Source organism: Kluyvera sp. (assembly GCF_047971185.1).
Classification (GTDB): Bacteria; Pseudomonadota; Gammaproteobacteria; order Enterobacterales; family Enterobacteriaceae; genus Kluyvera.
Map to the genome: position 1 here is coordinate 55404 of NZ_JBKDZH010000015.1, position 57671 is coordinate 113074.

The 57671-nt window shown below is 57.3% G+C and carries 47 protein-coding genes (2 of these 47 cut by a window edge); 29 read left to right on the forward strand and 18 right to left on the reverse strand.

Going from position 1 to position 57671, the window contains the following annotated elements; genetic code table 11:
* The 3 genes from mqo to ACK5JN_RS03620 all read left to right on the forward strand — a co-directional run.
* Positions 1-837, forward strand: the 3' portion of a protein-coding gene (mqo, locus tag ACK5JN_RS03610) for a malate dehydrogenase (quinone) (protein ID WP_416868903.1). It extends 822 nt beyond the left edge of the window; 837 of the gene's 1659 nt are visible here — the last part of the coding sequence; its start codon lies off the left edge, out of view; it ends in the stop codon at positions 835-837.
* Positions 838-1125: 288 nt separating this feature from the next.
* Positions 1126-2496 carry a glycoside-pentoside-hexuronide (GPH):cation symporter gene (locus ACK5JN_RS03615; protein WP_416868904.1) on the forward strand — a complete coding sequence of 457 codons (1371 nt, stop codon included), beginning with the start codon at positions 1126-1128 and terminating at the stop codon, positions 2494-2496.
* Positions 2493-4016 (forward strand): alpha-N-arabinofuranosidase, encoded by a 1524-nt coding sequence (locus ACK5JN_RS03620; protein WP_416868905.1) that lies wholly within the window; start codon positions 2493-2495, stop codon positions 4014-4016. The genes ACK5JN_RS03615 and ACK5JN_RS03620 overlap by 4 nt, the downstream gene beginning before the upstream one ends.
* Before the next feature lie 37 nt (positions 4017-4053).
* On the opposite strand, the gene ACK5JN_RS03625 is transcribed toward ACK5JN_RS03620, so the two are convergent.
* Both ACK5JN_RS03625 and ACK5JN_RS03630 read right to left on the reverse strand, forming a co-directional pair.
* Positions 4054-5283: an amino acid permease gene (locus ACK5JN_RS03625; RefSeq protein WP_416868906.1), complete on the reverse strand. Its 1230-nt coding sequence runs from the start codon at positions 5281-5283 to the stop codon at positions 4054-4056.
* A 111-nt stretch (positions 5284-5394) separates the two neighbouring features.
* Positions 5395-5856, reverse strand: a complete 462-nt coding sequence (locus ACK5JN_RS03630; protein ID WP_416868907.1) for a multidrug/biocide efflux PACE transporter — start codon at positions 5854-5856, stop codon at positions 5395-5397.
* A 94-nt stretch (positions 5857-5950) separates the two neighbouring features.
* Between ACK5JN_RS03630 and ACK5JN_RS03635 the strand changes: the two genes are divergently transcribed.
* From ACK5JN_RS03635 to ACK5JN_RS03645, 3 genes are all read left to right on the forward strand, one after another.
* A complete protein-coding gene (locus tag ACK5JN_RS03635) occupies positions 5951-6820 on the forward strand; it encodes a LysR family transcriptional regulator (RefSeq protein WP_416868908.1) in 870 nt (289 codons plus the stop codon).
* Positions 6821-6931: 111 nt separating this feature from the next.
* Complete coding sequence (locus tag ACK5JN_RS03640; RefSeq protein ID WP_416868909.1) at positions 6932-8119, forward strand: acetyl-CoA C-acetyltransferase; 1188 nt, start codon at positions 6932-6934, stop codon at positions 8117-8119.
* A 488-nt stretch (positions 8120-8607) separates the two neighbouring features.
* The gene (locus ACK5JN_RS03645; protein WP_416868910.1) at positions 8608-9324 is read left to right on the forward strand and encodes an oligogalacturonate-specific porin KdgM family protein; all 717 of its coding nucleotides are present in this window, start codon (positions 8608-8610) and stop codon (positions 9322-9324) included.
* A 722-nt stretch (positions 9325-10046) separates the two neighbouring features.
* On the opposite strand, the gene ACK5JN_RS03650 is transcribed toward ACK5JN_RS03645, so the two are convergent.
* A complete protein-coding gene (locus ACK5JN_RS03650) occupies positions 10047-11222 on the reverse strand; it encodes an oligogalacturonate lyase family protein (protein WP_416868911.1) in 1176 nt (391 codons plus the stop codon).
* Positions 11223-11694: 472 nt separating this feature from the next.
* On the opposite strand from ACK5JN_RS03650, the gene kduI reads away from it, so the two are divergent.
* From kduI to ACK5JN_RS03665, 3 genes are all read left to right on the forward strand, one after another.
* Positions 11695-12531, forward strand: coding sequence for a 5-dehydro-4-deoxy-D-glucuronate isomerase (kduI, locus tag ACK5JN_RS03655; protein WP_416868912.1), 837 nt, complete (start codon positions 11695-11697; stop codon positions 12529-12531).
* Positions 12532-12594: 63 nt separating this feature from the next.
* Positions 12595-13356, forward strand: a complete 762-nt coding sequence (gene kduD, locus ACK5JN_RS03660; RefSeq protein ID WP_064542911.1) for a 2-dehydro-3-deoxy-D-gluconate 5-dehydrogenase KduD — start codon at positions 12595-12597, stop codon at positions 13354-13356.
* A 319-nt stretch (positions 13357-13675) separates the two neighbouring features.
* Complete coding sequence (locus tag ACK5JN_RS03665) at positions 13676-15094, forward strand: sugar porter family MFS transporter (RefSeq protein WP_416868913.1); 1419 nt, start codon at positions 13676-13678, stop codon at positions 15092-15094.
* An 88-nt stretch (positions 15095-15182) separates the two neighbouring features.
* On the opposite strand, the gene ACK5JN_RS03670 is transcribed toward ACK5JN_RS03665, so the two are convergent.
* The 7 genes from ACK5JN_RS03670 to ACK5JN_RS03700 all read right to left on the reverse strand — a co-directional run bounded on the left by ACK5JN_RS03670 (position 15183) and on the right by ACK5JN_RS03700 (position 22587).
* On the reverse strand, positions 15183-16310 hold the full coding sequence (locus tag ACK5JN_RS03670) for an oligogalacturonate lyase family protein (RefSeq protein ID WP_416868914.1): 1128 nt from the start codon (positions 16308-16310) through the stop codon (positions 15183-15185).
* 69 nt (positions 16311-16379) lie between these two features.
* Complete coding sequence (locus ACK5JN_RS03675; protein WP_416868915.1) at positions 16380-17666, reverse strand: ABC transporter substrate-binding protein; 1287 nt, start codon at positions 17664-17666, stop codon at positions 16380-16382.
* A gap of 14 nt (positions 17667-17680) precedes the next feature.
* Positions 17681-18808, reverse strand: a complete 1128-nt coding sequence (locus tag ACK5JN_RS03680) for an ABC transporter ATP-binding protein (RefSeq protein ID WP_416868916.1) — start codon at positions 18806-18808, stop codon at positions 17681-17683.
* 12 nt (positions 18809-18820) lie between these two features.
* Complete coding sequence (locus ACK5JN_RS03685; RefSeq protein ID WP_416868917.1) at positions 18821-19723, reverse strand: carbohydrate ABC transporter permease; 903 nt, start codon at positions 19721-19723, stop codon at positions 18821-18823.
* Positions 19716-20606, reverse strand: a complete 891-nt coding sequence (locus ACK5JN_RS03690) for a carbohydrate ABC transporter permease (RefSeq protein WP_416868918.1) — start codon at positions 20604-20606, stop codon at positions 19716-19718. The genes ACK5JN_RS03685 and ACK5JN_RS03690 overlap by 8 nt, the downstream gene beginning before the upstream one ends.
* Before the next feature lie 549 nt (positions 20607-21155).
* Complete coding sequence (locus ACK5JN_RS03695) at positions 21156-22064, reverse strand: hypothetical protein (protein ID WP_416868919.1); 909 nt, start codon at positions 22062-22064, stop codon at positions 21156-21158.
* A gap of 196 nt (positions 22065-22260) precedes the next feature.
* Positions 22261-22587, reverse strand: a complete 327-nt coding sequence (locus ACK5JN_RS03700; protein ID WP_416868920.1) for a cupin domain-containing protein — start codon at positions 22585-22587, stop codon at positions 22261-22263.
* A gap of 141 nt (positions 22588-22728) precedes the next feature.
* Between ACK5JN_RS03700 and ACK5JN_RS03705 the strand changes: the two genes are divergently transcribed.
* The gene (locus tag ACK5JN_RS03705; protein WP_416868921.1) at positions 22729-23421 is read left to right on the forward strand and encodes an aspartate/glutamate racemase; all 693 of its coding nucleotides are present in this window, start codon (positions 22729-22731) and stop codon (positions 23419-23421) included.
* Here ACK5JN_RS03705 and ACK5JN_RS03710 read toward each other — a convergent pair.
* A complete protein-coding gene (locus ACK5JN_RS03710; protein WP_416868922.1) occupies positions 23408-24343 on the reverse strand; it encodes a LysR family transcriptional regulator in 936 nt (311 codons plus the stop codon). The two genes, ACK5JN_RS03705 and ACK5JN_RS03710, sit on opposite strands and share 14 nt — an antisense overlap.
* 117 nt (positions 24344-24460) lie before the next feature.
* Here ACK5JN_RS03710 and lysA point away from each other — a divergent pair, with 117 nt between their 5' ends.
* Positions 24461-25723: a diaminopimelate decarboxylase gene (gene lysA / locus ACK5JN_RS03715; RefSeq protein WP_416868923.1), complete on the forward strand. Its 1263-nt coding sequence runs from the start codon at positions 24461-24463 to the stop codon at positions 25721-25723.
* An 80-nt stretch (positions 25724-25803) separates the two neighbouring features.
* Here lysA and ACK5JN_RS03720 read toward each other — a convergent pair whose 3' ends face one another.
* Complete coding sequence (locus tag ACK5JN_RS03720) at positions 25804-26814, reverse strand: LacI family DNA-binding transcriptional regulator (protein ID WP_416868924.1); 1011 nt, start codon at positions 26812-26814, stop codon at positions 25804-25806.
* Between the two features lie 301 nt (positions 26815-27115).
* Here ACK5JN_RS03720 and ACK5JN_RS03725 point away from each other — a divergent pair, with 301 nt between their 5' ends.
* From ACK5JN_RS03725 to ACK5JN_RS03740, 4 genes are read left to right on the forward strand one after another with little or no spacing between them, the layout of a single operon-like run.
* The gene (locus ACK5JN_RS03725; protein WP_416868925.1) at positions 27116-28453 is read left to right on the forward strand and encodes a PTS sugar transporter subunit IIC; all 1338 of its coding nucleotides are present in this window, start codon (positions 27116-27118) and stop codon (positions 28451-28453) included.
* A gap of 7 nt (positions 28454-28460) precedes the next feature.
* The gene (locus ACK5JN_RS03730; RefSeq protein ID WP_416868926.1) at positions 28461-29888 is read left to right on the forward strand and encodes a glycoside hydrolase family 1 protein; all 1428 of its coding nucleotides are present in this window, start codon (positions 28461-28463) and stop codon (positions 29886-29888) included.
* A 47-nt stretch (positions 29889-29935) separates the two neighbouring features.
* Complete coding sequence (locus tag ACK5JN_RS03735) at positions 29936-30709, forward strand: GntR family transcriptional regulator (RefSeq protein ID WP_064542956.1); 774 nt, start codon at positions 29936-29938, stop codon at positions 30707-30709.
* Positions 30706-31185 carry a GNAT family N-acetyltransferase gene (locus tag ACK5JN_RS03740; RefSeq protein WP_416868927.1) on the forward strand — a complete coding sequence of 160 codons (480 nt, stop codon included), beginning with the start codon at positions 30706-30708 and terminating at the stop codon, positions 31183-31185. The genes ACK5JN_RS03735 and ACK5JN_RS03740 overlap by 4 nt, the downstream gene beginning before the upstream one ends.
* Here ACK5JN_RS03740 and galR read toward each other — a convergent pair.
* Entirely contained in the window at positions 31146-32162 is a 1017-nt protein-coding gene (galR, locus tag ACK5JN_RS03745; protein ID WP_416868928.1) for an HTH-type transcriptional regulator GalR, read from the reverse strand. The two genes, ACK5JN_RS03740 and galR, sit on opposite strands and share 40 nt — an antisense overlap.
* 617 nt (positions 32163-32779) lie before the next feature.
* On the opposite strand from galR, the gene aas reads away from it, so the two are divergent.
* Positions 32780-34939, forward strand: a complete 2160-nt coding sequence (gene aas, locus ACK5JN_RS03750; protein WP_416868929.1) for a bifunctional acyl-ACP--phospholipid O-acyltransferase/long-chain-fatty-acid--ACP ligase — start codon at positions 32780-32782, stop codon at positions 34937-34939.
* A complete protein-coding gene (gene lplT, locus ACK5JN_RS03755) occupies positions 34932-36125 on the forward strand; it encodes a lysophospholipid transporter LplT (protein ID WP_416868930.1) in 1194 nt (397 codons plus the stop codon). Before aas ends, lplT begins: the two co-directional genes overlap by 8 nt.
* Positions 36126-36259: 134 nt before the next feature.
* Here the strand turns inward: lplT and ACK5JN_RS03760 are convergent, their stop codons facing one another.
* The 5 genes from ACK5JN_RS03760 to ACK5JN_RS03780 all read right to left on the reverse strand — a co-directional run bounded on the left by ACK5JN_RS03760 (position 36260) and on the right by ACK5JN_RS03780 (position 39542).
* Entirely contained in the window at positions 36260-37300 is a 1041-nt protein-coding gene (locus ACK5JN_RS03760) for an NADP(H)-dependent aldo-keto reductase (protein WP_416868931.1), read from the reverse strand.
* A 128-nt stretch (positions 37301-37428) separates the two neighbouring features.
* Positions 37429-37647 carry a YgdI/YgdR family lipoprotein gene (locus ACK5JN_RS03765; protein ID WP_097162008.1) on the reverse strand — a complete coding sequence of 73 codons (219 nt, stop codon included), beginning with the start codon at positions 37645-37647 and terminating at the stop codon, positions 37429-37431.
* A gap of 123 nt (positions 37648-37770) precedes the next feature.
* A complete protein-coding gene (locus ACK5JN_RS03770; protein WP_065358153.1) occupies positions 37771-38484 on the reverse strand; it encodes a TerC family protein in 714 nt (237 codons plus the stop codon).
* Positions 38485-38604: 120 nt separating this feature from the next.
* A complete protein-coding gene (gene mutH / locus ACK5JN_RS03775; protein ID WP_416868932.1) occupies positions 38605-39300 on the reverse strand; it encodes a DNA mismatch repair endonuclease MutH in 696 nt (231 codons plus the stop codon).
* A 95-nt stretch (positions 39301-39395) separates the two neighbouring features.
* Positions 39396-39542 carry a hypothetical protein gene (locus tag ACK5JN_RS03780; RefSeq protein ID WP_416868989.1) on the reverse strand — a complete coding sequence of 49 codons (147 nt, stop codon included), beginning with the start codon at positions 39540-39542 and terminating at the stop codon, positions 39396-39398.
* A 441-nt stretch (positions 39543-39983) separates the two neighbouring features.
* On the opposite strand from ACK5JN_RS03780, the gene rppH reads away from it, so the two are divergent.
* From rppH to recD, 12 genes are all read left to right on the forward strand, one after another.
* A complete protein-coding gene (rppH, locus tag ACK5JN_RS03785; RefSeq protein ID WP_035893962.1) occupies positions 39984-40514 on the forward strand; it encodes an RNA pyrophosphohydrolase in 531 nt (176 codons plus the stop codon).
* Positions 40515-40526: 12 nt separating this feature from the next.
* Positions 40527-42773 (forward strand): phosphoenolpyruvate--protein phosphotransferase, encoded by a 2247-nt coding sequence (gene ptsP / locus ACK5JN_RS03790; RefSeq protein WP_416868933.1) that lies wholly within the window; start codon positions 40527-40529, stop codon positions 42771-42773.
* Between the two features lie 247 nt (positions 42774-43020).
* Positions 43021-43893, forward strand: coding sequence for a prolipoprotein diacylglyceryl transferase (lgt, locus tag ACK5JN_RS03795; protein WP_416868934.1), 873 nt, complete (start codon positions 43021-43023; stop codon positions 43891-43893).
* 6 nt (positions 43894-43899) lie between these two features.
* Positions 43900-44694, forward strand: coding sequence for a thymidylate synthase (thyA, locus tag ACK5JN_RS03800; RefSeq protein ID WP_416868935.1), 795 nt, complete (start codon positions 43900-43902; stop codon positions 44692-44694).
* Positions 44695-44865: 171 nt separating this feature from the next.
* Complete coding sequence (locus tag ACK5JN_RS03805) at positions 44866-45324, forward strand: prepilin peptidase-dependent protein (protein WP_416868936.1); 459 nt, start codon at positions 44866-44868, stop codon at positions 45322-45324.
* On the forward strand, positions 45318-45872 hold the full coding sequence (locus ACK5JN_RS03810) for a prepilin peptidase-dependent protein (protein WP_416868937.1): 555 nt from the start codon (positions 45318-45320) through the stop codon (positions 45870-45872). Before ACK5JN_RS03805 ends, ACK5JN_RS03810 begins: the two co-directional genes overlap by 7 nt.
* Entirely contained in the window at positions 45869-46273 is a 405-nt protein-coding gene (locus ACK5JN_RS03815; RefSeq protein WP_416868938.1) for a DUF2509 family protein, read from the forward strand. Before ACK5JN_RS03810 ends, ACK5JN_RS03815 begins: the two co-directional genes overlap by 4 nt.
* The gene (locus ACK5JN_RS03820; RefSeq protein ID WP_416868939.1) at positions 46258-46578 is read left to right on the forward strand and encodes a prepilin-type N-terminal cleavage/methylation domain-containing protein; all 321 of its coding nucleotides are present in this window, start codon (positions 46258-46260) and stop codon (positions 46576-46578) included. Before ACK5JN_RS03815 ends, ACK5JN_RS03820 begins: the two co-directional genes overlap by 16 nt.
* A gap of 12 nt (positions 46579-46590) precedes the next feature.
* Entirely contained in the window at positions 46591-49953 is a 3363-nt protein-coding gene (gene recC / locus ACK5JN_RS03825) for an exodeoxyribonuclease V subunit gamma (protein WP_416868940.1), read from the forward strand.
* 162 nt (positions 49954-50115) lie between these two features.
* Entirely contained in the window at positions 50116-53001 is a 2886-nt protein-coding gene (gene ptrA / locus ACK5JN_RS03830; protein WP_416868941.1) for a pitrilysin, read from the forward strand.
* A complete protein-coding gene (gene recB / locus ACK5JN_RS03835) occupies positions 52998-56543 on the forward strand; it encodes an exodeoxyribonuclease V subunit beta (protein ID WP_416868942.1) in 3546 nt (1181 codons plus the stop codon). Before ptrA ends, recB begins: the two co-directional genes overlap by 4 nt.
* Positions 56540-57671: the 5' portion of an exodeoxyribonuclease V subunit alpha gene (recD, locus tag ACK5JN_RS03840; protein ID WP_416868943.1), read on the forward strand. Its footprint extends 707 nt past the window's final position; only the first 1132 of its 1839 coding nucleotides appear in the window; it begins with the start codon at positions 56540-56542; its stop codon lies off the right edge, out of view. Before recB ends, recD begins: the two co-directional genes overlap by 4 nt.

The following is a 57671-nucleotide window of genomic DNA, read 5'->3' on the forward strand; positions in this document are numbered from 1 at the left end:
CTGCTGCAAAAAACCGGAATTCCGGAAGCGGACAACTACGCAGGCTTCCCGGTGGGCGGCTCCTTCCTGATGACCGAAAACCCGGACGTGACGCGTCAGCATATGGAAAAAGTCTACGGCCAGGCCTCCGTGGGCGCGCCGCCGATGTCGGTGCCGCACATCGATGCGCGCTTTATCGACGGGAAACGCGTGGTGCTGTTCGGGCCGTTCGCCACCTTCTCCACCAAATTCCTCAAGCAGGGCTCGTTCTTTGATCTGTTGAGCACCACCACCACCAGCAACGTGATGCCGATGACTCACGTGGGCCTGGATAATTTCGATCTGGTGAAATACCTGATTAGCCAGGTGATGCTGAGCGACGACGACCGCTTTGCGGCGCTGAAAGAGTACTATCCGCAGGCGCGTAAAGAAGACTGGAAGCTGATTCAGGCCGGCCAGCGCGTGCAGATCATCAAGAAAGATGCCGATAAAGGCGGCGTCCTGAAGCTGGGGACGGAAGTCGTCGTTGACCAACAGCGCACCATTTCCGCGCTGCTGGGGGCATCGCCGGGGGCATCCACCGCCGCGCCGATTACCCTCAACGTGATTAAGCAGCTGTTCCCGGAACAGTTCAACTCACCGGAATGGCAGAGCAAAATCCGCGGTATCGTACCGAGCTTTGGCCAGAAGCTGAACGGCAACGCGGCGCTAACCCAGCAGGTGTGGAACGACACCGCCGCGACGCTGGAACTGACTAAACCGCCGGTGATTCAGATGCCAGCTGCCCCGATATCGCAGGCGAAACCGGCTGAAGAGCAGCCCGCCAGCGCGTCGCCGCAGCACGACATGGCGCTGTAAAATTTACTCGGCCAGGCTGAGCGACGCGCCCGGGCTACGATCGGTAGTCCGGGCGCTTAATAACAGGTATCTATACAATTATTTATATATTAATTAATTATTTTTATTTCTCTGGCATATTTCCAGTGAATGATTTCTTTTGAACGAAATACAGATATTAGAATGAGGGTCACATATTTATTCTGCCAGCCGTATTATCCATGCGTGTAGCATGAAAAGAAATCCCTCCTTATTTACACTCCATTCTTCTCTGACCTGACGCGATCGTTTTTAGAAGGATGTATAAATATGCCACCTAATAAGGCTGTTGAGAAATTAAGTATATTCGAAAAGATTGGTTTCAGTTCAGGCGATGCCGCCTGCAATTTGCTGTTTAACCCCATTACGATGTTTCTGGCTTTCTTCTACACCGATATTTACGGTATCAACGCTGGGGTGGTTGCGACCATATTTTTACTTGTGCGCGTTATCGATGCTTTCTTTGACCCGGTCTACGGCGCCATGATCGATAAAACTAAAAGCCGCTGGGGGCGCTACCGCCCATGGATGCTATGGTGCGCGGTGCCGTTCACGCTCAGCTGTATGATGATGTTCTACACGCCGGATCTCGGGCCGAATGCAAAAATCGTCTATGCATTTGTTACCTATCTTTTGCTCTCGCTGCTTTATTCTGCGGTGAATATCCCTTTTTGTTCATTGGGTTGTGTGATAACCGGCAATGCAAAAGAGCGGGTTTCCTGCCAGCAGTATCGCTGCATTGCCGGGGCCGTTGCCGGGCTTTTCTGCACCTTTACGCTGCTGCCGCTGGTGCAGTATTTTGGCAGTGGTAATCGGCAAACCGGCTTTTTCTGGGTGGTGACGCTCTATTCCGTATTGGCCCTCGTGCTGTTTGTTTTCTGCTTCCGCACCACCACGGAACGCGTGGAGCCACAAAATGAAAATAGCGATGGGGTGTTAAAAAATATCAAAAAGGCTTTAAAAAACGATCAGCTGATCGTCTGCTCGTTAGGCATGTTTCTTGACTGCTTTCCGTCATTCGTTCGCGGGGCCGTTGCGATTTATTTCGCAAAATACATCATGCACCTCAATGACTGGATGAGTACATTATTTATGAGTCTGGGGATCGTCGCCGGTATTATCGGTTGCCTGATTACGCCGCTATTTACCCGCTATTTTTGTAAGGTGGCGGTATATAAATATGTGAAGCTGTGCCTGGTTGTGCTGTCCCTGGCGTTATATCTGATTGACCCGTTGAATCAGGTATTCATCTTCTCCTTCTATTTCCTTCTTTCCGTGGTGCACCTGACCAGCGCGCCTATTTTATGGAGCTTCGTGGGCGATGCTGATGATTATGGTGAATGGAAGTTAAAGCAGCGTATGGCCGGGCTGTGTGCCTCCAGCAACCTGTTCACGCTGAAGGTCTCGCTGGCGGTAAGCGGCGCGTTGGTTGGCGGCATTCTCTCTTTCTACGGCTATGTGCCGGATGCGGTACAGCAAAGTGAAAGCGCCGTCTCAGGCATTTATCTGCTGATGGCGGGCATTCCGGCGATGGGCTATGCCGCAAGCTGGATCCTGTTTCAGTTCTTCTACAAACTCGATCGCCAGATGATGGGGCGGATCGAACATGAATTATTTACCGTCACCGAGGGGGCGAAATGAAGCAGGCCGCGATTCACTATGATAAGCACTACGTGATTGGCGATGTCGATCCCCGGCTGATGGGATCTTTTGTCGAGCATCTCGGGCGCTGCCTTTACGGTGGCCTGTACGAACCCGAACACCCGCAGGCGGATGCAGTCGGATTTCGCAATGACGTGAAGGCGCTGATGCGTGAGGCGGGCATCAGCGGGCTGCGCTATCCGGGCGGGAATTTTGTCTCAGGCTACCAGTGGCAAGACGGCGTGGGGCCAAAATCGCAGCGTCCGACGAAAAAGGATATGGCGTGGAGCATGCTGGAGACCAACGAGGTGGGGACCAATGAGTTTGCCGCTTTTACCAGAGAGGCGGGCGTCGAATTGATCATGGCCTGTAACCTCGGTACCGGTACGCCGATGGCCGCCGGGGAGCTGGTGGATTATTGCAATACGCCATCCGGTACCTATTGGGCCGAACTGCGCCGTTCACACGGCGTGGAAGCGCCGCATGACATTCGCCTGTGGTGTCTGGGTAATGAGATGGACGGTAAGTGGCAGATTAGCGCGATGACGGCGCAGGAGTACGCCCGCAAAGCGCGCGAGGCCGCCAAAATTATCAAATGGATGGACCCGGAGGCGAAAACCATCGCCTGTGGATCCTGCACTAATGAAGAAGGGCATCTGACCTTTGGCGAGTGGGACCGCATCGTCCTTGAGACCTGCTACGATGATATTGACTATATTTCGCTGCACCGTTACCTGAACTATCGGCAGAACAAGCTGCTGGTCTATGCGGCACATGAAGATGAGCGCGATATTCCGTGGCTGTTCGCCGACCTGCGACGCTATCTGGATACGGTGATTGCCGTCTGTGATTTTGTCAAAGGCCGTCGGCATTCGGATAAAAATATCAATATCAGTTTTGATGAGTGGGGTGTGGTGACGGAATCCGGCGCGGTGCCGGGAGGCCAGCAGCAAACCTACGGCTACGCCAGTTTTACGCAGCTGGATGCGGTGGTGTACGGCGGCGTACTTTGCACGTTTCTCAACTATGCGCAGCGGGTCAAAATCGCCTGCCAGTCGCTGCTGGTGAATGAAGGCGGGATGATTTCTACCCAGCCCGGCGGTAGCGCGATTCGTCAGGCGACGTTTTATCCCTTCCGCGACGTAGCTCATCATGCGAAAGGGGTTTCACTGCGTCCGCTAACGAACATTGAGGCCGTTGAAACCGGGCATCATGGTCAACATGTGGCGCTGGAAACGGCGGCGACGTTTGATGAGCCCAGCGGGCGGCTTGCCGTGTTTATCGCTAACCACGATATAAACGAGGATTATGCGCTACAGCTACGGCTGAATAGCTTCTCGACGTTAAAACCAGTGTCGCATACGCTGTTGTATAACGATGATTACCGGCAGGGAAACAGCTTCGAGCAGCCGGATAACGTTGTTCCTGTTACGCAGCCCTGTGCTGAACTGCAGGAGGGTTTGCTGAAGATGGTGATTAAACGGCACTCGTGGAACGTTCTGATATTTGAGGCGTCGTAAGCGGGGAAAACGGGCAGCATGGGCTGCCCGTTTGGGGTTATCCGAAGAACATCACCGATACGCACATCAGCCCGACAATCAGCGTAATCAGGCTACCGATCGAACGGTAAGGCTTCAGCGCCGGAATCAGGTAGGTCGACAGCGTCGGCATGATAAACAGAATCATGGCAATCAGCGGCCCGCTGATGGCGTAGATCATCGAAATGGCGTTCGGGTTAATGCAGCAGACAATAAACGTGACCGTCGAGACCAGCAGGATAGACAGGCCGCGGTTGAACGAGCGGCTTTTACGCACGCCAGCCTGGTTGAGCGACGCCTTTACCATCTCGCTCGCCCCTTCAATCACGCCAAAATAGGTGCCGAGGAACGATTTTGACATCGCCACCACCGCCACAATAATACCGGAAATAGACAGCCAGCTCGGCGAGTTGGGCATCATCGACAGCGCGGACAGAATCGTCACGCCTTCGTCTTTGGCGGCGTTAATGTACGACGGCGGAATCGACAGCAGGCAGCTAAACACAAAGAACAGCACGCTCAGGCAGATAACCAGATACGCCACCTTCATGATTTTTTTGCATTTACCCATGGCCTGCTCGCCGAATTTCTCCCGCCGGTCAATGGCGAAGGTTGAAATAATCGGCGTATGGCTAAAAGCGAAAACCATCACGGGAATGGATAACCATACCTGATGCAAAGTATGCGTGTTGACGTCCATCTGGGTGGTCAGCAGCGACGGCTGCCAGCTTCCAATCAAATAGACCGACAGGAACAGGAAGTAGGCGATCAGCGGGAAAACCAGCATGCCCATCACCCGGATGGTGGTCTGGCGGCCGGTCAGGAAGATCAGGTTCAGCAGCAGCACCACGCCCAGGCTAATCAATGCGCGCAAAGGTAAATCTACCGGCCTGTAGGGTGACACCTGCTCGGCCAGGGAGTTGGTAATGGCGACGGCATAGATCAACACCACCACGAAGAAGGCAACAAAGTAGAGCCCGGTGATTAAACTGCCGATTTTTTTCCCGTAGTAGTGGCTGACCGCGCCGGTGATGCCGACGCTCGCCGGGGTGTTAGCGGAAAGGATGAACTGACATAAGGCACGGTGCGGCCAGTAGGTTAACGGCCAGGCAACCAGGGCGGTGATAAACAGAACGACCGCGCCGGCGGCTCCGAGCTGGATGGGCAGGAAAAGGGTTCCCGCCCCGACGGCAGTGCCATATAAGGCAAAGCTCCATAGAGTCTCGTCTTTAGACCAAATTTTAGACATTATCTGAATATATCAACCATAAAACCAAAAAAATGGCGGATAATTTACCATAATTCGCTTTTCGTTTGGCCGAACATTTTCAGGCCGATTGTTATCGGCCTGAAAAGAAGACTAATTTCGTGCGTAAAGATTCTGTTGGCGGCGCTTGATGATGCGCTCGCGCAGCGTGTCGTACACCCAGTTATAGAGCATGGTGTAGGGCAGGAAGAACAGGAAGAAACCGATCTCCAGCGTCAGCGCCTGCAGCAGCGTCACGCCGAGGACAAACGACACAATGCTGACGCCGATAACGATAAACCCGCACTCAAACCCTAGCGCGTGTAGCGCGCGCACTTTCGCCGTGCGCTTCACGCGGGTGACCGGCCACAGGCGGTCGAAAACGGCGTTATAGATAATGTTCCACACCATGGCGGTGGTCGCCAGAATGATGGTTAATCCCCCCATTTCCAGCACGGAACGCTGCATCAGCCAGGCGGCGGTAGGGGCGAGGATCGCGGTGGCGATCCCTTCAAAGCACACGGCATGGAAAATGCGCTCCGGAAGTTTTCTGCGATGTAATGCGTCGTGTTGCATGTGATGACCTTCGTTGTATTAAACACTGTTCTGCGCATTTTATGGGGAAATATGATAAGTAAAAGATAGAATCCATCGATAAAGTAGATACTTCATGCGCTATTCCCCCGAAGCTTTGACCGCATTTGTCGAAACCGTCTCCTGCGGATCTTTTTCCGCTGCCGCGCGGCGGCTGCGCAAAAGCCAGTCGACGATCAGCACCGCTATTGCTCATCTGGAGGTGGATCTCGGCGTCACCCTGTTTGACCGCTCCGCGCGCCAGCCAGTGCTTACTCCGCAAGGCCAACGAGTGCTGAGCTACGTGCAGGTGATCCTCGCAGCCAGCGAACGGCTGGATGAGCTGGCGGTTTCGCTAAGCGGTGAAACCGAAGCGCGTCTGACCTTTGTGCTTTCAGATACCCTGCATCCGGACGTGCTGGAAGATTTGCTCGCCCAGTTCGATCGCCGTTTCCCGCATACCGAGTTCGAGTGTCTGGTCGGGGAAGATGATGATGTGGTCGATTTGCTGCAAAAAGGGCGAGCGCAGGTGGGGCTGATTGAGGCCCGCGACGACTATCCCACCGATATTGGCCATACCCGCCTGCCGATGCAGACGCGAATGGCTATCTATGTTGCCCCCGGACACCCGCTTGCCGCGCAGGAACGCGTGGAGTGGGAGCAGCTACGTACGTGGCGCGAACTGCGGCTGAATACCTATCTGGAAAATCGCACCACTCCCGCGCGCGGGCCGGTGTGGTCGGCACCCAACTATCTGATGCTGCTGAGCATGGCGGCGCAGGGGCTGGGGTGGTGCGCGCTGCCCTGTGCGCTGGTGGATGAATTTGCCCGTTCGGCGGAACTGACTATGCTGGATATTGCGGGCTGGCCGATGTCGGTGTCGATCGATTTACTCTGGCATAAAGAGGCCCCTCTGGGGGCGGCGGGAAGCTGGTTGCGTGACTATCTACAGCAGGTATCGGCCTAGCGCGCGCGATATGAAATTCCTTTGTGATAAGACTCACTTTTTTTAAACAATTGCGAAAAAAGTTGATAACAATCATCTACTATACGCAGGTTATTTTGCGCTGAGGTTGAGATGAAAGATGTCGTTATCGTAGGTGCTGTCCGTACGCCCATCGGCTGTTTTCAGGGGGCGCTCGCGCGTCACTCTGCTGTCGAACTGGGTAGCCTGGTGATCAAGGCGTTGGTTGAGCGTAGCGGCATTGCCGGGACGTCGATCGACGAGGTGATTATTGGTCAGGTCCTCACCGCGGGGACCGGGCAGAATCCGGCTCGGCAGTCTGCGATTAAAGGCGGTTTGCCGAATACCGTTTCGGCTATCACCATCAACGACGTTTGCGGCTCGGGCCTGAAGGCGCTGCACCTGGCGACGCAGGCGATTCAATGCGGCGAAGCGGATGTGGTGATCGCCGGCGGGCAAGAAAATATGAGCCGCGCGCCGCACGTGCTGACCGACAGCCGCACCGGCGCGCAGTTGGGCAATAGCCAGCTGATCGATAGCCTGGTGCACGACGGCCTGTGGGATGCCTTCAACGATTATCATATGGGCGTGACGGCGGAAAACCTGGCGCGTGAATACGGCATCAGCCGTGAGCAGCAGGATGCCTGGGCGTTAAGCTCACAGCACAAGGCCCGTAAGGCTATCGACTCGGGCCGTTTTCGCGATGAAATCGTGCCGGTGATCAACCCGCAGCCGGGCGGCAATCCGCAGGTCGTTGATACCGATGAGCAGCCGCAAACCGACGCCAGCGCCGAAGCGCTGGCGCGGCTAAGCCCGTCCTTCGACCACGCTGGCTCGGTAACGGCAGGTAACGCTTCGTCGATTAACGACGGCGCGGCGGCGGTGCTGATGATGAGCGAAAGCAAAGCGCTGGAGCTGGGGCTGCCAATTCTGGCGCGGATCCGCGCCTTTGCCAGCGTGGGGGTCGATCCCGCGTTGATGGGGATTGCGCCAGTTTATGCCACCCGCCGCTGCCTGGAGCGCGCCGGATGGCAGCTGAACGACGTCGATTTAATTGAGGCCAACGAAGCTTTCGCCGCGCAGGCGATTTCGGTGGGCAGAATGCTGGAATGGAATGAGCAAAAGGTTAACGTCAACGGCGGCGCGATCGCGCTGGGGCATCCTATCGGCGCATCGGGCTGCCGAATTCTCGTCTCGCTGGTGCACGAGATGATTAAACGTGATGCGCGTAAAGGACTGGCAACGCTGTGCATCGGCGGCGGTCAGGGCGTCGCTCTTGCCGTCGAGCGAGACATGCAGTAATTCCGCTTTAGTTTTCCCCTTACTTTTTTGCCTTTCAGAAAGACCTCATTCGAGGTCTTTTTTGTTTAAATACGCCTGGTTATGAGTTCAGGAAAGTATTTATGTCTAGTTTCTTCCTTTGTGTATTTATTTTTATTTGTGTCACATGTAAGCGATATGAATGAGTAAATGCTTAGCTGAATCATTGATGAAACATAAATTATTACTATTGCTAAGAATAACTAGCGTTACTTGTTTCTTGGTAAGTCTATGTAAATTAAGTAAATTAAGTAAATTATAGAAAATTAAATTAATTATAAATAAAGATTTGTGATCTGAGTTTTATTTTTTAAGGGTTATGTCTGTTTTTTGTTGAGCTTTATCACGTCCTCTTTGTGCCAATATTTCTGAAACAAATAATTACGATCTCGATCACTAAAATGGAAATTTGGAAAAAATAAAATCCAATTTCATAAAAAAGAAACATAATTTCAATTGAGGGGTGGCAAATGTTAAAGAAAACTCTGGCCCTGGCCGTATTATCTGGCATGTCTTTCGCTGCATCTGCGGTAACCGTTGACCTGCGTCATGAATATATTGATAGCGGTTCCAACGCCGACCGTGTTGCGGTATCTCATCGATTTGATAACGGTCTTGGTTTTGGCGTGGAAGCAAAATGGAAAACGGGTGGTGATACTGATAAACAGGATCGTCCGTTTAACGAAATGGTGGGTAATGGTCACGAAGAATCCATTAACTGGCGCTGGAAGGCGACGGAGAATTTTGCCCTGAACCCAGGCTTTAATATTGAAAGTAAAGATAGCTTCTCCATCTATAAACCGTATCTGCACGCGCAGTACAGCTTCGATAACGGTTTTTATGTGGCGGCGCGTTACCGCTATGAATATACCCGCGTACCGGCCACTTCAAGCAACGGCGGCGGCGTAGATGATAAAGTTAATAAAGTGGATACCTGGGTTGGCTGGGCGATGGGCGACTGGCGCGTGGAGCTGAACTACGTTTACGCGCGTAGTACCGTTGCCGACGATAACCATAAGAGTCTGTATCGTAACGATAATAAACCGTACAGCACTGAATATAACGCGAAGATGGCCTACAAGTGGGATAAAAACTGGTCCCCGTACTTTGAAGTGGGCAACGTGGGCGTGAAATCCACCGATGAACGTCAGACGCGTCTGCGTGTTGGTGTGGCTTACTCCTTCTAAATAAACAAAACCGGACCCTCATCCGTTTTCCCCCCGGAGCATTTGGCCGGGGGTTTTCGTTTCTGTGGCGAACTAAGATACTGTGCGCACTAAAAGTCCCTTCTCCCTTAAAACTATCTCTTATACACAAATCCTTGAAGACAGTTATTCAGCAGGAGGGAAATGTATTTAGATTTATCACTCCGTTGCGCTCCTTTTCAGCGCTCGCCACATAAATTGTACGGGCGCAGGGAGCGCGCAAGGGGCGGCCAATCGCCGCCGCCCCCTGCACCCCCGGACTCTGGCGGCAAAATCGCCGCTTCGCGGTGCCCTCAGCTTATCCCTTTCGGCTTCGGGGCGGGCGCGAGTTCACATCCATGTGAACCACGCCCTCAGCCCACATCCCTGTGGGCTGACCCGGCCTACAGGGAACGCTTCGGCGATTTAGACGCCACTAACATCAGTGCTGTCTTTTAGTTAACAGTAAAAACCAGAGTCACTGAAACCGATGAGTCCCCCCTGGCCCGTTCACCGGTGAAAAGACGGCATGTTCCGCCTGACGTAAAGTGAACGGAACCTTTCACCTTACTGACAGATATCGGGTCTTGTCCTTCGGATTGGTGTATAAGAGACAACCCTTAAAAAGTGAGAGGGGGTCGTCCGTGCCCCACAAATCGTAGGCAAAAAAAGGCCCTCCATAAAGGAGGGCAAGGCCAGTTACAGAAACACTAAACTCAGAATTTTTATGCCTGGGTGAACTTACGTTCGGTTGGCAGCCTGGCGATATACAGCGCAGGCTTGCCGTCTTTGTCAGAGCTGAACAGCACCGCGCTGTCGTCCGGGGTAAAGGACGGGTGCGGGTGAGTCACCTGACGGCTGTTTTGTACCGTTGCCCACGAGGTGTCGTGACGAGCAATCGGGAAGTAGGCTTTTTTCGCTACGTCGAACGCATACAGATACGGATCGTTATCGATGGTGTAGCCGCTGGTGTCCTTCACGTCGACCGGGGTACCGGAGCCGTCGCCAACCAGCATCGTACCGTCGAAGTTACTCATCAGGTGAGAACAGGCCGGCATCTGCATCAGCGCTTCGTTAACGTTGTTGTCCGGGTTGAAACGGTAAATGGTACGACCCTGTTTGCCTTTCAGGTAGGAAACGTAAATCAGCGCGGAGCCGTCAGGTACCCAGAACTCGTGGGTGCAGCTTTCGCCTTCCGCATGTTCTTTGACCTTACGCACGTTAGTGCCGTCTTCGTTAACCATCCACATGCGCGCATCGACCAGATCGTGCGGGCCTTCGTGACAGAAGGCGACGGTGTTGTCGTCGAACGGACGGTAAATCGGGTGGCCGAGCCAGTTTTTCTCTTCGTGGATCACCGCGCTTTCGCCGGTTTGCAGATCGACACGCAGCAGGCGGCAGTGCGGGCCTTTATGGAAGAAGTCGTGGAACAGCTGCCAGTCGTTCAGCGGCGTCCAGTCGCTTTTGGCGATTTCAATGCCGACCAGCTTGGTGCAGTCGCTGTTGGACACCCAGGTGCCGTAGCCAACCCAGTCGTCCGGCACGCGATACACTTCGCGCTCGGCCAGCGTTTTCAGGTTCACTCCCAGCAGGGTGCGGTCGTTTTTCACATAATAAAGAGACTTGTCGTCCGGAGACAGGAAGCCGCCAAAGGTGTTGTCGCCCGCGCCTTCGGTCAGCTGTACGGCTTCAGCGTTCGCCACATCCAGTAAGTAGTAGTTCCAATGGCCATCGAACTCACCAGCAAACAGCAGATGGCTGCCATCATTGAAGAAACACTTCTGATAGAAGTAGTTACGATGACAGGTGACCTCTGGTGGTGTTAAGCGGGTGACCTCCGCGCCGGTGTCCGGGTCGCGGCTGACCTCATAATTCAATTTTACCCGCATGCCTTTAGCCATGGTGCTCTCCTTTTACTGATGCGGTCGCGAGGTGCTATCAACTTCGCTGGCCGATGTGGATGTCATTTTAAAAATATGGGTGTTAATTTATCAAAACAGCGTTTCAATGTTTGTGATGCCAGACGCACTTTATGCGAAAAATCATCATTTCTGCGACTTTTTTGGTAACCCTTTCCTCATCGCGTCAAGTCTATCTTTGTTTTTTCGACATCATTTACCTCATATGAGGTATTTTTCAAAGAAATCTGTAACTGAATGAATAATAGTATTTTTTGGTTTTTCTTAATGCCGCTGAATGGCGTATTCGTGATCCCTTTTGCATTTTTGATATTAATTCACAGAAAAAATGAAACGATGTTTTATTTGCAATTGAAAACCCATTTCATCAGGGATAAGATACGTGCATTAAGAAAGCGGAACGAAGTTTCGTTCTGTACATAGAGCATAAGACCACATTTTCCTGGAGGTTCAGGTGGAAGTACGACAGAGCATTCATAGCGCTCACGCTAAAACGCTGGATACGCAGGGGCTTCGCGAAGAGTTTTTAGTTGAGCAGGTATTCGTCGCCGACGAGTACACCATGGTGTACAGCCACATCGACCGTATTATCGTTGGCGGCATTATGCCGGTAGCGAAAACCGTATCGGTTGGCGGAGAAGTGGGTAAGCAGCTGGGCGTGAGCTACTTCCTGGAGCGCCGCGAGCTGGGCGTGATTAACATTGGCGGCGCGGGCACCATCACCGTTGACGGCCAGTGCTACGAAATTGGCCACCGCGACGCGTTATACGTCGGTAAAGGGGCAAAAGAGGTGGTTTTCGCCAGCGTTGATGCGGCAAAACCGGCGAAGTTCTACTACAACTGCGCGCCGGCACACACCGCTTACCCAACCAAAAAAGTGACGCCTGCCGACGTGGCGCCGGTCACTCTGGGTGATGACCTCACCAGTAACCGCCGCACCATCAATAAATATTTTGTGCCGGACGTGCTGGAAACCTGCCAGCTCAGCATGGGCCTGACCGAACTGGCTCCGGGCAACCTCTGGAATACCATGCCGTGCCATACCCACGAGCGCCGCATGGAAGTCTACTTCTATTTCAACATGGATGAAGACAGCTGTGTGTTCCATATGATGGGGCAGCCGCAGGAAACGCGTCACATTGTGATGCACAACGAGCAGGCGGTGATTTCGCCGAGCTGGTCAATCCATTCGGGCGTAGGTACTAAGGCGTATACCTTCATCTGGGGGATGGTGGGTGAAAACCAGGTCTTTGATGACATGGATCATGTAGCTGTGAAGGATCTGCGCTAGTCGCGGACAGCATGAGTTTAACGATGCCTGTCCGGTACAGGCGCTAATTACAAGGAATATAAAATGATTTTGGATTCATTCTCTCTGCAGGGCAAAGTTGCCGTGGTTACCGGTTGCGATACTGGTCTGGGTCAAGGCATGGCGCTGGGTCTGGCTGAAGCGGGCTGCGACATTGTGGGTATCAACATCGTTGAACCGACTGAAACTATCGAACGTGTGACCGCGATGGGCCGTCGTTTCCTGAGCCTGACCGCTGACCTGCGTCAGATTGACGGCATCCCGGCGCTGCTGGAGCGCGCGGTGGCGGAATTCGGCCATATCGATATCCTGGTGAACAACGCCGGCCTGATCCGTCGTGAAGACGCGATCGACTTCAGCGAAAAAGACTGGGACGACGTTATGAACCTGAACATCAAGAGCGTGTTCTTCATGTCTCAGGCGGCAGCTAAGCACTTCATCGCGCAGGGCAAAGGCGGCAAAATCATCAACATCGCTTCTATGCTCTCCTTCCAGGGCGGTATCCGCGTTCCGTCTTACACCGCTTCCAAGAGCGGCGTAATGGGCGTTACCCGCCTGATGGCGAACGAGTGGGCGAAACACGGTATTAACGTGAACGCGATTGCACCGGGCTACATGGCCACCAACAACACCCAGCAGCTGCGTGCTGACGAAGAGCGTAGCGCGGCGATTCTCGACCGTATCCCGGCGGGTCGTTGGGGTCTGCCGAGCGACCTGATGGGGCCGATCGTGTTCCTGGCTTCCCCGGCGTCTGACTACATCAACGGCTATACCGTTGCGGTAGACGGCGGCTGGCTGGCGCGCTAATTTTTTAGCCTGCGCAACAAAAAAACCTGCTTCGGCAGGTTTTTTTGTGTCTGTGAAAAACACGCGTTGTATGAGATTTATCCATATTGGAATATACAAATAATCCATACTGAAATAATGATAATGCAATTATCACCTATCTGCATCGCTGGTTTTACGCACAATGCAACACCGTTAGCTTCCATCTGAAAGTCAAATGTCCATCACAAAACCACATGTTGTAGCAATATTATCCATGTTAATGACCTTTCCCGCCTGACGCTCAAGCCCGGCAATCTCTTACTTTCGTGGTATGGCTTACTCTGTCTGGCAGGAAAATATGACTTCAATCAGTAACGATCCCTCGCTCATGCCGCGCACCCAGCGCGACACCCGACGCATGAACCAGTTTGTCTCGATTGCCGCGGCGGTAGCCGGGCTGCTTTTTGGTCTCGATATCGGGGTGATTGCGGGCGCGCTGCCGTTTATCACCGATCACTTTGTGTTATCTAACCGCCTGCAGGAGTGGGTGGTCAGTAGCATGATGCTGGGGGCGGCGATCGGCGCGCTGTTCAACGGCTGGCTGTCATTCCGCCTGGGGCGTAAATACAGCCTGATGGTGGGGGCCGTGCTGTTTGTTGTCGGCTCGCTCGGCTCGGGCCTGGCGACGAACGTCGAAATGCTGCTGATTGCCCGGGTTGTTCTCGGCGTGGCCGTTGGGATTGCGTCTTATACCGCACCGCTTTATCTCTCCGAGATGGCCAGCGAAAACGTGCGTGGCAAGATGATCAGCATGTATCAGCTGATGGTGACGCTGGGAATTGTGCTGGCGTTCTTGTCCGATACGGCCTTCAGCTATACCGGTAACTGGCGCGCGATGCTCATCGTGCTGGCGCTGCCGGCGGTGGTGCTGATTGTGCTGGTAGTGTTCCTGCCGAACAGCCCGCGCTGGCTGGCGGAAAAGGGGCGTCATATTGAAGCGGAAGAGGTGCTGCGGATGCTGCGCGACACCTCGGAAAAAGCGCGTGAGGAGCTGAACGAGATCCGTGAAAGCCTGAAGCTGAAGCAGGGCGGCTGGGCGCTGTTTAAGGTCAACCGCAACGTGCGCCGGGCGGTGTTCCTCGGCATGTTGCTCCAGGCGATGCAGCAATTTACCGGTATGAACATCATCATGTACTACGCGCCGCGCATCTTCAAAATGGCCGGGTTCACCACCACGGAACAGCAGATGATCGCCACGCTGGTGGTGGGGCTGACCTTTATGTTCGCCACCTTTATCGCCGTCTTTACGGTGGATAAAGCCGGGCGTAAACCGGCGCTGAAAATTGGTTTCAGCGTAATGGCGCTGGGTACGCTGGTGCTGGGCTACTGCCTGATGCAGTTTGACAACGGTACGGCGTCAAGCGGGCTGTCATGGCTGTCGGTAGGCATGACCATGATGTGCATCGCCGGTTATGCAATGAGCGCCGCGCCGGTGGTGTGGATCCTGTGCTCGGAAATCCAGCCGCTGAAATGCCGCGATTTTGGTATCACCTGTTCCACCACCACCAACTGGGTGTCGAATATGATTATCGGCGCGACCTTCCTGACGCTGCTCGACGCCATTGGCGCGGCGGGGACGTTCTGGCTGTATACCGCGCTGAACGTGGCCTTTATCGGTGTGACCTTCTGGCTGATTCCGGAAACCAAAGGGGTGACGCTGGAGCATATTGAACGCAAGCTGATGAAAGGCGAGAAATTGCGGGATATCGGCGTGTGATGGAGTGCCCGGTGGCGGCTACGCCTTACCGGGCCTACAAGGTACGTCAAACGTAGGCCGGGTAAGGCGCAGCCGCCACCCGGCTTTTTTACACCTTCGCTAAATACAGCGCTGGCATCCCCTCTGCGTCCGAGGTATACAGCACCCACTTCCCGTCCGGCGAGAACGACGGATGCGGATGCGTCACCTGGCGGTCGCCGTCCAGCACCTTCCAGCTGGTGTTGTGCTGGCAGATCGCCGTCTTCTCGCCGCTTTGCAGGTTGAACACCCAGATAAACGGATCGTTCAGGCTGATATCGCCGGTATTGTGCGGCGCGCCGTCGCCCACCACCAGTGAACCATCGTGATTGCTCATCAGGTGAGAGCAGGGCGGTATCTCCATCAGCTGGCGGTTTTCCAGCGTTGCCGGGTCCGCGCTATAGAGATAGCGGTGCGGGCTATTTTCCTGATGGGCGACGTAGTACAGCGCCGAACCATCCGGCACCCAGAATTCGTGCGTAAAGCTTTCTCCCGTCTGGTGCTGGCGCACGCAGCGCAGGTTGCTGCCGTCTTCGTTAATCAGCCACATGCGCGCGTCGATCGCGTCGCGCGGGCCTTCGTGACAAAACGCCACGGTGCTGTCGTCGAACGGGCGATAAATGGGGTGACCCAGCCAGCGCTTTTCCTGCAAAATCGTGCGCTGCTCCCCGGTTTTGAGGTCGATATTAATCAGGCGGCATTCCGGGTTGGTGAAGTAGAAGGCGCGGAACTTTGACCAGTCGGTGAGCGGCTGCCAGTCGCTTTTTTTAATCTCAATGCCGACCAGCTTTGTGCAGTCGGAATTGGCGACCCAGGTGCCGTACGCCACCCACTCGTCGTCAACCTCGTACACCACGTGCTCTTCCAGCGTGGCGAGATCCACGCGGCGCAGCTGGCGGGTATCTTTGACGTACCACAGCGACCGATCGTCATCGGAAAGAAAACCGCCGAAGGTATTATCGCCCGCGCCGTCGGTCAGCTGGGTTGCCTGCTGCGCGGCAATATCCAGTAAATAGTAGTTCCAGTGCCCCTCGAACGCGCCGCCAAAAATCAGCTTGCCGCCGTCGCGGGTGAAGCATTTTTGGTAGAAGTAGTTACGGTGGCAAATGATGTGTGGTGGCGTCATCCGGATCACCTCGTGACCGGTTTCGCTGTCCTTCTGGTGACGGAAATTCAGCGGGATGATTTTGCCTTTCATGTCCTTTCTCCTTGTATAAAAAAATACCCCGCAGCCGAAGCTGCAGGGTATCAACACGTGATGGAGCGATTAACGCATTGCGCGTCTCAGGATACGTTCACCCTGACGCTGGAAGTCAGCCGCGGCGTCTTCAACGGATTTCTGACCGTAGTCGATGTACTGCAGCGTGGTACCGAACTGGGCCACGATCTGCGGGTCATCGAAGTACGGAGAAACGCTCAGCTTCGCCGGCAGAGACTGCGCCAGACGCAGGCCAGACACTGACGGATCGCTCTCTTTCAGGATGCCGTCTTCGGTCAGGTATTTCACCGCGACCTTGCTCAGCGGTACGCCACGCTCGAGGCCCAGCGTATCCACACCTTCTTTGCTGTTCAGCAGGAAGTTGATGACTTTCGCTGCCGCTTCCGGGTTCTTCGTCGACTTACCGATAGACAGCATCTGCGCCGGTTTGAAGAACAGACCCGCGTCGGTGGCGCCCGGCAGCATTGGGTAGCTACCCAGCTCCAGCTTCGCTGGCGGCTTCAGGTTGTCGGAGTATTTGTTGATGGTGGAGTTCCACATGTAGGTCCCGCCCCACTCACCCTGGATCCACGGCTTCATCTCATACATGTTGCTCTTACCAAATGACGCGTAGTATTTGGTGTCCGGCATCACGTGGCTGTCGACCAGCTTCTTATACATCTGGAAGAACTCAACCCACTGCTCTTTGGTGTAGGAGAATTTCTTCGCCTTTTCATCAATCGCCGGGATATTGTACTTCTGAATCATGTAAGAGTTCAGCAGCGCCAGGGTATCCTGGTGCTCCAGCACGACCGGGTAGTACTGTTTGCCAAGCTTGCTTTCGAAGGTTTTACCCGCCGCCATCAGGTCGTCCCAGGTTTTCGGGTATTCAACGCCGGCCTGTTTCCAGGTTTCGTCGTTGAAGTAGAACACGCGCGCGGTCACGGAGATTGGGATCCCGTTCAGCTTGCCGTTCACCGTGGTGGACTGCAGCTCTTTGGCGTCGAACTGGCTTAAGTCGATCACGTCCTTCATTTTGTTCAGGTCGTAGAAGCCGTCGCCGGTTTTGGAGAAGATCGGCAGCCAGTTCCAGTTAGTCTGCATCACGTCCGGCTCGGTGCCGCCCGCGATCTGGGTGGTCAGACGGGATAAGTGGCCGTCCCAACCGGTGTATTCTGCTTTGACGTTAATGTCCGGGTTCTGCTTATGGAACTCTTCCAGCGCCTTCAGAGTGACCTGGTGACGGCCGTTGCCGCCCCACCAGGACATACGAAGATCAACATCCTTAGCCATAGAAGGCAGGGCGGTCAGGCCCAGAGTGGCGGAGATTGCTGCGCTTAAAAGCACTTTTTTCATTTTAATACTCCAGATTAGAGAGAGAGGTTCTGTTCAGTTTTAGCGTCAAAAATATGACATTTGTTCATGTCAAACTTAAAGTACACTTTACGATGAAGACCTTTATCAATCATCGGCTTAGCTTCATCTGAAGGGATGCGCGCCGTCAGCTCGTAGTTCGCGACTTTCAGGTAAACGAAGAACTCGTGGCCCATGTTTTCGACGCGGACCATCTCACCGCTGCAGCCGCCTTCAGCGAATGGCTCATCGGACAGGGAGACGAACTCCGGACGAATGCCATAGAACACTTCTTCGTTCTCGTGACCAGACAGCTTCTGGTGCAGATCTTCGCTCAGTGGCATGAACTCATCGCCCACGCTCAGGTTCAGGCGACCTTCTTTATTCACCAGCTTGCTGGAGCGGATGTTCATTTCCGGCGCGCCGATAAAGCCCGCAACGAACATGTTTTTCGGTTTGTGGTACAGGTTGTCCGGGGTATCCACCTGCATGATGTGGCCGAGCTTCATTACGCAGATACGGTCGCCCATGGTCATCGCTTCGGTCTGATCGTGGGTTACGTAGACGGTGGTCGCCGGTTTGCCGGATTTCTTCAGCTGCTTGTGCAGGTCGGAAATACGGATACGCATTGACGCACGCAGCTTGGCATCCAGGTTAGACAGCGGCTCATCGAACAGGAACACGTCCGGCTTTTTCACAATCGCGCGGCCTACGGCCACACGCTGTGCCTGACCACCGGAGAGCTGACGCGGCAGACGGTCCAGCAGCTCTTCCAGCTCGAGGATTTTCGCCGCTTCGTTCACCTGGGCGTCGATCTGATCTTTCGGCATTTTGCTCAGCTTCAGGCCAAACGCCAGGTTCTCACGCACCGTCATGTGCGGATACAGCGCGTAGTTCTGGAACACCATCGCAATGCCGCGCTCTTTTGGCGCGAGGTTGTTGACGATCTTCTCGCCGATGCGGACTTCGCCGCCGCTGATGGTTTCCAGACCAGCCAGCATACGCAGGGTGGTCGACTTGGCGCAGCCGGACGGACCGACGATAACCATAAACTCACCTTCTGCGATTTTCAGGTCGATACCATGTACCGCTTTGAAGCCGTTGGAGTACACTTTTTCCAGTTTGTTGAAAATAACTTCAGCCATGATATATCCCTCTTAACCTTTAATTCCGCTGCTGGTAACGCCCTGTACGAAGTAGCGCTGCGCCAGGAAGAACACAATGATGGATGGCAGAATGGAGATGCTCGCCATTGCCAGAATTTCGTTCCACGGCGCCCCTTCGGTGACGTCGATGGACATTTTCAGTGCCAGTGCAATCGGATACTTATCAACGCTGTAGACGTAGATCAGCGGGCCGATAAAGTCGTTCATGGACCACATGAACTGGAACAGGGCGACGGAGATAATCGCCGGCTTCAGAATCGGTACCACCACGTACCACAGCACCTGGATGGAGTTACAGCCGTCAATCTGCGCCGCTTCTTCCATGTCACGCGGTACGCCGCGCAGGAACTGAATCAGCATGAAGACGAAGAACCCTTGCGTGGCGAAGGCCAGCGGCAGGTACAGCGGCATGTAGCTGTTCAGCATGCCCATTTCACGGAACATCAGGTACTGAGGAATCAGCAGTACGGTGCTCGGCAGCAGCATGGTGGTGATGAGCGTCGCGAACCAGAATTTCTTCCATGGAATCTCGAAGCGGGCAAAGCCGTACGCCACGATGGTGGAAGAGATAATGGTCAGGATCACTTTCGGAATCACATACTTGAAGGTGTTCAGCATGTAATGACCGAAGGTGTACTCGGTACCGGTTTTCCAGCCGTTAATAAAGCCGTCCCAGGTGGCGTGTGCCGGCCACAGGCTCAGCGTGGTGAAGATCTCGTGGTTCGGTTTGAACGACGCCGAGAACATCCACGCCAGCGGGTAAAGCATTAACAGACCGACGATCAGCAGGATGGTGTAGCGTACCCAGGCGTTGATCTTCTCACGGCGAAGGGTGCGGGCAACCTCACGATCAGCGATGCTTCTTGCGTCGGAGATTAGTTGAATATCAGCCATTTTTGCCTCCCTTATCGGCGGAGTAGAACACCCAGTATTTTGAAGACTTAAAGGCAATGGCAGCGAAGACTGCTACAACCAGGAACAGAACCCACGCCAGCGCCGCGCCGTAACCCATGTCGAAGTACTTGAACGCCGTGTCGTAGATGTACAGCGAGAACAGGTACGTTGAGTAGGTTGGGCCACCGCCGGTAATGACGTACGGGCCGGTAAACTCCTGGAATGCCTGCGTGGTCTGCATGATGAAGTTGAAGAAGATAACCGGCGTAATCAGCGGCACGGTCACTTTCATAAACATCTGCCATTTAGAGGCGCCATCGATCATCGCCGCTTCGTACTGAGACTGCGGAACGTTCTGCAGGGCCGCCAGGAAGATAACCATCGCGGAGCCGAACTGCCATACGCGCAGCAGGGTAACGGACATCAGCGCCAGAGACGGCTCGCCCAGCCAGTTGACCGGATCGAAACCGAGCACGCCGATGAAGCTATTCAGCAGGCCGTCGATGGCGAACAGGGCGCGCCACAGTACCGCGATAGCCACGGAGCTACCGAGGATAGACGGAATATAGTAAGCAGTACGGAAGAAGCCGATACCGCGTAATTTAAAGTTAAGAACAAACGCAATCCCTAAAGCAAATGCCAGTTTTAATGGGATTGTCAAAAATACGTAGGCAAACGTCACGCCCATGGATTTCCAGAAGAGTGAATCTTCGGTTAACATGTAGCGATAGTTTTCGATGCCGTTAAACACCGGCGGACTCATCAAGTCATACTCAGTAAAACTGAGGAAGAAAGATGAAACGAACGGGAAGGCCGTGAAGATTATCAACCCGATTATATAGGGTGAAATCCACGCCAAACCCAGCATTCTGTTTTCATTCATACATACCTACCTGGCGAACAAGTGTGTCAAACGGATTGGGTGTTAGTTACATCCCTCGCGCCTGCTGGCGCCAGAGCGTTTAAAGCGTTAACTTGGTGTCGGTCATGCAGCCTTTCCCTGTAAGTGAATGTAATGCAATAAAATTCAGTATCTTCCATTGGTCGGTGCTTTTGCGTTTTAAAATCTCCTGCTGGTTAGCAATCATTTTATAAAACACCGTTTTAAATTTATTTTATTGCGATTTGTTTCTACGTCATTCGATTAATCGTGAAAATGTGATCGGAGTCGAAACGATGTTTCATTATAGTGACGGCGATGGCGTTTTTGTCCCTCAGCCAGCATCATTCGGGGCTTCTGGTATGGAAGTTGACGACGACGGATATCTATTAATGGCGATATAATTAGGTATCGGAATGATTAATAAACTAATGTTTATTAGTATGAAAATATAAAGCCTCAGCTAAAAAGATGAGGCTTTGATCACAATATTTGGCTTATTCTGGAAACATCAGGAATGTATGTTTTTGGACGGTTGTCCGCTATTTTTCTCTATAGCATCACAATCCCGATGGGCACCAGATTCGTGCAGTGGCGCATCAAATCGCCCGGGGCAACAAACATATTATTGTTGGCCCTCAGCGCCGCCAGCGGATCGAAACGCGTTGTGGTGGTATCAAGCTGTACTAACGACGCGTGTGCCTGGGCAAACTGGTAGATGGCTTCCGCCAGCGCATCCGTCATGGCCGGCGTCGTTGGGGTACCGTTATCCAAAAACGCGTCATGCAGCGCTTCGCACAGCGCTTCATCGCTGGCGGTCTCCGCTGCGGTGTTCATCTCATCGTGGGTAAAGCTCGGCTGGCGTTGCTGCATCCAGTCGGCGGCTTTATCGAGCAGCGTTTCCCCAATTGCCGAGTCCAGCTGCGTAGCGTGGCGGAACTGCAAACGGAAGGCGCTACCGGCATCCTCAAAACATTGGGCCACGAACTGTGAACACACCATTGGATGTTTACCCGGCGTCTGCTGCTGCTGAATAAACTGGGCGATGGTGGCGGTCAGCTTTTTCAGTATCCGAATAATAACCTGCTGCTTAGGGCTGGTTATCGAGAATTTTTTATACATCAACAGCAGGCCAACCATGTACAGCCCCGCATGATCGTAGGGTTCCTGATTATTCAGATGCAGGCGCGCCGCATGGGTGACGGGGGTTAGCGCAGAGGCCGTCGTGTGACGATAAACATGAATGGTGCGGCCGCTGAAGCGCTTTTCAGCGGGATTGGTGGCAACCTGCGGCGGCGTTTCTTCAATAATCGTCGGCGGGCAGGCGTCAAAATACATCGCCGCATGGCTGACCGGGGCATCGGTCAGAAAGGTAATTGCCCAGGAAATAAAACTCTTCTTCTCGGGGGAAAACAGCAGTACGTCAGCGGGGTGCAAATCGTCAAGTGAAAGTCTTTTCATAAAATTCCCTTTTTGTCGCTTTCAGGCGCGTAATAGCTGAAGGTCACTAGCATAACGTGCATTATTTTTCGCCGACTGTGATAGAAATCGACGTTAGATCTCAGCGGAAAGCGTGATTTTAGGCGCGGAATCAGAGGGAATGAAGCAAAGGGAGAGTGGCCGCCTTTCGCGATGAAAAGCGGCTGGAGAGCGTGGCTTATGCTTTCAGGAAATCCTGACGCATCGGGGTGAAGGTATCGAGCAGCGTACCGGCCTTCAGGCACACGCAGCCGTGCATGATGTCTGGCTGTTTGTACAGCGTATCGCCAGCGGTGACGATATGTTTTTCATCGCCGATGGTGAACTCAAACTCGCCGGACAGCACGTAGGTCAGCTGTTCGTGCGGGTGGTTGTGCATTGGGCCAATCGCGCCCTGTTCGAAGTTGACTTCAACCGCCATCATCTTGCCATCGTGTGCGAGAATGCGGCGGGTAACGCCATTGCCCAGATCTTCAAGGGTGGTTTCTTTATGGAAAATAAACATCCGGCTGTCCTGTTTTATGTTGAAACGGTGTTTCATTAAATTTATACCAGAAACGATCAAAAAGAAAACGTCAGCCGCAGATGTGGAAAGTTGATCACAACTTTGCTTCACTGGAGCGACAGCAACAGATAAGGAACCCCCATGAAAACGATCGGCCTGATAGGTGGCATGAGCTGGGAATCGACCATTCCCTACTACCGCTTGATTAATGAAGGAATAAAACAGCGCCTTGGCGGGCTGCACTCGGCGCAGATTTTGCTGCACAGCGTGGATTTCCACGAGATTGAACAGTGCCAGTCGCAGGGGGACTGGACGCGGGCGGGCGAGATCCTCGCGCAGGCCGCGCTTGGCCTCCAGCAGGCGGGGGCGGAAGGGATTGTACTGTGTACCAACACCATGCATAAAGTCGCAGAGGCGATCGAAACCGCCTGCGACGTGCCGTTTCTGCATATTGCCGATGCCACGGGCCGTGCGATTCAGCAGCAGCAAATGCGCAACGTGGCGCTGCTCGGCACGTGCTATACCATGGAGCAGGATTTCTACCGCGGGCGGCTACAGGCGGAGTTTGCAATCAGCACGCTGATTCCACAGGCGGACGAGCGACAGAAGATCAATCAGATCATTTTTGATGAACTATGCCTTGGTGAATTCAGCGACGCTTCCCGCGACTATTACCTCAGCGTTATCGCGGCGCTAGCGAAGCAGGGCGCGGAAGGGGTGATCTTCGGCTGCACCGAGATTGGCCTGCTGGTGCCGGCTGAACTCAGCCCGCTGCCGGTGTTTGACACCGCCGCCATTCATGCGCAAGACGCGGTGGCGTTTATGCTCTCTTGATCCCGTTCAGCACCGCTTCCAGCGGCTCGGTGATACGCGAAAGATGCGCCTGAAGATGGGCGATAAACGTCTCCAGCAGCGCCGAGGCCGGGCGGTGCAGCGGGCGAATCAGGCTGACGGTAAACGGCACGTCGATGCTAAAGCGGCGAATGGCGACGCCGCTGTTGACGTAGTCCAGCGCCGTCAGCGGGTTCACCACCGAAATGCCGACCCCCGCTTTCACCATGGCGCAGATAGAGGCGGCGCTGTGCGTTTCGACCACCATCCGCCGTTTCACCTGATGCTCATTGAACAGCGCGTCCAGCAGCTGGCGATAGCTGTCGGTGCGCGACAGACTGATGTAGTTTTCGCCCTGAAAATCGGCGGGCGTCAGCACCGATTTCGCCGCCAGCGGATGCGCCTGCGGCAGCACGCACACTTCATTCAGCGTCAGCAGCGCCGTGCGCTCGGTGCCCGCGGGGGCGTGCAGCGTCTCCGTCAACCCCAGATCGTGACGCTGCGCGGACAGCCACTCTTCCAGCAGCGGCGACTCCTGCGGTACGATCTGAATATTGACCTGCGGATAGCGCGCGAGAAACGGCTGTAGCAGCGGCGGCAAAAATGACTGCGAGAACACCGGGAGACAGACGATCGACAGCTCGCCCTGGCGAAATTCACGCAGGCTTTCGGCGGCGCTGACGATGCGATCCAGCCCGTACCACGAGCGCTGCACCTCTTCAAACAGCCGCAGCCCCTGTACCGTGGGGTGCAGCCGCCCGCGGCTACGCTCAAACAGCGTTAACCCCAGCACCTTCTCAAAGCGCGCCAGTTCGCGGCTCACCGTCGGCTGCGAGGTATGCAGCATCCGCGCGGCTTCCGTCAGGTTTCCCGCCGTCATGATGGCGTGAAAGATTTCAATATGGCGCAGGTTTACGGCGGGCATCGGCGATCCTCACAGGCTGTACTCCATATCATTTTTGCATAGACTCGCGATAAAACGATATTTTTTATTCTCTTCGGGCTGTGGCGTAATCATAAAAAATGATTACCGGAGTCCGCTATGCCACGCCCGCTCAACAACACCGACACAGACCTGACCGCTGACAACCTGCTGCGCCTGCCCGCTGAATTTGGCTGCCCGGTCTGGGTGTACGACGCGCAGATTATCCGCGCGCAGATTGCCAAACTGAACCAGTTTGACGTGGTGCGTTTCGCCCAGAAAGCCTGCTCGAATATCCACATTCTGCGCCTGATGCGCGAGCAGGGCGTGAAGGTGGATTCCGTCTCTCTCGGTGAGATTGAGCGCGCGCTGGCGGCGGGCTACGCGCCGGGGGAAGGGCGTGACGAGATCGTCTTCACCGCCGATATGATTGACGACGCCACCCTGGCCCGCGTGCGCGAGCTGCATATTCCGGTCAACGCCGGGTCGGTGGATATGCTGGAGCAGCTCGGCGCGATTTCGCCGGGCCACCGCGTATGGCTGCGCGTGAATCCGGGCTTTGGTCACGGTCATAGCCAGAAAACCAACACCGGCGGCGAGAACAGCAAGCACGGTATCTGGTACAGCGATCTGCCGGCGGCGCTGGCGGTGATCCAGCGTTATCAGCTGAAGCTGGTTGGCATTCACATGCATATAGGATCCGGCGTTGACTACGGTCATCTGGAGCAGGTATGCGGCGCGATGGTGCGACAGGTGGTTGAGTTTGGTCAGGATCTGGAAGCGATCTCCGCGGGCGGCGGGCTGTCGATCCCGTATCGCGAGGGCGAAGAGGCGATCAACACCGATCATTACTTCGGCCTGTGGAACGCCGCGCGCCAGCAAATAGCGCAGCATCTGGGCCACCCGGTGAAGCTTGAGATCGAGCCGGGCCGTTTCCTGGTGGCGGAATCTGGCGTGCTGGTGGCGCAGGTGCGCAGCGTAAAAGCGATGGGCAGCCGTCACTTTGTGCTGATTGACGCGGGCTTTAACGATCTGATGCGTCCGGCGATGTACGGTAGCTATCACCATATTTCCGCGCTGGCGGGCGATGGCCGCTCTCTGGATCAGGCGGCGCAGCTGGAAACCGTGGTGGCCGGGCCGCTGTGTGAATCTGGCGACGTGTTTACCCAGCAGGAAGGGGGCAAAGTGGAAACCCGCCTGCTGCCTGCGGTGGTGCCGGGCGATTACCTGGTGCTGCACGATACCGGCGCGTACGGCGCGTCGATGTCATCGAACTACAATAGCCGCCCGCTGCTGCCGGAAGTGCTGTTTGATAACGGCGCGGCGCGCCTGATTCGCCGTCGTCAGACGATTGAAGAACTGCTGGCGCTGGAGCTTATCTGAGGGAATGCCCGATGGCGCTGCGCTTATCGGGCCTACGGGGATGTAGGCCCGATAAGGCGTTTGCGCCGCCATCCGGCACGTTATTTGTAATACGGTCCCGTCGTTACCGAATCACGTAGCACTAGCGTGCCGGTAAACGGTGGAATGGTTTCAATCTCTTCGCCGGCGGCCAGCTTAATTGCCTGGTCGATGGCGGTGACGATCATATTGTCGATCGGCAGGTAAACCGTCGATAGCCCCGGCTCCAGCCATTTGGCGCTAGGGGCATCATCAAAACCAAACAGCGAAATATCCTGCGGAATTCGCAGCCCCGCCTGATGCAGCGCCTTCGACGCGCCCAGCGCCATATCATCGTTACAGGCAAACAGCGCGCTAAACGTCACTTTCTCCGCCAGCAGCGCATTACACATCTCATAGCCGCAGTTCATGGTGGAGTCGCCGTGCTTCACTTTGGCCGGATCCCACTTAATGCCGTTCTGTTCCAGCGCCCGACGGTAGCCCTGCAAACGCGCTTTACCGGTTGGCGTATGAATAGGCACGGTAATACAGGCGATGTCCCGATGGCCCTGGGCGATCAGATACTCTACCGCCTGGAACGCAGCGTCCTGCTGCTCGAAGAACACGCAGCGCTCGCGCGCCTGGCTGACATCACGGTTAATGACCACCAGCGGCATCGGGGTGCTATTCACCAGAGCCATAATGGCTTTTTCGCTCATATGACGGGTGTACAGCACGATGGCGTCGCACTGGCGATCGGCCAGCATCTGCACCGCCTGCTCTTCACGCTCCGGCGTATCGTGGCCGTCGGTGACGATCAGCTGTTTTCCCCACGCTTCCGTCTGGCGGGAAGCCTGCTGTAGCAGGCGGCCAAAGTAGAAACCGTCAAAGGTAGACACCACCAGGCCAATGCTGTTGCTGGTGCGGTTAGCCAACGAGCGCGCCAGAAAGTTGGGCCGGTAGCCTAACTCTTCCATCGCTTTAAACACCTGCTGACGGGTGCTCTCTTTGACCTGACCGGTACCATTCAGCACGCGGGAGACCGTTGCTTTCGACACGCCCGCGCGTATTGAGACATCCAGCATTGTTGCCATTATTAATCCCTGAAACTCCGTGATGACCCGCAGTTTATCACAGACATTCATCGGTGATATGAACTCCACAGCGGCTAAAAAACCTATCGCGATCACGCTTTTGCAGTTAATCGTCGTAAAAACCCTCGCTCACTCATGCGGTATACCAATAACCCCACTCTTTTTGTTTTGGAATACCAAAATGGAGGTTGGGAGCTTAATCACAGAATGTTTTAGCGATGATGACTATTTTTGGTATACCAAAAGGTGTTTGGCTGTACACCGGATGCGCGATAAAGCCCTTAAACTTGAGGTACTTTCTATGGCATTGCAGGACAAATTGATCGATTCGCTGGGGAGTTTCGCCACGAAATTCAACAGCTACCGTTATATCATGGCGATCAAACACGCCTTTATTACGCTGATGCCGGTGATCATCGTCGGCGCCTTCTCCGTACTGATCTCCAACATGGTGCTGGATCCAAAAAATGGCCTCGCCAGCTTCCAGTCGCTGTCGTTTCTGGCCTCGCTGAAGCCGATTACCAGCGCCATTAACTACGCAACGCTCAACTTCCTCAACATCGGCGCCGTATTCCTGATCGGCATCGAGCTGGGGCGCATTAACGGTATTAAAACCCTGTTCCCCGGCCTGCTGGCGGTGATCTGCTTTATTTGCGTAACCCCGACCACCGTACAGATGATGGTCGACGGGCAAATGCACGAAGTCAAAGATGTGCTGCTGCGCCAGTTCTCCGATACCCGCAGCCTGTTCCTCGGCATGTTTATCGCCATTCTGTCGGTTGAGATCTACTGCTGGCTGGAGACGCGCAACGGGCTGAAGATCAAAATGCCGGACACCGTGCCGCCGAACGTCGCCGCGTCGTTTTCCGCGCTGATCCCGGCGATCATTACCGTGACCGCCATCGCCACCTTCGGCTTTATTTTCCACCAACTGACCGGCATGTACCTGTACGACGCGGTGTATCAGGTGGTGCAGCAGCCGCTGGAGCGCGTGATGCAGAGCCTGCCGGGCATTCTGCTGCTGATGTTTGTGGCGCAAATCTTCTGGGTAATTGGTATTCACGGCAACCAGATGATCAAACCGATCCGCGAACCGCTGCTGCTGGGGGCGATTACCGTCAACATGAGCGCCTTTGAGCAGGGTAAAGAGGTGCCGAATATCATCACTATGCCGTTCTGGGACGTGTATATGAGCATCGGCGGTTCGGGCCTGACCATCGGGCTGCTGATCGCGGTGATGATTGCCACCAAACGCAAAGAGATGAAAGAGATCGCCAAGCTGTCGATTGGCCCGGGGATCTTCAACATCAACGAGCCGGTGATCTTCGGGATGCCGATCATGCTCAACCCGATTCTGGCGATTCCTTTCATCATTACCCCGCTGGTGACCGGTAGTATCGGCTACTTTGCTACCGTCACCGGGTTTGCCGGTAAAGCGGTGGTGATGGTGCCGTGGACCACGCCGCCGCTGATCAACGCCTGGCTCTCCACCGCCGGTTCAATGGGCGCGGTGGTCACGCAGCTGATTTGTATTGTGGTGGCGGTGCTGATTTACCTGCCGTTCGTCAAAATTGCCTCGCGCCGTGCCGAGATTTCCGAGCGGCTGGCAGAAAAATCACCGGCTACCGATAACCTTTGAGGACGCTATGAGCACAAAACGGATGACCATTCCCGCAGACTTTATTCTCGGGGCCGCGGCTTCAGCCTGGCAGACGGAAGGCTGGAGCGGGAAGAAGGAAGGACAGGATTCCTGGCCCGATCTCTGGTACAAGAACGACCGCCACGTCTGGCACAATGGCTACGGCCCGGCGGTCGCCACCGATTTTATCAACCGTTTCCGCGAAGACGTGCAGCTGATGAAGCTGGCCGGGCTGACGCATTACCGCACCTCGATTAACTGGTCACGCTTTTTGACCGATTACGAGGCGGTGACGGTCGACGAAGCGTATGCCGCCTATTATGACCAGCTGTTCGATGAGCTGCTGGCCAACGGGATTGAACCGATGATCTGCCTGGAGCACTACGAGCTGCCGGGCTATCTGCTGGAGCAGTACGGCGGCTGGGGCTCGAAGAAAGTGGTCGAGCTGTACGTGCGCTACGTTGAGCAGGTGTTTGCCCGCTACCATCACAAGGTGACGCGCTGGTTTACCTTCAACGAGCCGATTGTGGTGCAGACCCGCGTCTATCTGGACGCGCTGCGCTGGCCGTATGAACAAAACACCGGCAAATGGATGCAGTGGAATCACCATAAGGTGCTGGCGACGGCCAGGGTGGTACAGCTGTTCCGTGAGAAAGGCTATGCCGGAACGGTGGGCTGTATTCTCAACCCGGAAGTGACCTATCCGCGCTCCAGCGCCGCTCACGACCAGCGCGCGGCCGAGGTGTATGACCTGTTCTACAACCGCGTGTTCCTCGACCCGCTGGTGCACGGCGCTTATCCCGCCGAGCTGTTCACGCTGCTGGAGAAACACGCGGTGGCGTGGGACTACAATGCCGACGAGCTGGCGCTTATCCGCGACAACACGGTCGATGAGCTGGGCATTAACCTCTATTATCCGCACCGGGTTAAAGCGCCGTCGCGCGCCTGGCATCCCGAGACGCCGTTCCATCCGGCCTGGTATTACGAGCCGTTTGAGCTGCCGGGCAGGAAGATGAACAACTCGCGCGGCTGGGAAATCTACCCGCAGATTGTTTACGACATGGCGATGCGCATCAAAAAGGACTATCGCAACATTCCGTGGTTTGTCGCGGAAAGCGGCATGGGCGTGGAAAATGAAGCGCAGTTCCGCAATGCCGACGGCGTCATTGCCGATGATTACCGGATTCAGTTTATCCGTGAGCACCTGTGGCAAACGCTGCGGGCGCGGGCGGACGGCGCGAACTGCCATGGCTACATGCTGTGGGCTTTTACCGACAACGTCTCGCCGATGAATGCCTTTAAAAATCGCTACGGGCTGATTGAAATCGACCTGCAAAACGACCGCGCGCGGCGGCCAAAAGCCTCCGCCAGCTGGTTCCGCCAGCTGCGCGACAGCCGCGAGCTGACGGTGGATATCGATGATGAATGGCGCTGATTTTTGCTAAGATAGCGCCGGTCTTGGCATAACGTACAGGTGAAATAGTGGAGAAGGCTACCGTCCCGCCGGAAAAGAAACCCTATCAGGAGATTGGCGATGATTTGCGCGCTCAGATTATGCAGGGCCGCTATCCCGTCGGGTCGCGTCTGCCGCCAGAACGCAATATCGCCGAAACCTACGGCGTCAGCCGCACCATCGTGCGAGAGGCGCTGCTGATGCTGGAGCTTCAGGGCACGGTGGATATTCGCCAGGGCTCCGGGGTGTACGTGATGCGCATTCCGCAGGAGAGCGACGGCGAGGAGGAGCAGATGCTGAGCAGCGATGTCGGGCCGTTTGAAATTCTTCAGGCGCGCCAGCTGCTGGAGAGCAACATCGCCGCCTTTGCCGCGAAGATGGCGACCCGCGCAGATATCGACAACCTCAAGCAGATTATCGAGCAAGAGCAGCGGGCAATTGCGCTCAACGATACCAGCCAGGACAACGGCCGCCTGTTTCACCTGGTGCTGGCGGGGGCGACGCAGAACCAGATGCTGCTGGCTACCATTGAACGCGTGTGGATCCAGATGGACAGCAGCCCGCTGTGGCAGCAGTTCAACGCCCACATTGCCAGCCGCACCTACCGGCTGAAGTGGCTCGGCGACCGGCAGACCATTCTCGCCGCTCTGCGCCGCCGCGATGTGATGGGGGCCTGGCAGGCGATGTGGCAGCATCTGGAAAACGTCAAAAATAGCCTGATGGAGCTGTCTGACGAAGACGCGCCGGATTTCGACGGCTATCTGTTTGAGTCGGTGCCCATCTTCCAGGGAAAACTCATGTGACTATCCTGCCGCTGCACGCCCGCCCGCAGCACGCGGAGCAGGTGACCGACTGGCTGTGGCAAGCCTTTGGCGGCGACGGCCTGCCGCGCGCGTTTTTTGCCAGCATCATCGAACACAGTCAGCGCCCCGATGCGCTGCCGCTCACCTTTATTGCCGTTGAGGGCGATAAGGTGGTGGGAACGGTGGGGCTGTGGCGCTGCGATTTAATCAGCCGTCAGGATCTGTGGCCGCGGCTGGCGGCGCTGTACGTCACCCCAGAGGCGCGCGGCCATGGCCTGGCGGGCCAGCTTCAGCGGCACGTTATGGCCTTCGCCGCCCGGCAGGGGTTTACGCAGCTGCACCTCTATTCGGCCTGTCGGGATTTTTACGAACGCTTTGGCTGGCAGTATATCGGCGATGCCCTGGATTACCCGGACACCACCGTCCATCTTTATCGTTACGATTTAACCTCTTCCGCCGGTACGCTCACCGAGTGACGGCGCACCAGCGTCGGGCTGAACAGGTGGGTGATATCCGGCAGCGGCTGGTTGTCGGCCAGCGCCAGCGCCAGCTCGGCGGCCTGGGTAGCCATGGTGACAATCGGGTAGCGGATGGTCGTTAAGCGTGGGCGCACGTAGCGCGAAACCAGCACGTCATCGAAACCAATCAGCGAAATAGCCTGTGGCACTTCAATGCCGTTATCGTTCAGCACGCCCATCGCCCCCGCCGCCATCGAGTCGTTGTAGCAGGCCACGGCGGTGAACTGTTTACCGCGGCCGAGCAGTTCGGTCATCGCCAGCTCGCCGCCGCTCTCATCCGGCTCGGCGAAGGTGACCAGCCGGTCGTTGCACGGCAGACCGTGCTCTTTCAGCGCGTCGTAATAGCCCGCCAGGCGGTCTTCCGCATCCGAAATGGCGTGGTTAGAGCAGATATAGGCAATCCGCGTATGCCCTTGCTGAATCAGATGGCGGGTTGCCAGCCAGGCACCGTAACGGTCATCCAGCGCCACGCAGCGTTTTTCAAAACCGGGCAGAATGCGGTTGATCAGCACCATACCGGGGATCTGCTTCATTAAATCTGCCAGTTCCGCATCGGGAATCAGCTTGGCATGCACTACCAGCGCCGCGCAGCGGTGGCGAATCAACTGCTCGATGGCCTGGCGTTCTTTCATTTCATTATGGTAGCCGTTGCCAATCAGCAAAAAGTTGCCGGTGTGGTAAGCGACCTGCTCCACGGCTTTAACCATGGCGCCAAAAAAGGGATCGGACACGTCGCCAACGACCAGGCCGACGGTCTCCGTCGACTGCTGCGCCAGCGCGCGGGCGTTAGCGTTCGGATGGTAGTTGAGGGTCTCCATGGCGGAGTTAACGGCCTGACGCGAGGCATCGCTGGCTTTTGGAGAGTTGTTGATGACGCGGGAAACGGTGGCGACAGAGACGCCTGCCATCCGGGCCACATCTTTAATTGTCGCCATAATATGCCTTAAAGAAGATTCGATGGGTAAACGCTTACACCATAACAGTGTTACGGAAATCCCGGTGCGATTCAAGGCTGACTCTGTGGCGGACGGCACAATATTGATGCGCCCGTGCCCCTTTGTGGCAGCGTTACCCCGTTCTTTTGCAACCAAACGGGAACATTCAAACGTTTGCTTACACTTTGCGAAACGCTGTTGCGAATGTCTGCTGGAGAACGCGTTACGCGAGTTGCTAATCTGGCTATCCCAGAGGTATTGATAGGTGAAGTCGCCCCACAAGGTTGACCACTTGATTACACCAACCTGCGCAGATGCGCAGGTTTTTTTTGCCTGACGTTAACCTGTTACAGTTCCCCATAATCGCAATACCTCGTTGCATTTCCGCTCATTCTCTTGCGCTTTTAGGCTGGCTGCCCACCGGCGGCGGGGAGACAATAACGGTCCCAGAGGTATTGATTGGTGAATGTTTCAAAGTACGCTTTGCGTACGCATCACTTACACCGACCTGCGCAGAAGCGCAGGTTTTTTTTTGCCTCAATCCGCCCGTCTGCTGCTTTTCCTCAGTTTTCTCGTGTACCCTTTGCAAAGACAAAACTACGGCAAAAGGAGTTGGTATGCTTCTCTGTTTCTTCCGACAGCTTTTCAGGGTGTTATTCAGGGTACGGATGACCGGTAGCACCGAGGCGCTCAGCCAGCCCAAAGTGCTGATTACGCCCAACCACGTCTCGTTTATCGACGGCATTCTGCTGGCGCTGTTTCTCCCGGTTCGTCCGGTTTTCGCCGTCTACACCTCAATTTCGCAAAAATGGTTTATGCGCTGGCTGGCGCCGATCATCGATTTTGTGCCGCTCGACCCGACAAAACCTATGTCTATCAAACATCTGGTGCGCCTGATTGAACAGGGCCGCCCGGTGGTGATTTTCCCGGAAGGGCGCATTTCGGTTTCCGGTTCACTTATGAAAATCTACGACGGCGCGGCCTTTGTGGCGGCGAAGTCCGGGGCGACGATTATTCCGGTGCGCATTGAAGGGGCCGAGCTGAGCTATTTCAGCCGCCTGAAAGGGCTGGTGAAGCGCCGCCTGTTCCCGCGCATTCAACTGCACCTGCTGCCGCCGACCACGCTGCCAATGCCGGAAGCGCCGCGCGCCCGCGAGCGTCGTCGTATCGCCGGTGAAATGCTGCATCAGATTATGATGGAAGCCCGCATGGCAGTCCGCCCGCGCGAAACGCTGTACGAATCGCTGCTGACGGCCATGCACCGTTACGGCGAGAAAAAACCGTGCGTGGAAGACATCAACTTCCAGCCGGACAGCTACCGTAAGCTGCTGACCAAAACGCTGTTTGTCGCGCGTATCCTCGAAAAATACAGCCGGAAGGGCGAAAAGATCGGTCTGATGCTGCCCAACGCCGGTATCAGCGCGGCGGTGATCTTCGGCGCTATCGCCCGGGGGCGTATTCCGGCGATGATGAACTATACCGCCGGGGTGAAGGGGCTATCGAGCGCCATTACCGCCGCGCAAATTGGCACGATTTTCACCTCCCGCACCTTCCTGGATAAAGGCAAACTCTGGCACCTGACCGAGCAGCTCCCCCTGGTGCGCTGGGTATTCCTTGAAGATTTAAAAGGCGACGTGACCCCCGTCGATAAGCTGTGGATCTTCTCCCGCGTGCTGATGCCGCGCCTGGCGCAGGTGGCGCAGAAGCCGGAAGACCCGGCGATCATCCTGTTTACCTCCGGTTCGGAAGGCCATCCGAAAGGGGTGGTACACAGCCATAAAAGTATTCTGGCCAACGTCGAGCAGATTAAAACCATCGCCGACTTTACCGCTAACGACCGCTTTATGTCGGCGCTACCGCTGTTCCATTCGTTTGGCCTGACGGTCGGGCTGTTCACGCCGCTGCTGACCGGCGCGGAAGTCTTCCTCTATCCCAGCCCGCTGCACTACCGCATGGTGCCGGAGCTGGTGTATGACCGTAACTGTACCGTGCTGTTCGGCACCTCAACGTTTTTAGGCCACTACGCGCGATTCGCCAACCCGTACGATTTCTATCGTCTACGCTACGTCGTGGCCGGGGCGGAAAAGCTGCAGCAGAGCACTAAAGAACTGTGGCAGGACAAGTTTGGCCTGCGCATTCTGGAAGGTTACGGCGTGACCGAATGCGCGCCGGTGGTCTCGATTAACGTGCCGATGGCGGCGAAGCCGGGCACGGTAGGGCGCATTCTGCCGGGTATGGACGCGAGGCTGCTGGCCGTGCCGGGCATTGAAGAGGGCGGTCGCCTGCAGGTGAAAGGGCCGAACGTGATGTGCGGCTACCTGCGCGTTGAAAACCCCGGCGTGCTGGAAGCGCCGACGGCGGAGAACCCGCACGGCGAGCTGGAAACCGGCTGGTACGACACCGGTGATATCGTCGCTTTTGATGCGCAGGGCTACGTGCAGATTCAGGGGCGTGCGAAGCGCTTTGCCAAAATTGCCGGGGAGATGGTCTCGCTGGAAACGGTTGAACAGCTGGCGCTGGGCGTATCGCCTGAGAAGATGCACGCCACGGCGGTGAAAACCGACGCCAGCAAAGGCGAGGCGCTGGTACTGTTTACCACCGATAATGAACTGACCCGCGACAAGCTGTTGCAGCATGCGCGGGCCCATGGCGTACCGGAGCTGGCGGTGCCTCGCGACATTCGCTGGCTGAAACAGCTGCCGCTGCTCGGCAGCGGTAAACCGGATTTCGTCACCCTTAAGAGTATGGTTGCAGAGACGGAACAGCCACATGAGTGAGTCAGTACACACTAACACCTCTATCTGGTCGAAGGGGATGATGGCGGTAATTGCCGCCCAGTTCCTCTCGGCCTTCGGCGACAACGCGCTGCTGTTTGCCACGCTGGCGCTGATGAAGCAGCAGTTCTACCCCGACTGGAGCCAGCCGGTGCTGCAGATGGTGTTTGTGGGCGCTTACATTGTTTTTGCGCCGTTCGTCGGCCAGGTGGCGGACAGCTTCGGTAAAGGCCGGGTGATGATGTTTGCCAACGGTCTGAAGCTGCTCGGCGCGGCGACGATCTGTGTGGGGCTGAATCCGTTTATCGGCTATACGCTGGTGGGTATCGGCGCGGCGGCCTACTCGCCGGCGAAGTACGGCATTCTTGGGGAGATCACCACCGGCGATAAGCTGGTGAAGGCCAACGGCCTGATGGAAGCGTCGACCATTGCCGCGATTCTGATCGGCTCGGTCGCGGGCGGCGTGATGGCCGACTGGAGCGTGGTCGGCGCGCTGGTGCTCTGCGCGCTGGTCTACGGCGGCGCGGTGGTGGCGAATATCTTTATTCCGAAGCTGCCGGCGGCGCGTCCGGGCCAGTCCTGGCGATTCCGCCCGATGACCTACAGCTTCTTCAACGCCTGCAGGGTGCTGTGGCATAACGGCGAAACCCGCTTCTCACTGCTTGGCACCAGCCTGTTCTGGGGCGCGGGCGTGACGCTGCGTTTCCTGCTGGTGCTGTGGGTGCCGGTGGCGCTGGGCCTTAACGATAACGCCACGCCGACCTACCTGAACGCGATGGTGGCGGTGGGTATTGTGGTCGGTGCCGGGGCGGCAGCGAAGCTGGTGACGCTGGAAACGGCGGCGCGCTGCATGCCTGCCGGGGTGCTGATTGGCGTGGTGGTGGCGGTTTTCGCCCTGCAAAGCGCCATTCTCCCGGCCTATGTACTGCTGTTGATTATTGGTATCTGCGGCGGCTTCTTTATCGTGCCGCTGAATGCGCTGTTGCAGGATCGCGGTAAGCACACCGTGGGCTCGGGCAACGCGATTGCGGTGCAAAACCTCGGTGAAAACAGCGCCATGCTGCTGATGCTGGGGCTGTACTCGCTGGCGGTGGCGGTGAATATTCCGGTGGTGGGCGTCGGCGTGGGCTTCGGCGTGCTGTTTGCGCTGGCGATTATCGTGCTGTGGCTGTGGGGTAAGCGCCGCTGATGTGAACCCGGCGGCGCTTACGCTTGGCCGGGCTACGGCTATTCATTGTAGGCCGGATAAGCGTAAGCGCCATCAGGCACGATGCGGCACCTTGCCGGATGGCGGCGTAACCGCCTTATCTGGCCTACATTATTTTACGGTGCCGGGTAGGTATAGACCTGATGCACCGCTTCAATCTCTGCTAACACCTCTTCGTTCAGCTCCAGATGCAGGCTTTCCACGTTAGTTTTCAGCTGCTCCAGGGTGGTTGCGCCCAATAGCGTGCTGGCGACAAACGGCTGGCGGCGAACGAACGCCAGCGCCATCTGCGCCGGATCGAGGTTATGGCGTTTGGCAATCTCCACATAGGCGGCGACCGCCTTCTGCGTCTGCTCGCCGCTGTAGCGGGTAAAGCGGCTGAACAGCGTGTTGCGCGCCCCCGCCGGTTTGGCGCCGTTCAAGTACTTACCGGTGAGTGTGCCGAACGCCAGGCAGGAATAGGCCAGCAGCTCAACGCCTTCAAACTGGCTCACTTCGGAAAGCGCCACTTCGTAGCTGCGGTTAACCAGGCTGTACGGGTTCTGAATGGTGACGATGCGCGGCAGGTCGTGTTTGTCCGCCAGGTGCAGATAGCGCATCACGCCAAACGCGGTTTCGTTAGAGACGCCGATATAGCGAATCTTACCGGCGCGCTGATACTCGGCGAGGGCCTCCAGCGTTTCCAGCAGCGTCACTACCGGCGCGGAGTCGGCCCAGGTGTAGCCCAGCTTGCCGAAGCAGTTGGTCGGGCGCTGCGGCCAGTGCACCTGGTAGAGATCGAGATAGTCGGTTTGCAGGCGCGTCAGGCTGTTGTGCAGCGCCTCGCGGATGTTTTTACGGTCCAGCGCCTGATTCGGGCGAATGGCGTTGTCATTGTTGCGTGACGGGCCGCTGACCTTCGAGGCGATAATCAGCTTTTCTCGGTTGCCGCGCTTCGCCAGCCAGTTGCCGACGTAGGTCTCGGTCAGGCCCTGGGTTTCTGGGCGCGGCGGCACGGGATACATCTCCGCGACGTCAATCAGGTTAATGCCCTGGCTCACGGCGTAATCGAGCTGTGCATGGGCGTCGGCTTCGCTGTTCTGTTCACCAAACGTCATTGTGCCAAGCCCAAGGGTGCTTATCTCAAGCGAGCTGTGGGGGATACGGTGGTACTGCATAAGCCGGCTTCCTTTTATCAACAACGTCGGGAAAGAGTCCCGACAAAGGAATATAAAAATGGCAGAGGGGAGGAAAAAGGGAAAGCAGAAAATGAAAAAAGGCCAGCAAGCGGCTGACCTCTCTGTCTTTAGCGTTTGATAATCTGTGAGACGTCGTCGCGATTGATCTGCATTCTGTTGCCCTGCTGATCTTCGTAGCTGATAAGCCCGGTGTCGTCGTCGACTTCTGGTTTTCCGTCGGTGAGAATCATCCGGCCATCTTTGGTCGCCATGACGTAATCGCTGCTACAGCCGGAAACTGCAAAGGCTAAACCTACTGCGGAAATCAATACTGCCCATTTTGTCATTGTCATCCCCTTCATCGCCGCACTCTTTATAGTCTAGTAATAACCGACTTCAGGGCTAGCATAAAGCAGGAAAATCTTAAAAAAATCAGACATGGCCCTCAAAAGAGGGCCATAGACGACAGATTAGAGCGGATTTTTTTTGTTTCTCAGCAGATTGAGGCTTTCCACCGCAATCGAGAAGAACATGGCAAAGTAAATGTAGCCTTTTGGTACGTGCACGTCGAAGCTCTCGAGGATCAGCGTAAAGCCGACCAGAATCAGGAACGACAGCGCCAGCATTTTCACCGACGGGTGGCGATCGACAAACTCGCCGATCGAGCGCGCGGCAAACATCATCACGCCCACCGCAATCACCACCGCCGCCATCATGATAAACAGATGGTCAGAGAGGCCCACGGCGGTAATGACCGAGTCGAGGCTGAAGATTATATCCAGCAGCATAATCTGCACGATGGCGCCGAGGAACGAATGCACGTTCGTTTTCAGGCCTTCTTCATCGCCTTCAATCGACTCGTGGATCTCTTTACTGGCTTTCCAGATAAGGAACAGCCCGCCCAGCAGCAGGATAATATCGCGCAGCGAGATGGCCTGATCGAACACGGTGAACAGCGGGTTGGTGAGCTTCACCACCCAGGCGATGGAGGCCAGCAGCCCCAGACGCATCACCATTGCCCCCATCAGCCCTAAACGACGGGCGTGGGCACGCTGTGCGGTGGGAAGTTTCGCCACAACCAGAGAGAGAAAAATAATATTATCGATCCCCAGAACGATCTCCAGCAGCGTCAGCGTACCAAGCGCAAGCCAGGCGTTAGGGTCGGTGATCCATGCAAATAACATTAGATAAGTCCTGCCAAAAAAAGCGAAAACGTCAATAGGTATACTTTGTTGATGCGGTGGGGCAGTCCTGCCGCCAGCCGCACGAGGAGTATAATCCCGCTGCGCGGCAGGACAAAAAAATTAATGCGCTTGCAGCATAAAGTGGCGCGCCAGCAGGGCGGCGGTGAAGTTCTTCTTGAGATAAAAACCGCGCGGCAGCGTCATAATCGGTTCACCGCGCGCGCCGATAGCCTCGGTTAACGCTTTACTATTGGCCGCCTTCGGCCGTAGCTGTAGCACTTCGCCGTGGCGAGCGGTAATGCGCTCGACCTGGCCCAGCACGATCAGATCCATCAGTTCTTCCCAGTCCATCTGAAGCTGATGCTCTTCTTCCGGACTCGGCGTCCACAGCAGCGGCGCACCAACGCGGCGTTCGGCAAGCGGGATGGCGCGCTCTCCTTCAACCGGGATCCACAACACCCGCTTGAGCTTGTGGCGCACATGGCTGTTCTCCCAGGTGACGCCCGAATTCCCGGTGAGCGGCGCAACGCAGACGAAGGTGGTCTCTAGCGGCCGCCCCTGGCGGTCAATGGGGATGGTTTTCAGCTCGACCCCCAGCGCGGCGAAATCCTGCTCCGGCTTGCTGCCGGCGCTGGCGCCGAGCCAAATCTCCAGCAGCAGGCCAATCCAGCCTTTATCGCGCTTCAAATCCTTCGGTGCGACGATACCCGCCATCGCCGCCAGTTCGCCCAGCGAATAGCCCGCCAGACGCTGGGCCTGCGCGAGCAGTTCGGCCTGGGTTTTCGGCGATTCCGGGAGCGGGGCGAGCGTAGACATGATAAAGCGCCTTGTGGTGAAAAAATGAACGACAATTGTACCGGGTGTGGATAGAGTTTAACTTTTTCTGGGTAAATATACCAACGTGATGATTATCATGGGTTTTTTAAGATTTTTTTCGCCATAAAAACGCGAGGAAAAAAGGTTTTCCAAATCTGGTCACTGACAATGAACAGGATCTTACACCATGTTATCCACAGAAAAATGGGATAACTGGGGAAAAGCCCCACTACTGTTTCAATTTACAGCCTTGACGTGCGACGAAAATCGAATTTTCGCACAAAAGATGTCTAAGATGTTGGCACTATCTGTGGATAAAACCGACATTGTTCGATCTTTCATCAATTGGAGGATCGCCTATGTGATGATCATCACGTTATGCGCTAATGCATCAAGATTAACGATAATAACTTAATGAAAAATAGCGTTTTACTGTGGGGCGGTTGCGTGCGATTATTCAGAGTACTCTGGGTTTTCCCTGGGTAATTCCGTACTTCTTCACAACTCTATCCACAGAAAAAGTGAATAAAATCGCTGACGAGCGCGGTCTGCTGTTTATAACTCTGATGATTACTGTGAGTTATTCAAATGTTATTAGATGGTCGCGCTGTAATAGAGTGGTTTACCGTTTCCAGCGAGTGTGAAACAATCATTCACATTGAAGCTTATTTTGAGGTAGTCCGGTGATTGATGACGATGGCTACCGCCCAAATGTTGGTATTGTAATTTGCAATCGTCAGGGCCAGGTTATGTGGGCCCGACGCTATGGTCAGCACTCCTGGCAATTCCCGCAAGGGGGCATAAACCCCGGTGAGACAGCAGAACAGGCGATGTATCGGGAGCTGTTCGAAGAAGTTGGATTAAGCCGTAAGGATGTACGGATCCTCGCTTCGACCCGAAACTGGTTGCGTTACAAGTTGCCTAAACGTTTGGTGCGTTGGGACACAAAGCCGGTTTGTATCGGCCAGAAACAAAAGTGGTTTCTCTTGCAGTTGATTGGCAATGACGCGGATATCAATATGCAAACCAGCAGCACGCCGGAGTTCGACGGCTGGCGCTGGGTGAGTTACTGGTATCCGGTGCGTCAGGTCGTGTCGTTTAAACGCGACGTCTACCGCCGGGTGATGAAAGAGTTCGCCAGCGTAGTGATGGCGCTTGCGGAGAGCGCGCCAAAACCGCAAAGCGCGCCTGCTTATCGACGTAAAAGAGGTTAAGCCACGCATATTATGCTCACGCGCTTACGCGAAATTGTTGAGAAGGTCGCGAGCGCGCCTCGTCTGAACGAGGCGCTGGATATTCTGGTCACCGACGTCTGCCTGGCCATGGAGACCGAGGTCTGTTCCGTCTATCTTGCCGACAACGATCGACGCTGCTTCTATCTGATGGCGACCCGCGGCCTGAAAAAACCGCGCGGTCGCACCATTACGCTCGCCTTCGATGAAGGGATCGTCGGGCTGGTTGGCCGCCTGGCCGAGCCCATCAACCTTGCCGACGCGCAAAAACACCCTAGCTACAAATACATCCCCTCAGTGAAAGAAGAGCGCTTTCGCGCGTTTCTTGGCGTGCCGATCATTCAGCGTCGCCAGCTGCTGGGCGTGCTGGTGGTGCAGCAGCGCGAGCTAAGGCAGTACGACGAAAGCGAAGAGTCATTCCTGGTGACGCTCGCCACCCAGATGGCGGCGATCCTCTCGCAGTCTCAGCTGACGGCGCTGTTTGGCCAGTATCGCCAGACGCGTATTCGCGCGCTGCCGGCCTCGCCGGGGGTGGCGATTGCCGAAGGCTGGATGGACGCCACCCTGCCGCTGATGGAGCAGGTATATGAGGCGTCATCGCTGGATACCCAGCTTGAGCGCGAACGCTTAACCGGCGCGCTGGAAGAGGCGGCGAACGAATTCCGCCGCTACAGCAAGCGCTATGCTGCCGGGGCGCAAAAAGAGACGGCGGCGATTTTTGACCTCTATTCGCACCTGCTTTCTGACGCCAGCCTGCGCCGCGCGCTGTTTGCCGCGGTGGATAATGGCTCGGTGGCCGAATGGGCGGTCAAAACGGTTATTGAAAAGTTTGCCGAACAGTTTGCCGCGCTCAGCGACGGCTACCTGAAAGAGCGCGCAGGCGATCTGCGCGCGTTGGGGCAGCGTCTGCTGTTCCACCTTGATGACACCACGCAGGGGGCCAACGCCTGGCCGCCGCGCTTTGTGCTGGTGGCGGATGAACTCTCCGCCGCCACGCTCGCGGAAGTCCCGCAGGATCGCCTGGCGGGCGTGGTGGTGCGCGACGGCGCCGCCAACTCCCACGCGGCGATCATGGTGCGCGCGCTGGGGATCCCGACGGTGATGGGCGCCGATATCCAGCCGTCGATCCTCCACGGGCGCACGCTGGTGGTGGATGGCTATCGTGGTGAACTGCTGGTGGATCCTGAACCGATCCTGCTGCAAGAGTATCAGCGCCTTATTAGCGAAGAGAACGAACTCAGCCGCCTGGCGGAAGGGGACGTCGAACGCCCGGCGGAGCTGAAAAGCGGCGAGCGGGTGAAAGTAATGCTCAACGCGGGCCTCAGCCCGGAGCACGAACAGAAGCTGGGCCGCCGCATCGACGGCATTGGCCTGTACCGCACCGAAATACCGTTTATGCTGCAAAGCGGTTTCCCGTCGGAAGAAGAGCAGGTGGCGCAGTATCAGGGCATGCTACAAATGTTCAACGACAAGCCGGTGACGTTGCGTACGCTGGACGTCGGGGCGGATAAACAGCTGCCGTATATGCCGATCAGCGAAGAGAACCCGTGCCTCGGCTGGCGCGGGATCCGCATTACGCTCGACCAGCCGGAAATCTTCCTCGTGCAGGTGCGCGCGATGCTGCGCGCCAACGCGGCGACCGGCAACCTGAGCATTTTGCTGCCGATGGTCACCAGCCTGGAAGAGGTGGATGAAGCGCGCCGTCTGATCGACCGTGCCGGCCGGGAAGTGGAAGAGATGATCGGCTACGCCATTCCGAAACCGCGCGTTGGCATCATGCTCGAAGTGCCGTCGATGGTCTTTATGCTGCCGCACCTGGTCAATCGTATCGACTTTATCTCGGTAGGCACCAACGACCTGACTCAGTACGTGCTGGCGGTGGACCGCAACAACACCCGCGTCGCCAGCATCTACGATAGTCTGCATCCGGGCATGATTCGCGTGCTGTCGATGATTGTGCAGGAAGCGGAGCGCTACGGCATCGATTTACGTCTGTGCGGCGAAATGGCGGGCGACCCGATGTGCGTCACCATCCTGGTTGGCCTCGGTTTCCGCCATCTGTCAATGAACGGCCGCTCGGTGCCGCGCGTGAAGTACCTGCTGCGCAATATCGATCTTGCAGACGCGCAAACTCTTGCCCAGCGCAGCCTTGAAGCGCAGATGGCCACCGAAGTGCGCCACCAGGTGGCGTCGTTTATGGAGCGTCGCGGCCTCGGCGGCCTGATTCGCGGCGGCCTGTAGGCCGACTTACCGGTAGCCCGGCCGAGCGTAGCGACGCCGGGATTCGCACCATGCAGCCCCGGGGGGCGGCTTAACGCCTCGCCCGGGCTACGCCAACTGCCCGTTTATACATATCTTTTACATCTTCCTCGCATCACCTCTCAGCCCCCTTATGCTATCATTCGCACCTTTGGAGCGCCTGATGCCTACGGCGCGCATCTCTACCGCTGTCCACTTTCGGCGGAATAACAAGCATTTGTGGTGACAGATGAATAGTGGTTATCTGCGTTTCCCGGACTTTGATCCGGTAATTTTCTCCATCGGACCGGTCTCCCTGCATTGGTACGGCATGATGTACCTGGTGGGCTTTATCTTTGCCATGTGGCTGGCGACGCGCCGCGCGAATCGCCCGAACAGCGGCTGGACGAAAAACGAAGTTGAGAACCTGCTGTACGCGGGCTTCCTCGGGGTGTTCCTCGGCGGGCGCATCGGCTACGTGATGTTCTACAACTTCGACTCGTTCCTGCAGGACCCGCTGTATCTGTTCCGCGTCTGGGACGGGGGAATGTCCTTCCACGGCGGTCTGATCGGCGTCATCGTGGTGATGATTATCTTCGCCAGACGCACCAAGCGTACCTTCTTCCAGGTCTCCGACTTCATCGCGCCGCTGATTCCGTTCGGCCTTGGCTGCGGTCGCCTGGGTAACTTTATCAACGGCGAACTGTGGGGCCGCGTCGACCCGAGCTTCCACTACACCATGCTGTTCCCGGGCTCCCGCGCGGAAGACCTGGCGCTGCTGCCGTCGCACCCGGAATGGCAAACGCTGTTCGATACCTACGGCTCGCTGCCGCGTCACGCGTCTCAGCTGTACGAGATGGCGCTGGAAGGCGTGGTGCTGTTCCTGATTCTGAACTGGTTTATCCGCAAACCGCGTCCGACGGGGTCGGTTTCCGGCCTGTTCCTGATTGGCTACGGTATGTTCCGCATCATCTGCGAACTCTTCCGCCAGCCGGATGCGCAGTTCACCGGCGAGTGGGTGCAGTACATCAGCATGGGGCAGATTCTTTCGATTCCGATGGTGCTTGCGGGTATCATTATGATGGTCTGGGCGTTTCGCCGTCCGCAGAAACAGATCTCCTGAGGAAGCATGAAACAGTATCTCGAACTGATGCAGAAGGTGCTCGATGAGGGCACCCAGAAAAACGACCGCACCGGCACCGGCACGGTCTCTATTTTTGGCCACCAGATGCGCTTTAACCTGCAAGACGGTTTTCCGCTGGTGACCACCAAGCGCTGCCATCTGCGCTCCATTATCCACGAACTGCTGTGGTTCCTGCAGGGCGACACCAACGTGGCCTATCTGCACGAAAATAACGTCAGCATCTGGGATGAGTGGGCCGATGAGAACGGCAACCTTGGCCCGGTCTACGGCAAGCAGTGGCGCGCCTGGCCGACGCCGGATGGCCGTCATATCGACCAGATCACCACCGTGATGAACCAGCTGAAAAACGACCCGGACTCGCGCCGGATCATCGTTTCTGCGTGGAACGTTGGCGAGCTGGACAAAATGGCGCTGGCCCCGTGCCACGCCTTCTTCCAGTTCTACGTGGCGGACGGCAAGCTCTCCTGCCAGCTCTACCAGCGCTCCTGCGACGTGTTCCTCGGCCTGCCGTTCAACATTGCCAGCTACGCGCTGCTGGTGCATATGATGGCGCAGCAGTGCGACCTCGAAGTGGGCGATTTCGTCTGGACCGGCGGCGACACCCATCTGTACAGCAACCACATGGAACAGACCGCGCTGCAGCTCACCCGCGAACCGCGCGCGCTGCCGAAGCTGGTGATCAAACGCAAACCGGCGTCGATTTTCGACTACCGCTTTGAAGACTTCGAAATCGAAGGCTATGACCCGCACCCGGGTATCAAAGCGCCGGTGGCGATCTAAGCTCTCTGATGTGAAAAACGGCGCTGATAACAGCGCCGTTTTTTTTATTCTCTGAAAGCCGCTTCCCGTTTTTTTGCAACGAACTGCAAACCGTAAATATTCTCTCGTCGCGCCACGTAAAACGCGCAACCTCCGCTCGCACTCCGATCATCAACGCAGGACACTGCCGCCATGAACAGAGAACAGGGCTACACCCTTATTGAAACGTTAGTCGCCGTGACGCTGGTGGTTATCCTCAGCGCGTCGGGGCTTTACGGCTGGCGAAGCTGGCAGCAGGAGCAGCGGCTGTGGCAAACCGCCAGCGCGCTGCGCGACTATCTGCTCTATCTGCGCAACGACGCCAACTGGCACAATCGCGACCGGCGGCTGCGGGTTAACCGGGAAGCGCAGGGCTGGTGTCTGACGGCGGACGATACGGTGCTGGCGGGCTGCCCGGCGGGTAACCCGGCCATTTTCAGGCCGCCGTGGGCCGAGGTGTCGCTGAGCAAAATCACGCCGAACCTGACCTTTTTTGGTCTGCGCAATACCGCATGGGCGGGCAGCCTGATGGTCTCAAGCGGCGCGGGGAGCTGGACGGTGGTCATTTCCAGCTGGGGGCGAATTCGCCTGTGTCAGGGGGCGACATGCTGATGCGAGGTTTCTCATTGCTGGAAGTGCTTATCGCCATGGCGATCGGCAGCGTACTGCTGCTTGGCGCGTCACGCTTTCTGCCCGCGCTGCAGCGCGGTGTCCTCGCGCAAATGCAGCAGCAAACGCTGGAGGAGGAAGTCTGGCAGCGGCTGTTGACGGTCGCGAAGCATTTGCAGCGTGCGGGATACTGCGCTGATGACAATTGCGGCAGCGAGGCGCTGCAAATTGCGCAGCAGGGGCAGTGCATCATTGCCCGCTGGGATGGCGACAGCAACGGCGTGTGGCAAACGTCGCCTGTCGATGAGGCCGACAGCATCGGCTTTCGCCTGCGCTCCGGCGTGCTGGAGACGCTGCGCGGTGCCGCCACCTGTGAAGGGAAAGGGTGGGATAAAATGACCGACCCTGCCTTGCTCACGGTGACCGATTTTCACGTGGAACGTCGCTCACGAAGCGGCTTCCCGCCGGAGATGACCGTTGCGCTGTCGGCATCCGGCGCGCGCGGAGGCACGGTTTCGGCGCAGTACGGCGTAACGGGATACAACCAGTGAACGCCGAGCGCGGCGCTTCATCGCTGGCTATGGTGCTGATGCTGCTGGTGCTGGGCAGCCTGATGTTACAGGGGCTGAACCAGGCGCAGCGCCAACTGCTGGCGATGATCAACGATGAAAGCCAGGCGCTCCAGCGCACGGCGCAGGTGCATTCGGCGTTGCAGTGGGGAAAGCATCAGGCATGGACGGTGGAAGCGGGAACGCAGTGTATGGCCTATAACGCTGCCGCTCGCGTTTGCCTGCGGCTCTTTACCGACGGTACGCTGCTGTTAATCGCGCAGAGCGGCGACTTTTCGCTGTGGCAATCCGGGCGCTGGGCAGCAGGCAGCCTACGGTTCTCCGCCCACGGCTGGAGTGATTTTTGCCCCTTAAAGGAGGCGGCGCTATGCAGAATGCCCTGAAAACCCGCGGGTTTAGCCTGCCGGAGGTGATGCTGGCGATGCTGTTAATGGTGATGGTCATCACGGCGCTGGGCGGCTACTACCGCGCGCTGGCGACCGGGGGCGCTCAGCTTCAGCAGTATCGGCAGATGTGGCGCTACGCCTGGGGGCAAACGCAGCAGCAGGCCGCGGCGCTGCCGGCGGGCTGGAACAGCCAGCGGGTACAGACATCGTCACAACGTTGTGTCAGCATCAATGCTACTATTACCACCCCCATGGGCAGGCAAGGGCGGTTGACGCGCCTGCATTGCCCGGTCAGTCAGTAGTCAGGAGCGAATATGTTAAGGGTCTACCACTCCAACCGTCTGGACGTGCTGGAAGCGTTAATGGAATTCATCGTTGAGCAGGACCGGCTGGCTGACCCCTTCGAGCCTGAAATGATCCTCGTGCAGAGTACCGGCATGGCGCAGTGGCTGCAGATGACGCTCTCCCAGCGCTTTGGTATCGCGGCGAATATCGACTTCCCGCTGCCCGCGAGCTTTATCTGGGATATGTTTACCCGCGTGTTGCCTGAGATCCCCGGCGAGAGCGCCTTTAATAAGCAGAGCATGAGCTGGAAGCTGATGACGCTACTGCCGGGGATGCTCGACGACGACGCCTTTACCCCGCTGCGTCACTATCTGACTGACGACGCCGATAAACGCAAGCTGTTCCAGCTGGCGTCGCGCGTGGCCGACCTGTATGACCAGTATCTGGTTTACCGCCCGCAGTGGCTGACGCAATGGGAAGCCGGGGTGCTTGTCGACGGCGTCGGCGAAGCGCAGCAGTGGCAGGCGCCGCTGTGGAAAGCGCTGGTCGAACACACCGCGGCGCTGGGGCAGCCGCAGTGGCATCGTGCCAACCTCTACCAGCGCTTTATCGACACGCTGGAAAACAGCAGCGAGAAGCCCGCCGGGCTTCCGTCGCGGGTGTTTATCTGCGGCATTTCCGCGCTGCCGCCGGTGTATCTGCACGCGCTGCAGGCGCTGGGCAAGCACGTGGATATCTACGTGCTGTTCACCAACCCGTGTCGCTATTACTGGGGCGATATTAAAGACCCGGCGTTCCTCGCGCGCCTGATGGCGCGTCAGCGTCGGCACTACCGCGAGCAGCGTGAACTGCCGCTTTTTCAGGACGCCAATAGCGCGCCGGGGCTATTTAATGACGACGGCGAGCAGGACGTCGGCAACCCAATGCTGGCTTCCTGGGGCAAACTGGGGCGCGATTACATCTACCTGCTGGCGGGGCTGGAGCGCTATCAGGAGCTGGATGCGTTCGTCGATATCGAGCCGGACAACCTGCTGCACAACCTGCAGTACGATGTGCTGGAGCTGAAAAACTCCGCCGTGGCCGGGCGCACCGCCGAAGAGTTTGCCTGGAGCGGCAACAAACGCCCGCTGGCGCACGATGACCGTAGCCTGACGGTCCACGTTTGCCACAGCCCGCAGCGCGAGGTGGAAGTGCTGCACGACCGCCTGCTGGCGATGCTGGAAGCAGACCCAACGCTGACGCCGCGCGATATCATCGTGATGGTGGCGGATATCGACAGCTACAGCCCGTTTATTCAGGCGGTGTTCGGCAGCGCCACCGGCGAGCGCTATCTGCCCTACGCCATTTCCGACCGCCGTGCCCGTCAGGCGCACCCGGCGATGCAGGCGTTTATTACGCTGCTCTCCTTACCGGATAGCCGTTTTACCAGCGAAGACGTGCTGGCATTGCTCGACGTACCGGTGTTGGCCGCGCGCTTCAGCATTGATGAAGCAGGTTTACAGCACCTGCGCCAGTGGGTGAGTGAATCCGGCGTGCGCTGGGGCATGGACGACGACAACGTGCGCGAGCTGGATCTCCCGGCAACCGGTCAGCACACCTGGCGCTTTGGTCTGACGCGCATGCTGCTGGGCTACGCGATGGAAAGCAGCCAGGGCGAGTGGCTGGACGTGCTGCCCTATGACGAATCCAGCGGCCTTATTGCCGAACTGGTGGGGCATCTGGCCTCACTGCTGATGCAGCTTAACCGCTGGCGTCAGGTGCTGACGCAGGGGCGCTCGCTGGAAGAGTGGCTGCCGGTGTGCCGCGAGATGCTGAACGACTTCTTCCTGCCGGACCAGGATACCGAAGCGGCGTTGACGCTGATTGAACAGCAGTGGCAGGCGATTATCGCTCAGGGCGTGCAGTCGCAATACGCCGGAGAGGTGCCGCTGTCGCTGCTGCGCGACGAGCTGGCGCAGCGCCTCGATCAGGAGCGTATCAGCCAGCGCTTCCTGGCGGGGCCAATCAACATTTGTACTCTGATGCCGATGCGTTCCATTCCGTTCAAAGTGGTGTGTCTGCTGGGGATGAACGACGGTATTTATCCGCGCGCGCTGGCGCCGCTGGGCTTTGACCTGATGAGCCAGAAACCGGTACGCGGCGATCGTAGCCGCCGCGATGATGACCGCTACCTGTTCCTTGAAGCGATGATGTCGGCAGAAAAATCGCTGTATATCAGCTATATCGGCCGCTCAATTCAGGATAACAGCGAGCGCTACCCGTCGGTGCTGGTGCAGGAGCTGCTGGACTATATCGGCCAGAGCCACTGCCTGGAAGGCGATGAAGCGCTGAACTGCGATGAAAGCGAACGACGGGTAAAAAATCACATTATGCACCTGCATAGCCGTATGCCGTTCGACGCGGAAAACTATCAGCGGGATGAACGCCAAAGCTACGCCCAGGAGTGGCTGGCGGCGGCGAGTCGTCAGGGCGAAGCGCACGGTGAATTTATTCAGCCGCTGGACCCCATCGAGCTGACGACGCTGCCGCTGGAGCAGCTCCAGCGTTTCTGGCGGCATCCGGTTCGCGCTTTTTTCCAGATGCGTCTCCAGGTGAATTTCCGTAGCGAAGAGAGCGACATTCCCGACACCGAGCCGTTTACTCTTGAAGGGCTGACCCGTTATCAGCTTAACCAGCAGCTGCTGAATACGCTGATTGAAGAGCAGACGCCGGAGGCCATGTACCGCCGCTATCGTGCGGCGGGGGAGTTGCCTTACGGGCCGTTTGGCGAAATTGCCTGGGAGGCGCAGCGTCAGGAAATGGCCGCGCTGGCTAGCCGGGTTATCGAATACCGGCGGGAAGGGAAGAGCATTGAAATAGACCTTGATTGCGACGGGGTTAACATAACCGGATGGTTACCGCAGGTTCAGGAGAATGGACTGTTGCGCTGGCGGCCATCTTTGCTTAGCGTGGCACAAGGAATGCAACTTTGGCTGGAACACCTTGTCTATTGTGCTAGCGGCGGCAGCGGCGAAAGCCGGCTGTTGCTGCGTAAAGAGGGCGAGTGGTACTTCCCACCGTTAGCGGCGGATGAAGCGAAAGCGTATCTGTCGCAGCTGGTAGCCGGTTACCGCGAGGGCATGCGCCAACCGCTGCTGTTCTTACCAGAAAGCGGGGGGGCATGGATAAAAGCCTGTTACGATGCCGAAAAGGGTGCCATCTTAAGAGACGAGGAAACGCAGCAAAAAGCACGCAGCAAATTTATGCAGGCCTATGAAGGCAATATGGTGGTGAGCGGCGAAGGGGCCGATGTCTGGTATCAGCGCCTGTGGCGCACCCTGGAGCCCGCGCAGTACGAAGCGATTATCGAACAAACGACGCCGTATCTGCTGCCGCTATTTCGTTTTCATTAGCCGCAGTTGTTGTATAAAAATTGCGCAATCCGAGTTGTTCATTTACTATGCGCAGCGCGTCACGGACCGATGAGTGGCAGCAGTCAGACCGGGTGTCTGCGCTGAGAACTGCCCGCACAAGCATTAAGATTCAGCAGTATTTGTTAATGGTGAGGTCCGTGAATGCCCCGCAGTATCTGGTTGAGTATTGTAGTTTTTGTCACCGCCTTTTGGGCGACCGTAGGTCAGGCAGACACCGGATGGCAACCGATTCAGGAAACCATCCGTAAAAGCGAAAAAGATACCCGTCAGTATCAAGCGATTACGCTGGATAACAAGATGGTCGTGCTGCTGGTTTCCGACCCGCAGGCGGTGAAATCGCTGTCGGCGCTGGTGGTGCCGGTCGGCTCGCTGGAAGATCCTGATTCGCACCCGGGCCTTGCGCATTTCCTTGAACACATGACGTTGATGGGCTCGAAGCACTACCCGCAGCCCGATAGCCTCTCGGAGTTCCTCAAGCTGCATAGCGGCAGCCATAATGCCAGCACGGCACCCTATCGCACCGCGTTCTATCTGGAAGTTGAGAACGATGCCCTGCAGGGGGCGGTTGACCGCCTGGCGGACGCCATTGCTGAACCGCTGCTGGATAAAAAATACGCCGACCGCGAACGTAACGCGGTGAACGCTGAGCTGACCATGGCGCGCTCCCGCGACGGCATGCGCATGGCGCAGGTTAGCGCTGAAACCATCAACCCGGCGCACCCCGGCGCGCGCTTCTCCGGCGGTAACCTCGAAACGCTGAGCGACAAGCCGAATAGCCCGGTGTATGAATCGCTGCTGGCCTTCCGCGACAAATACTACTCCGCCAATCTGATGAAGGCGGTTATTTACAGCAACAAACCGCTGCCGGAGCTGGCGCAGATTGCGGCACAAACCTATGGCCGCGTGCCGAACAAATCTATCGAGCGCCCGGAAATTACCGTCCCGGTGGTCACCGACGCGCAGAAGGGCATCGTTATTCACTACGTACCTGCGCTGCCGCGTAAAGTGCTGCGCGTCGAGTTCCGTATTGATAACAACTCGGCCCAGTTCCGCAGCAAAACCGACGAGCTGATCACCTACCTTATCGGTAACCGTACGCCGGGCACCTTGTCTGACTGGCTGCAAAAGCAGGGGCTGGTCGAAGGCATTCGCGCCGATTCCGACCCGGTGGTCAACGGCAACAGCGGCGTGCTGGCAATCTCCGCCACCTTAACCGATAAGGGCCTCGCCAACCGGGACCAGGTGGTGGCGGCTATCTTTAGCTACCTCGACATGCTGCGCCAGAAAGGCGTCGACAAAAGCTACTTTGATGAACTGGCCCACGTGCTGGACCTCGACTTCCGCTACCCGTCGATTAACCGCGATATGGACTACGTCGAATGGCTGGCTGACACCATGATTCGCGTGCCGGTCGCGCACACGCTGGACGCCGTGAACATTGCCGACCGTTATGACGCGCAGGCGATAAAAGATCGGCTGGCGATGATGACGCCGCAGAACGCGCGTATCTGGTACATCAGCCCGAAAGAGCCGCATAACAAGACGGCTTACTTTGTGAATGCGCCGTATCAGGTCAATAAAATCAGCGCCGATACCTTCGCCAAATGGCAGAAGGCGGCTGAGGGCATCACGCTGAATTTGCCGCAGCTGAACCCGTACATTCCCGATGACTTCACGCTGATCAACAACGAAAAAAGCTACGCGCATCCGGAGCTGATTATCGACGAACCGAATCTGCGTCTGGTCTATATGCCGAGCCGCTACTTTGCCGCCGAGCCGAAAGCCGATATCACCATGATCCTGCGTAACCCGCAGGCGATGGACAGCGCCAAAAACCAGGTGATGTTCGCCCTCAACGACTATCTGGCGGGCGTTGCGCTCGACCAGCTCAGTAACCAGGCCGCCGTCGGAGGGATCAGCTTCTCGACCGGGGCGAACAATGGCCTGATGCTTAACGCCAACGGTTACACCCAGCGTCTGCCGCAGCTGTTTAGTGCGCTGTTAGACGGTTACTTCAGCTATACGCCAACCGAAGATCAGCTTGAGCAGGCGAAGTCCTGGTACAAGCAGATGATGGACTCGGCAGACAAAGGCAAAGCCTACGAACAGGCGATTATGCCGGTGCAGATGGTCTCGCAGGTGCCGTATTTCCAGCGCGAAGACCGTAAGGCGCTGCTGCCCTCCATCACGCTGAAAGAGGTGATGGCCTACCGCGACCAGTTGAAAACCGGCGGCCGTCCGGAGTTTATGGTGATTGGCAACCTCAGCGCCGAGCAGTCAACGACGCTGGCGCGCACCGTGCGGTCTCTGTTGGGTGCGAACGGCAACGAATGGTGCCGCAATAAAGACGTGCTGGTGGATAAACAGCAGAACGCCATCTTTGAAAAAGCGGGCAACAGCACCGACTCCGCGCTGGCGGCGGTGTTTGCGCCGCCGAACGTGGGTGAGTTCTCCAGCTCCGCGGCGAGCGCCATGCTGGCGCAGATCGTCCAGCCGTGGTTCTACAATCAGCTGCGCACCGAAGAACAGCTCGGCTACGCGGTGTTTGCCTTCTCGATGAACATTGGCCGCCAGTGGGGGATGGGCTTCCTGCTGCAAAGCAACGACAAGCAGCCGGCGTACCTGTGGGAGCGCTTCAAGGCCTTCTTCCCGACCGCCGAGCAAAAGCTGCGGGCGATGAAGCCGGAAGAGTTCGCGCAAATCCAGCAGGCGGTGATCGCCGACATGCTGCAGGCGCCGCAAACGCTGGGTGATGAAGCCTCACAGCTGAGCAAAGATTTCGATCGCGGTAATATGGCCTTTGATTCACGTGCTAAAGTAGTGGCCCAGATTAAGCTGTTAACGCCGCAGAAGCTGGCCGACTTCTTCCACCAGACCGTCGTCGCACCCCAGGGCATGACGGTGCTGTCGCAGGTTTCCGGTAGCCAGAATGGTAAAACGGACTATGCGCACCCCGAAGGCTGGAAGGTGTGGCAGAGCATAACCGCGTTGCAGCAAACCTTACCGATAAGACGAGAGAACGAATGACCGTAACCGCTGAGTCCCTTAATCCCCTGCGTTTGCCCCTCTACGGTGAGCGTCTGATTGAAGCCTCAGCGGGCACCGGAAAAACCTTCACCATTGCCGCACTCTACCTGCGGCTCTTGCTGGGGCTGGGCGGCGAGGCCGCCTTTCCCCGCTCGGTCAACGTCGAAGAGCTGCTGGTGGTCACCTTCACCGAAGCGGCAACCGAAGAGCTGCGCGGGCGCATTCGCAGCAACATCCATGAGCTGCGCGTCGCCTGCCTGCGCAATGCTACCGACAACCCGCTTTACGCCAGCCTGCTGGCGGAAATTGACGATCCTCAGCGGGCGGCAAACGTCCTGCTGCTGGCCGAACGCCAGATGGACGACGCGGCGGTGTTTACTATCCACGGCTTCTGTCAGCGCATGCTCAGCCTCAACGCCTTTGAGTCGGGGATGCTGTTCGAACAGCAGCTGATTGAAGATGAATCCCAGCTGCGTTATCAGGCCTGCGCCGACTTCTGGCGACGCCACTGTTACCCGCTAAGCCGCGATATCGCCCAGGTCATCGTCGAGTCGTGGAAAGGGCCGCAGGATCTGCTGAAATCGATCGACCGCTATCTGCAAGGGGAAGCGCCGCAGCTGAAGATGCCGCTCAGCGACAGCGAAACGCTGGAGTCGCGCCATCAGCAGATCCTCGCGCAGATTAGCGACATCAAGCGGCAGTGGCTAGCCGCGGTCAGCGAGCTGGAGCCGCTGCTGGAAAATTCAGGTATCGATCGCCGCAAGTTCAACCGCGGCAACCAGGGCAAGTGGATCGACAAGATCAGCGCCTGGGCGCAGGAAGAGAGCAAAAACTACCAGCTCCCCGACGCGCTGGAAAAATTCAGCCAGCCGTTCCTGGCCGACCGCACCAAAGCGGGCGGCGCGGTGCCAACACACCCGCTATTCAGCGCCATCGAGCGGCTGCTGGCGTCCCCGCTGACGCTTACCGATCTGGTGATCGCGCAGGCGATGAAAGAGATCCGCGAAGCGGTAGCGCGAGAGAAACGTCGCCGCGGCGAGCTGGGCTTTGACGACATGCTGAGCCGCCTTGATGAGGCGCTGGAGAGCGAAAGCGGCGAGGCGCTGGCCGCCGCGATTCGTCAGCGTTTTCCGGTGGCGATGATCGATGAATTCCAGGATACCGACCCGCAGCAGTACCGCATTTTCCGCCGTATCTGGCGTCAGCAGCCGGACACCGCGCTGCTGCTGATTGGCGACCCGAAGCAGGCTATCTACGCCTTCCGCGGCGCCGATATCTTTACCTACATGCGCGCGCGCGGCGACGTGGCGGCGCACTACACCCTCGACACTAACTGGCGTTCCGCGCCGGGCATGGTGGAGAGCGTCAACCGCCTGTTCGGGCTGGTCGATAACCCCTTTATGTTCCGCGATATTCCGTTCCTGCCGGTGAAATCCGCCGCGAAAAACGCCTCGCTGCGTTTTGAGGTCGATGGCGAAAATCAGCCGGCGATGAACCTCTGGCTGATGCCTGGAGAAGGGGTGAGCGCGGGCGACTATCAGAACTTTATGGCCCAGCAGTGCGCGGCGCAGATTCGCGACTGGCTGACCGGCGGCCAGCGTGGGACGGCGCTGCTGTGGCGCGGCGACAGCGCCCGGCCGGTCCAGGCTTCGGACATCACCGTACTGGTGCGAAACCGTCAGGAGGCGTCGCTGATTCGCGATGCCCTCAATGCGCTGGCGATTCCGTCGGTCTACCTCTCCAACCGCGACAGCGTGTTTGAAACCCCGGAAGCGCAGGAGCTGCTGTGGGTGCTACAGGCCGTGCTGACGCCGGAGCGGGAAAATACCCTGCGCAGCGCGCTGGCAACCGCGATGTTTGGCCTCAACGCGCGGGATATCGAACGGCTGAATCAGGATGAAAACGCCTGGGATGCGCTGGTGGAAGAGTTCAGCGATTACCGGCTTATCTGGCAGCGGCGCGGCGTGATGCCGATGATCCGCGCGCTGATGAACGCCCGTTCTCTGGCGGAAAACCTGCTCGCCACCCACGGCGGCGAGCGACGCTTAACCGATATTCTGCACCTTAGCGAGCTGTTACAAGAAGCGGCAACCGGGCTGGAGAGCGAGCACGCGCTGGTGCGCTGGCTGAACCAGCAGATTGCCGAGCCGGACACTAACGCCTCCAGCCAGCAAATGCGCCTGGAGAGCGACAAACACCTGGTGCAGATTGTCACCATTCACAAATCGAAAGGGCTGGAATATCCGCTGGTCTGGCTGCCGTTTATCGCCCGTTTCCGCAAACAAAATCAGGCGTTTTACCACGACCGCAATTCGTTTGCGGCGGTGCTGGATCTCAACGAAAGCGAAGAAAGCCTGGAGCTGGCAGAGGCCGAGCGGCTGGCGGAAGATCTGCGCCTGCTGTATGTCGCCTTAACCCGCGCCGTCTGGCACTGTAGCCTGGGGTTAGCGCCGCTCACCGCGCGGCGCAGCGACAAGCCGACGGCGACCGAGTTACATCACAGCGCGCCGGGAAGGCTGATGCAAAAAGGCGAGGTGCTCGACGCCGCGGGCCTGGAGGCCTGCCTGCGCGCGCTGTGCGATGACCATATTACGCTGACGCTGGCGACGCCGCCCGGTGATGAACGCTGGCAGGCGACTCAGGCGCAAACGCCGGAGCTGGCGGCACGTCAGGTGCTGCGTCGCGTGGTCGATGATTGGCGGGTGACCAGCTATTCCGGCCTCCAGCAGCGTGGCCACAGCGTGGCGCAGGATCTGCTGCCGCGCCTGGATATCGACGCCGTCGGCGCGGCGGAAACGCTGCCGGAGCTCACCCTGACGCCGCACAACTTCCCGCGCGGCGCGTCGCCGGGCACCTTCCTGCACAGCCTGTTTGAAGACCTCGACTTCACGCAGCCGATCTCTCCCGAGTGGATGGCGGAAAAGCTACAAAGCAACGGCTTTGGCGAAGAGTGGGAGCCGGTGCTGACCGCGTGGATTTCTCAGGTGCTGGCGGCGCCGCTGGCGGATACCGGCATTGCGCTTAATCAGTTGAGCGCACAGCAAAAACAGGTGGAGATGGAGTTTTATCTGCCCATCAACCGCCCGCTCGACCCGCTGGCGCTGGATGCCTTAACCCGTCGCTATGACCCGCTCTCGGCGGGCTGCCCGACGCTGGACTTCCGCCAGGTGCGCGGCATGCTGAAAGGCTTTATCGACCTGGTCTTCCGCCACGACGGGCGCTACTACCTGCTGGACTACAAGTCCAACTGGCTGGGGGAAGACGGCGAGGCCTACACCCAGCAGGCGATGGCCGAGGCGATGCAGTCGCACCGCTATGATTTGCAGTACCAGCTTTACAGCCTGGCGCTGCATCGCTATCTGCGCCACCGCATTGCCGACTATGACTATGAACGCCACTTCGGCGGCGTGATTTACCTGTTCCTGCGCGGCGTTGACGGCGACGCGGGGCAGCAGGGGATCTTTACTACCCGGCCAGACCCCGCGCTGATAGCGGCCATGGACGCACTGTTTGCCGGAGAAGGCGAGGAGAAGGACGCATGAGTCTGGAGCAACGATTGCTGGAAGCCGTCGAGCAGCGGCTGCTGCGCCCGCTGGACGTGCAGTTTGCGCTGATGGTGGCGCAGGACGAACACCCGGCGGTGATGCTGGCGGCCGCGATGCTCAGCCGCGATACCGGCGAAGGGCACGTGTGCCTGCCGCTGTCGCACCTGACGCCGACGATGCAGCCGAAAGGGCGCGCGCGCGAATTCTGGCAGCAGCTTTTCATCGACGCCGATGCGCCCGACGACTGGGCCGCGCTGCTGCTGGCTTCTGCGGCGGTGAGCGCGGGCGATCGCCCGTCGCCGCTGATTCTGAGCCGCGATCGGCTGTACCTCAACCGCATGTGGCATAACGAGCTGACGGTGGCGCGCTTTTTCAGCGACACTCAGGCCCCGCTGGCGGTAGATGAGGCACAGCTGCAAAGTACCCTGAACGCGCTGTTTCCCGCCAGTGATGCGGTCGACTGGCAGAAAGTCGCCGCCGCCGTGGCGCTGACGCGGCGAATTTCGGTGATCTCCGGCGGCCCGGGCACCGGGAAAACCACCACCGTCGCCAGACTGCTGGCGGCGCTGGTACAAATTGCCAATGCCGACAAATTCCGTATTCGTCTGGCGGCGCCGACCGGCAAAGCGGCGGCGCGGTTGACCGAGTCGCTGGGCGCGGCGCTGCGTAAGCTCACGCTCAGCGACGCGCACAAGGCGATGCTGCCGACGGAGGCCAGTACGCTGCACCGCCTGCTTGGCGCGCAGCCCGGCAGCCAGAAAATGCGCTATCACGCGGGCAACCCGCTGCACCTTGACGTGCTGGTGGTTGACGAAGCCTCAATGATTGACCTGCCGATGATGGCGCGGCTGATTGATGCGCTGCCGCCGCACGGGCGCGTCATTTTCCTCGGCGACCGCGATCAGCTGGCGTCGGTAGAGGCCGGGGCAGTGCTGGGCGATATCTGTAGCTGGGTGAACGCGGGCTATACGCCGCAGCGCGCGACGCAGCTAAGCCACCTGGTGGGCGCCGAGGTTCCCATGGGCGACGGCAGCGCGGCGGGCGCGCTGCGCGATAGCCTGTGCCTGCTGCGCACCAGCTATCGCTTCGGCAGCGACTCCGGCATTGGCCAACTGGCGGGGGCGG

Bases quoted from the DNA above. Each gene is read 5' to 3' on its own strand.
- mutH (WP_416868932.1), bottom strand. From the start codon at position 39,300: ATGTCTACGCTCGCCCCGCTCCCGGAATCGCCGAAAACCCAGGCCGAA.
- ACK5JN_RS03760 (WP_416868931.1), bottom strand. From the start codon at position 37,300: ATGCAGTACCACCGTATCCCCCACAGCTCGCTTGAGATAAGCACCCTT.
- lplT (WP_416868930.1), top strand. From the start codon at position 34,932: ATGAGTGAGTCAGTACACACTAACACCTCTATCTGGTCGAAGGGGATG.
- ACK5JN_RS03810 (WP_416868937.1), top strand. From the start codon at position 45,318: ATGCTGATGCGAGGTTTCTCATTGCTGGAAGTGCTTATCGCCATGGCG.
- ACK5JN_RS03695 (WP_416868919.1), bottom strand. From the start codon at position 22,064: ATGAAAAGACTTTCACTTGACGATTTGCACCCCGCTGACGTACTGCTG.
- ACK5JN_RS03665 (WP_416868913.1), top strand. From the start codon at position 13,676: ATGACTTCAATCAGTAACGATCCCTCGCTCATGCCGCGCACCCAGCGC.
- ACK5JN_RS03710 (WP_416868922.1), bottom strand. From the start codon at position 24,343: ATGCCCGCCGTAAACCTGCGCCATATTGAAATCTTTCACGCCATCATG.
- ACK5JN_RS03820 (WP_416868939.1), top strand. From the start codon at position 46,258: ATGCAGAATGCCCTGAAAACCCGCGGGTTTAGCCTGCCGGAGGTGATG.
- galR (WP_416868928.1), bottom strand. From the start codon at position 32,162: ATGGCGACAATTAAAGATGTGGCCCGGATGGCAGGCGTCTCTGTCGCC.
- ACK5JN_RS03650 (WP_416868911.1), bottom strand. From the start codon at position 11,222: ATGGCTAAAGGCATGCGGGTAAAATTGAATTATGAGGTCAGCCGCGAC.
- ACK5JN_RS03645 (WP_416868910.1), top strand. From the start codon at position 8,608: ATGTTAAAGAAAACTCTGGCCCTGGCCGTATTATCTGGCATGTCTTTC.
- ACK5JN_RS03640 (WP_416868909.1), top strand. From the start codon at position 6,932: ATGAAAGATGTCGTTATCGTAGGTGCTGTCCGTACGCCCATCGGCTGT.
- ACK5JN_RS03635 (WP_416868908.1), top strand. From the start codon at position 5,951: ATGCGCTATTCCCCCGAAGCTTTGACCGCATTTGTCGAAACCGTCTCC.
- ACK5JN_RS03625 (WP_416868906.1), bottom strand. From the start codon at position 5,283: ATGTCTAAAATTTGGTCTAAAGACGAGACTCTATGGAGCTTTGCCTTA.
- ACK5JN_RS03725 (WP_416868925.1), top strand. From the start codon at position 27,116: ATGGCATTGCAGGACAAATTGATCGATTCGCTGGGGAGTTTCGCCACG.
- ACK5JN_RS03705 (WP_416868921.1), top strand. From the start codon at position 22,729: ATGAAAACGATCGGCCTGATAGGTGGCATGAGCTGGGAATCGACCATT.
- ptsP (WP_416868933.1), top strand. From the start codon at position 40,527: ATGCTCACGCGCTTACGCGAAATTGTTGAGAAGGTCGCGAGCGCGCCT.
- ACK5JN_RS03805 (WP_416868936.1), top strand. From the start codon at position 44,866: ATGAACAGAGAACAGGGCTACACCCTTATTGAAACGTTAGTCGCCGTG.
- ACK5JN_RS03770 (WP_065358153.1), bottom strand. From the start codon at position 38,484: ATGTTATTTGCATGGATCACCGACCCTAACGCCTGGCTTGCGCTTGGT.
- recC (WP_416868940.1), top strand. From the start codon at position 46,591: ATGTTAAGGGTCTACCACTCCAACCGTCTGGACGTGCTGGAAGCGTTA.
- ACK5JN_RS03690 (WP_416868918.1), bottom strand. From the start codon at position 20,606: ATGAATGAAAACAGAATGCTGGGTTTGGCGTGGATTTCACCCTATATA.
- thyA (WP_416868935.1), top strand. From the start codon at position 43,900: ATGAAACAGTATCTCGAACTGATGCAGAAGGTGCTCGATGAGGGCACC.
- ACK5JN_RS03700 (WP_416868920.1), bottom strand. From the start codon at position 22,587: ATGTTTATTTTCCATAAAGAAACCACCCTTGAAGATCTGGGCAATGGC.
- lysA (WP_416868923.1), top strand. From the start codon at position 24,461: ATGCCACGCCCGCTCAACAACACCGACACAGACCTGACCGCTGACAAC.
- ACK5JN_RS03680 (WP_416868916.1), bottom strand. From the start codon at position 18,808: ATGGCTGAAGTTATTTTCAACAAACTGGAAAAAGTGTACTCCAACGGC.
- ptrA (WP_416868941.1), top strand. From the start codon at position 50,116: ATGCCCCGCAGTATCTGGTTGAGTATTGTAGTTTTTGTCACCGCCTTT.
- ACK5JN_RS03670 (WP_416868914.1), bottom strand. From the start codon at position 16,310: ATGAAAGGCAAAATCATCCCGCTGAATTTCCGTCACCAGAAGGACAGC.
- kduD (WP_064542911.1), top strand. From the start codon at position 12,595: ATGATTTTGGATTCATTCTCTCTGCAGGGCAAAGTTGCCGTGGTTACC.
- lgt (WP_416868934.1), top strand. From the start codon at position 43,021: ATGAATAGTGGTTATCTGCGTTTCCCGGACTTTGATCCGGTAATTTTC.
- ACK5JN_RS03620 (WP_416868905.1), top strand. From the start codon at position 2,493: ATGAAGCAGGCCGCGATTCACTATGATAAGCACTACGTGATTGGCGAT.
- ACK5JN_RS03720 (WP_416868924.1), bottom strand. From the start codon at position 26,814: ATGGCAACAATGCTGGATGTCTCAATACGCGCGGGCGTGTCGAAAGCA.
- recB (WP_416868942.1), top strand. From the start codon at position 52,998: ATGACCGTAACCGCTGAGTCCCTTAATCCCCTGCGTTTGCCCCTCTAC.
- ACK5JN_RS03685 (WP_416868917.1), bottom strand. From the start codon at position 19,723: ATGGCTGATATTCAACTAATCTCCGACGCAAGAAGCATCGCTGATCGT.
- ACK5JN_RS03630 (WP_416868907.1), bottom strand. From the start codon at position 5,856: ATGCAACACGACGCATTACATCGCAGAAAACTTCCGGAGCGCATTTTC.
- ACK5JN_RS03675 (WP_416868915.1), bottom strand. From the start codon at position 17,666: ATGAAAAAAGTGCTTTTAAGCGCAGCAATCTCCGCCACTCTGGGCCTG.
- ACK5JN_RS03730 (WP_416868926.1), top strand. From the start codon at position 28,461: ATGAGCACAAAACGGATGACCATTCCCGCAGACTTTATTCTCGGGGCC.
- ACK5JN_RS03765 (WP_097162008.1), bottom strand. From the start codon at position 37,647: ATGACAAAATGGGCAGTATTGATTTCCGCAGTAGGTTTAGCCTTTGCA.
- aas (WP_416868929.1), top strand. From the start codon at position 32,780: ATGCTTCTCTGTTTCTTCCGACAGCTTTTCAGGGTGTTATTCAGGGTA.
- ACK5JN_RS03615 (WP_416868904.1), top strand. From the start codon at position 1,126: ATGCCACCTAATAAGGCTGTTGAGAAATTAAGTATATTCGAAAAGATT.